Source organism: Thermococcus prieurii, from assembly GCF_054657655.1.
Window position 1 is genome coordinate 321,771 of the sequence record NZ_BAAHYH010000001.1, and the last position, 54,720, is coordinate 376,490.

The 54,720-nt window shown below is 54.5% G+C and carries 58 protein-coding genes (1 of these 58 cut by a window edge); 38 read left to right on the forward strand and 20 right to left on the reverse strand.

From position 1 onward, the window contains the following. Nucleotides 1-19: 19 nt before the first annotated feature. Nucleotides 20-1,942 carry a helicase C-terminal domain-containing protein gene (locus tag ACYQ04_RS01895; RefSeq protein WP_460127015.1) on the forward strand — a complete coding sequence of 641 codons (1,923 nt, stop codon included), beginning with the start codon at nt 20-22 and terminating at the stop codon, nt 1,940-1,942. Here the strand turns inward: ACYQ04_RS01895 and ACYQ04_RS01900 are convergent. Further along, on the reverse strand, nt 1,929-2,291 hold the full coding sequence (locus tag ACYQ04_RS01900; protein ID WP_460127016.1) for a hypothetical protein: 363 nt from the start codon (nt 2,289-2,291) through the stop codon (nt 1,929-1,931). The two genes, ACYQ04_RS01895 and ACYQ04_RS01900, sit on opposite strands and share 14 nt — an antisense overlap. A gap of 152 nt (nt 2,292-2,443) precedes the next feature. Between ACYQ04_RS01900 and ACYQ04_RS01905 the strand changes: the two genes are divergently transcribed. From ACYQ04_RS01905 to ACYQ04_RS01915, 3 genes are all read left to right on the forward strand, one after another. Continuing rightward, entirely contained in the window at nt 2,444-2,617 is a 174-nt protein-coding gene (locus ACYQ04_RS01905; RefSeq protein WP_050003902.1) for a zinc finger domain-containing protein, read from the forward strand. 18 nt (nt 2,618-2,635) lie between these two features. Further along, on the forward strand, nt 2,636-2,911 hold the full coding sequence (locus ACYQ04_RS01910) for an elongation factor 1-beta (RefSeq protein WP_460127265.1): 276 nt from the start codon (nt 2,636-2,638) through the stop codon (nt 2,909-2,911). Nucleotides 2,912-3,028: 117 nt separating this feature from the next. After that, on the forward strand, nt 3,029-3,193 hold the full coding sequence (locus ACYQ04_RS01915) for a DUF2283 domain-containing protein (RefSeq protein WP_460127017.1): 165 nt from the start codon (nt 3,029-3,031) through the stop codon (nt 3,191-3,193). Here ACYQ04_RS01915 and ACYQ04_RS01920 read toward each other — a convergent pair. After that, nucleotides 3,190-4,212, reverse strand: coding sequence for a tetratricopeptide repeat protein (locus tag ACYQ04_RS01920; protein WP_460127018.1), 1,023 nt, complete (start codon nt 4,210-4,212; stop codon nt 3,190-3,192). The genes ACYQ04_RS01915 and ACYQ04_RS01920 overlap by 4 nt on opposite strands. A gap of 302 nt (nt 4,213-4,514) precedes the next feature. Here ACYQ04_RS01920 and ACYQ04_RS01925 point away from each other — a divergent pair, with 302 nt between their 5' ends. Further along, entirely contained in the window at nt 4,515-6,359 is a 1,845-nt protein-coding gene (locus ACYQ04_RS01925; RefSeq protein ID WP_460127019.1) for an anaerobic ribonucleoside triphosphate reductase, read from the forward strand. A 21-nt stretch (nt 6,360-6,380) separates the two neighbouring features. Then, the gene (locus ACYQ04_RS01930; RefSeq protein ID WP_460127020.1) at nt 6,381-7,127 is read left to right on the forward strand and encodes an anaerobic ribonucleoside-triphosphate reductase activating protein; all 747 of its coding nucleotides are present in this window, start codon (nt 6,381-6,383) and stop codon (nt 7,125-7,127) included. On the opposite strand, the gene ACYQ04_RS01935 is transcribed toward ACYQ04_RS01930, so the two are convergent. After that, nucleotides 7,079-7,786 (reverse strand): hypothetical protein, encoded by a 708-nt coding sequence (locus tag ACYQ04_RS01935; protein ID WP_460127021.1) that lies wholly within the window; start codon nt 7,784-7,786, stop codon nt 7,079-7,081. The two genes, ACYQ04_RS01930 and ACYQ04_RS01935, sit on opposite strands and share 49 nt — an antisense overlap. 149 nt (nt 7,787-7,935) lie before the next feature. Here ACYQ04_RS01935 and thsB point away from each other — a divergent pair, with 149 nt between their 5' ends. The 4 genes from thsB to ACYQ04_RS01955 all read left to right on the forward strand — a co-directional run bounded on the left by thsB (nt 7,936) and on the right by ACYQ04_RS01955 (nt 12,382). Further along, nucleotides 7,936-9,579, forward strand: a complete 1,644-nt coding sequence (gene thsB, locus ACYQ04_RS01940; protein ID WP_460127022.1) for a thermosome subunit beta — start codon at nt 7,936-7,938, stop codon at nt 9,577-9,579. A gap of 61 nt (nt 9,580-9,640) precedes the next feature. Next, nucleotides 9,641-10,522 (forward strand): ABC transporter ATP-binding protein, encoded by an 882-nt coding sequence (locus tag ACYQ04_RS01945; RefSeq protein WP_460127023.1) that lies wholly within the window; start codon nt 9,641-9,643, stop codon nt 10,520-10,522. Continuing rightward, nucleotides 10,506-11,189 carry a multidrug transporter gene (locus ACYQ04_RS01950; RefSeq protein ID WP_460127024.1) on the forward strand — a complete coding sequence of 228 codons (684 nt, stop codon included), beginning with the start codon at nt 10,506-10,508 and terminating at the stop codon, nt 11,187-11,189. Before ACYQ04_RS01945 ends, ACYQ04_RS01950 begins: the two co-directional genes overlap by 17 nt. 47 nt (nt 11,190-11,236) lie before the next feature. Beyond that, nucleotides 11,237-12,382, forward strand: coding sequence for a hypothetical protein (locus tag ACYQ04_RS01955; RefSeq protein WP_460127025.1), 1,146 nt, complete (start codon nt 11,237-11,239; stop codon nt 12,380-12,382). Here ACYQ04_RS01955 and taw3 read toward each other — a convergent pair. The 4 genes from taw3 to ACYQ04_RS01975 all read right to left on the reverse strand — a co-directional run bounded on the left by taw3 (nt 12,366) and on the right by ACYQ04_RS01975 (nt 15,559). Then, on the reverse strand, nt 12,366-12,965 hold the full coding sequence (taw3, locus tag ACYQ04_RS01960; RefSeq protein ID WP_460127026.1) for a tRNA(Phe) 7-((3-amino-3-carboxypropyl)-4-demethylwyosine(37)-N(4))-methyltransferase Taw3: 600 nt from the start codon (nt 12,963-12,965) through the stop codon (nt 12,366-12,368). The two genes, ACYQ04_RS01955 and taw3, sit on opposite strands and share 17 nt — an antisense overlap. 30 nt (nt 12,966-12,995) lie before the next feature. Next, nucleotides 12,996-13,226, reverse strand: coding sequence for a PIN domain-containing protein (locus ACYQ04_RS01965; RefSeq protein ID WP_460127027.1), 231 nt, complete (start codon nt 13,224-13,226; stop codon nt 12,996-12,998). Between the two features lie 98 nt (nt 13,227-13,324). Then, nucleotides 13,325-13,549 carry a hypothetical protein gene (locus ACYQ04_RS01970; protein ID WP_460127028.1) on the reverse strand — a complete coding sequence of 75 codons (225 nt, stop codon included), beginning with the start codon at nt 13,547-13,549 and terminating at the stop codon, nt 13,325-13,327. A gap of 12 nt (nt 13,550-13,561) precedes the next feature. Continuing rightward, on the reverse strand, nt 13,562-15,559 hold the full coding sequence (locus ACYQ04_RS01975) for an IGHMBP2 family helicase (protein WP_460127029.1): 1,998 nt from the start codon (nt 15,557-15,559) through the stop codon (nt 13,562-13,564). Nucleotides 15,560-15,642: 83 nt separating this feature from the next. Between ACYQ04_RS01975 and ACYQ04_RS01980 the strand changes: the two genes are divergently transcribed. Beyond that, nucleotides 15,643-15,921, forward strand: a complete 279-nt coding sequence (locus tag ACYQ04_RS01980) for a ribbon-helix-helix domain-containing protein (protein WP_460127030.1) — start codon at nt 15,643-15,645, stop codon at nt 15,919-15,921. Then, complete coding sequence (locus ACYQ04_RS01985) at nt 15,905-16,273, forward strand: type II toxin-antitoxin system PemK/MazF family toxin (protein WP_460127031.1); 369 nt, start codon at nt 15,905-15,907, stop codon at nt 16,271-16,273. The genes ACYQ04_RS01980 and ACYQ04_RS01985 overlap by 17 nt, the downstream gene beginning before the upstream one ends. Nucleotides 16,274-16,356: 83 nt before the next feature. On the opposite strand, the gene ACYQ04_RS01990 is transcribed toward ACYQ04_RS01985, so the two are convergent. Next, nucleotides 16,357-16,554, reverse strand: a complete 198-nt coding sequence (locus ACYQ04_RS01990; RefSeq protein WP_460127032.1) for a hypothetical protein — start codon at nt 16,552-16,554, stop codon at nt 16,357-16,359. 366 nt (nt 16,555-16,920) lie between these two features. On the opposite strand from ACYQ04_RS01990, the gene guaB reads away from it, so the two are divergent. The 11 genes from guaB (at nt 16,921) to pdxT (ending at nt 28,686) form a co-directional block, all read left to right on the forward strand. After that, nucleotides 16,921-18,378: an IMP dehydrogenase gene (guaB, locus tag ACYQ04_RS01995; RefSeq protein WP_460127033.1), complete on the forward strand. Its 1,458-nt coding sequence runs from the start codon at nt 16,921-16,923 to the stop codon at nt 18,376-18,378. A 123-nt stretch (nt 18,379-18,501) separates the two neighbouring features. Then, nucleotides 18,502-20,037 (forward strand): DUF4932 domain-containing protein, encoded by a 1,536-nt coding sequence (locus ACYQ04_RS02000; protein ID WP_460127034.1) that lies wholly within the window; start codon nt 18,502-18,504, stop codon nt 20,035-20,037. Nucleotides 20,038-20,131: 94 nt separating this feature from the next. Beyond that, nucleotides 20,132-20,881 carry an ABC transporter ATP-binding protein gene (locus tag ACYQ04_RS02005; RefSeq protein WP_460127035.1) on the forward strand — a complete coding sequence of 250 codons (750 nt, stop codon included), beginning with the start codon at nt 20,132-20,134 and terminating at the stop codon, nt 20,879-20,881. Continuing rightward, on the forward strand, nt 20,874-22,037 hold the full coding sequence (locus tag ACYQ04_RS02010; RefSeq protein ID WP_460127036.1) for an ABC transporter permease: 1,164 nt from the start codon (nt 20,874-20,876) through the stop codon (nt 22,035-22,037). Before ACYQ04_RS02005 ends, ACYQ04_RS02010 begins: the two co-directional genes overlap by 8 nt. A 51-nt stretch (nt 22,038-22,088) precedes the next feature. Continuing rightward, complete coding sequence (locus ACYQ04_RS02015) at nt 22,089-23,486, forward strand: L-aspartate oxidase (protein WP_460127037.1); 1,398 nt, start codon at nt 22,089-22,091, stop codon at nt 23,484-23,486. Between the two features lie 46 nt (nt 23,487-23,532). Continuing rightward, complete coding sequence (locus ACYQ04_RS02020) at nt 23,533-23,742, forward strand: antitoxin AF2212-like protein (protein WP_460127038.1); 210 nt, start codon at nt 23,533-23,535, stop codon at nt 23,740-23,742. A 70-nt stretch (nt 23,743-23,812) separates the two neighbouring features. Continuing rightward, entirely contained in the window at nt 23,813-24,721 is a 909-nt protein-coding gene (nadA, locus tag ACYQ04_RS02025) for a quinolinate synthase NadA (protein WP_460127039.1), read from the forward strand. Between the two features lie 85 nt (nt 24,722-24,806). Beyond that, nucleotides 24,807-26,108: an ATP-binding protein gene (locus ACYQ04_RS02030; RefSeq protein WP_460127040.1), complete on the forward strand. Its 1,302-nt coding sequence runs from the start codon at nt 24,807-24,809 to the stop codon at nt 26,106-26,108. Further along, nucleotides 26,105-26,941, forward strand: a complete 837-nt coding sequence (nadC, locus tag ACYQ04_RS02035) for a carboxylating nicotinate-nucleotide diphosphorylase (RefSeq protein ID WP_460127041.1) — start codon at nt 26,105-26,107, stop codon at nt 26,939-26,941. The genes ACYQ04_RS02030 and nadC overlap by 4 nt, the downstream gene beginning before the upstream one ends. 110 nt (nt 26,942-27,051) lie before the next feature. Next, nucleotides 27,052-28,059 carry a pyridoxal 5'-phosphate synthase lyase subunit PdxS gene (gene pdxS / locus ACYQ04_RS02040; RefSeq protein ID WP_460127266.1) on the forward strand — a complete coding sequence of 336 codons (1,008 nt, stop codon included), beginning with the start codon at nt 27,052-27,054 and terminating at the stop codon, nt 28,057-28,059. Between the two features lie 33 nt (nt 28,060-28,092). Beyond that, on the forward strand, nt 28,093-28,686 hold the full coding sequence (gene pdxT, locus ACYQ04_RS02045; RefSeq protein ID WP_460127042.1) for a pyridoxal 5'-phosphate synthase glutaminase subunit PdxT: 594 nt from the start codon (nt 28,093-28,095) through the stop codon (nt 28,684-28,686). Here pdxT and ACYQ04_RS02050 read toward each other — a convergent pair. Together ACYQ04_RS02050 and ACYQ04_RS02055 are read right to left on the reverse strand one after the other, a co-directional pair. Then, complete coding sequence (locus ACYQ04_RS02050; RefSeq protein WP_460127043.1) at nt 28,656-29,642, reverse strand: hypothetical protein; 987 nt, start codon at nt 29,640-29,642, stop codon at nt 28,656-28,658. The two genes, pdxT and ACYQ04_RS02050, sit on opposite strands and share 31 nt — an antisense overlap. Continuing rightward, complete coding sequence (locus tag ACYQ04_RS02055; RefSeq protein WP_460127044.1) at nt 29,636-30,442, reverse strand: hypothetical protein; 807 nt, start codon at nt 30,440-30,442, stop codon at nt 29,636-29,638. The genes ACYQ04_RS02050 and ACYQ04_RS02055 overlap by 7 nt, the downstream gene beginning before the upstream one ends. A 333-nt stretch (nt 30,443-30,775) precedes the next feature. Here ACYQ04_RS02055 and fdhF point away from each other — a divergent pair, with 333 nt between their 5' ends. Further along, entirely contained in the window at nt 30,776-32,761 is a 1,986-nt protein-coding gene (fdhF, locus tag ACYQ04_RS02060; protein WP_460127045.1) for a formate dehydrogenase subunit alpha, read from the forward strand. Here the strand turns inward: fdhF and purF are convergent. Beyond that, nucleotides 32,751-34,085 carry an amidophosphoribosyltransferase gene (gene purF, locus ACYQ04_RS02065; protein WP_460127267.1) on the reverse strand — a complete coding sequence of 445 codons (1,335 nt, stop codon included), beginning with the start codon at nt 34,083-34,085 and terminating at the stop codon, nt 32,751-32,753. The genes fdhF and purF overlap by 11 nt on opposite strands. Before the next feature lie 154 nt (nt 34,086-34,239). On the opposite strand from purF, the gene purC reads away from it, so the two are divergent. Beyond that, on the forward strand, nt 34,240-34,947 hold the full coding sequence (gene purC, locus ACYQ04_RS02070) for a phosphoribosylaminoimidazolesuccinocarboxamide synthase (RefSeq protein WP_460127268.1): 708 nt from the start codon (nt 34,240-34,242) through the stop codon (nt 34,945-34,947). Here purC and ACYQ04_RS02075 read toward each other — a convergent pair. The 5 genes from ACYQ04_RS02075 to ACYQ04_RS02095 all read right to left on the reverse strand — a co-directional run bounded on the left by ACYQ04_RS02075 (nt 34,919) and on the right by ACYQ04_RS02095 (nt 40,345). Further along, nucleotides 34,919-35,083 carry a hypothetical protein gene (locus tag ACYQ04_RS02075; RefSeq protein ID WP_460127046.1) on the reverse strand — a complete coding sequence of 55 codons (165 nt, stop codon included), beginning with the start codon at nt 35,081-35,083 and terminating at the stop codon, nt 34,919-34,921. The two genes, purC and ACYQ04_RS02075, sit on opposite strands and share 29 nt — an antisense overlap. Further along, complete coding sequence (locus tag ACYQ04_RS02080) at nt 35,080-36,144, reverse strand: DUF835 domain-containing protein (RefSeq protein ID WP_460127047.1); 1,065 nt, start codon at nt 36,142-36,144, stop codon at nt 35,080-35,082. The genes ACYQ04_RS02075 and ACYQ04_RS02080 overlap by 4 nt, the downstream gene beginning before the upstream one ends. Before the next feature lie 32 nt (nt 36,145-36,176). After that, a complete protein-coding gene (purM, locus tag ACYQ04_RS02085; protein WP_460127269.1) occupies nt 36,177-37,181 on the reverse strand; it encodes a phosphoribosylformylglycinamidine cyclo-ligase in 1,005 nt (334 codons plus the stop codon). 96 nt (nt 37,182-37,277) lie between these two features. Continuing rightward, nucleotides 37,278-39,149, reverse strand: coding sequence for a CGP-CTERM sorting domain-containing protein (locus ACYQ04_RS02090; RefSeq protein ID WP_460127048.1), 1,872 nt, complete (start codon nt 39,147-39,149; stop codon nt 37,278-37,280). Next, nucleotides 39,134-40,345, reverse strand: coding sequence for a DUF4855 domain-containing protein (locus tag ACYQ04_RS02095; RefSeq protein WP_460127049.1), 1,212 nt, complete (start codon nt 40,343-40,345; stop codon nt 39,134-39,136). Before ACYQ04_RS02095 ends, ACYQ04_RS02090 begins: the two co-directional genes overlap by 16 nt. A gap of 237 nt (nt 40,346-40,582) precedes the next feature. Here ACYQ04_RS02095 and purT point away from each other — a divergent pair, with 237 nt between their 5' ends. Then, nucleotides 40,583-41,872 carry a phosphoribosylglycinamide formyltransferase 2 gene (purT, locus tag ACYQ04_RS02100; RefSeq protein WP_460127270.1) on the forward strand — a complete coding sequence of 430 codons (1,290 nt, stop codon included), beginning with the start codon at nt 40,583-40,585 and terminating at the stop codon, nt 41,870-41,872. Between the two features lie 308 nt (nt 41,873-42,180). On the opposite strand, the gene purE is transcribed toward purT, so the two are convergent. From purE to ACYQ04_RS02115, 3 genes are all read right to left on the reverse strand, one after another. Then, nucleotides 42,181-42,612 (reverse strand): 5-(carboxyamino)imidazole ribonucleotide mutase, encoded by a 432-nt coding sequence (gene purE / locus ACYQ04_RS02105; RefSeq protein WP_460127271.1) that lies wholly within the window; start codon nt 42,610-42,612, stop codon nt 42,181-42,183. Nucleotides 42,613-42,679: 67 nt separating this feature from the next. Then, nucleotides 42,680-43,441, reverse strand: a complete 762-nt coding sequence (locus ACYQ04_RS02110; protein WP_460127050.1) for a hypothetical protein — start codon at nt 43,439-43,441, stop codon at nt 42,680-42,682. Then, nucleotides 43,442-44,104 (reverse strand): hypothetical protein, encoded by a 663-nt coding sequence (locus ACYQ04_RS02115; protein WP_099211753.1) that lies wholly within the window; start codon nt 44,102-44,104, stop codon nt 43,442-43,444. Nucleotides 44,105-44,252: 148 nt separating this feature from the next. On the opposite strand from ACYQ04_RS02115, the gene purD reads away from it, so the two are divergent. The 11 genes from purD to ACYQ04_RS02170 all read left to right on the forward strand — a co-directional run bounded on the left by purD (nt 44,253) and on the right by ACYQ04_RS02170 (nt 53,571). Then, complete coding sequence (purD, locus tag ACYQ04_RS02120) at nt 44,253-45,569, forward strand: phosphoribosylamine--glycine ligase (protein ID WP_460127273.1); 1,317 nt, start codon at nt 44,253-44,255, stop codon at nt 45,567-45,569. 10 nt (nt 45,570-45,579) lie between these two features. Further along, entirely contained in the window at nt 45,580-46,722 is a 1,143-nt protein-coding gene (locus ACYQ04_RS02125; protein ID WP_460127274.1) for a formate--phosphoribosylaminoimidazolecarboxamide ligase family protein, read from the forward strand. Then, nucleotides 46,722-47,228: a TIGR00725 family protein gene (locus ACYQ04_RS02130; protein ID WP_460127051.1), complete on the forward strand. Its 507-nt coding sequence runs from the start codon at nt 46,722-46,724 to the stop codon at nt 47,226-47,228. Before ACYQ04_RS02125 ends, ACYQ04_RS02130 begins: the two co-directional genes overlap by 1 nt. A gap of 67 nt (nt 47,229-47,295) precedes the next feature. After that, on the forward strand, nt 47,296-47,538 hold the full coding sequence (gene purS / locus ACYQ04_RS02135) for a phosphoribosylformylglycinamidine synthase subunit PurS (RefSeq protein ID WP_167729462.1): 243 nt from the start codon (nt 47,296-47,298) through the stop codon (nt 47,536-47,538). Nucleotide 47,539: 1 nt separating this feature from the next. After that, entirely contained in the window at nt 47,540-48,211 is a 672-nt protein-coding gene (purQ, locus tag ACYQ04_RS02140; RefSeq protein WP_460127052.1) for a phosphoribosylformylglycinamidine synthase I, read from the forward strand. A gap of 4 nt (nt 48,212-48,215) precedes the next feature. Next, nucleotides 48,216-50,354, forward strand: coding sequence for a phosphoribosylformylglycinamidine synthase subunit PurL (purL, locus tag ACYQ04_RS02145; RefSeq protein WP_460127053.1), 2,139 nt, complete (start codon nt 48,216-48,218; stop codon nt 50,352-50,354). After that, entirely contained in the window at nt 50,351-51,346 is a 996-nt protein-coding gene (locus ACYQ04_RS02150) for a formate--phosphoribosylaminoimidazolecarboxamide ligase (protein ID WP_460127054.1), read from the forward strand. The genes purL and ACYQ04_RS02150 overlap by 4 nt, the downstream gene beginning before the upstream one ends. A 62-nt stretch (nt 51,347-51,408) precedes the next feature. Then, nucleotides 51,409-52,332, forward strand: coding sequence for a glutamine-hydrolyzing GMP synthase (guaA, locus tag ACYQ04_RS02155; protein ID WP_460127276.1), 924 nt, complete (start codon nt 51,409-51,411; stop codon nt 52,330-52,332). Between the two features lie 41 nt (nt 52,333-52,373). Next, nucleotides 52,374-52,568: an antitoxin family protein gene (locus tag ACYQ04_RS02160; RefSeq protein ID WP_460127055.1), complete on the forward strand. Its 195-nt coding sequence runs from the start codon at nt 52,374-52,376 to the stop codon at nt 52,566-52,568. Between the two features lie 2 nt (nt 52,569-52,570). Further along, nucleotides 52,571-53,008 carry a type II toxin-antitoxin system VapC family toxin gene (locus tag ACYQ04_RS02165; protein ID WP_460127056.1) on the forward strand — a complete coding sequence of 146 codons (438 nt, stop codon included), beginning with the start codon at nt 52,571-52,573 and terminating at the stop codon, nt 53,006-53,008. Beyond that, nucleotides 53,005-53,571, forward strand: coding sequence for a GMP synthase subunit A (locus ACYQ04_RS02170; protein ID WP_460127057.1), 567 nt, complete (start codon nt 53,005-53,007; stop codon nt 53,569-53,571). The genes ACYQ04_RS02165 and ACYQ04_RS02170 overlap by 4 nt, the downstream gene beginning before the upstream one ends. 40 nt (nt 53,572-53,611) lie before the next feature. Here the strand turns inward: ACYQ04_RS02170 and ACYQ04_RS02175 are convergent, their stop codons facing one another. Further along, nucleotides 53,612-54,022 (reverse strand): OsmC family protein, encoded by a 411-nt coding sequence (locus ACYQ04_RS02175; protein ID WP_460127058.1) that lies wholly within the window; start codon nt 54,020-54,022, stop codon nt 53,612-53,614. A 57-nt stretch (nt 54,023-54,079) separates the two neighbouring features. On the opposite strand from ACYQ04_RS02175, the gene ACYQ04_RS02180 reads away from it, so the two are divergent. Continuing rightward, nucleotides 54,080-54,720: the 5' portion of an SPL family radical SAM protein gene (locus ACYQ04_RS02180; protein ID WP_460127059.1), read on the forward strand. 199 nt of this gene lie beyond the right edge of the window; only the first 641 of its 840 coding nucleotides appear in the window; its start codon is at nt 54,080-54,082; its stop codon lies off the right edge, out of view.

The following is a 54,720-nucleotide window of genomic DNA, read 5'->3' on the forward strand; positions in this document are numbered from 1 at the left end:
CCCGTTAAAAACTCTTCCCATGCAACCAGACCTCCAGTACTTTCCCTACGACACCCTCAGGCCCAATCAGGCGGAGTTCATTGAGCTCGTGCGCGAGACAGCGGAGAGGGGAGAGAACGCCATAATTGAAGCCCCAACAGGCTTCGGTAAGACCGTGAGCGTTCTGGCCGGCGTTCTTCCAGTTGCCGAGGAACTCGGCCTCAAGGTTCTCTACTTAGCCCGAACGCACAGGCAGATGGACCGCGTTATAGAGGAGCTCAAGGCGATAAACCGGAAGGCGAGGGTTTCTGGGGTTGAGCTCAGGAGCAGGAAGGAGCTGTGCCTCCACAACTACCTCACCCAGTTCACGAGCGACGCCTACACCGCCATGGTGGTCTGCAAGAACCTGAAGAAGCTCGGAAAGTGCCCCTTCTACGAGAACGAGAAGAAGAAAAAGGCCGAGTTCAACGAGCTCGTGAATTTTTTCCTTGAAAGCCCGTCCCACCCGTCTGAAATCCTAAGCTACGCAGAGACGCTCGAGCTCTGCCCCTACGACCTGACGAGGAAGATAGCCGAGAAGGCGGACGTCATCGTTGCCAGCTACCTCTACGCGATAAGCCCAACGATAAGGGAGAGCCTGATAAGCTCGCTCGGCGTGGATTATTCGGACCTTATAATCGTCTTCGACGAGGCCCACAATCTGCCTGACCAGGCCATCTCTGCTTTGAGCGACAGGCTGAGCATTCATACAATCAACAGGGCCATTAAGGAGGCCGACGAGTACAGGGAGAACGAGATAGCCAATTTCCTTAGCATACTCGGCAAAGGTTTGGAGTTGCTCTTCCGCGAGAAGCTCGCCGACAGGGAAATCCAGGAAACGCCGATTCAGCCCGAGCTGGTCTTCGTTCACCTGATGAGAACCCTCGGGATAAGCGAGCGCTGGCTCGTGAAAACGCTGAACGAGATGGTCTCAATCGGCGAGGCGATAAGGGAAGACCGAATCGAGAAGGGTAAACCTCCAAGGAGCTACATTGGTCGCGTCGGCGAGTTCCTGCTCCTCTGGTTCTCGCTCATCGGAAGGGAGGACTACCTCTTCCTGCTCAGCAGGGAGAAGGGTTTGAGCCTTGAGCTCGTGGCCTTGGACCCGTCGAAGGCATTGACCTTTCTCAGGGAAGTCCACAGCGCCTTCTTCATCTCCGGAACGCTCACCCCGCTCGAGGCCTTCCGCGACGTCATGGGCATCGAGAATGCCCGGCTGAAGAAGTTTCCAAGGATGGTGAAACGCGAAAACGCGCAGGTTCTGGTCGCCAAAGACGTCTCGACGCGCGGTGAGGAGCGCTCGCTCCAGGTTTACAGGAAGATGGTCGATTATATCGTCGAGGCCGTTAAGCTGATTCCCAAGAACGTTGGCGTTTTTACGGCCTCCTATGAAGTCCTTCAGGGCCTCCTCTCGGCCAACCTTGAGGTTAGACTTGAGGGAACGGGAAAGGCGGTATTCATCGAGAGGCAGGGGGTCAGCTCGGCCGAGAATGATGCGATGGTGGCTTCTTTTAAAGCCCACGCAAAGGGCAACGGGGCGGTTCTGCTCGGCGTCATGGGCGGGAGGAACAGCGAGGGACAGGATTACAGCGGGGATGAGATGAACGGGGTCATACTGGTCGGAATTCCCTACGCGAGGCCCACTCCGCGCGTGCAGGCTCAGATAAGGTACTTCGAGCGGAAGTTCCCGGGAAAGGGCCGTTACTACGGCTATTACTTGCCCGCCCACAGGAAGCTGGTTCAAGCCGCGGGAAGGGTTCATCGCTCGGCGGAGGAGAAGGGCTCGATAATAATCCTCGACTACCGCGTCCTCTGGAGAAACGTCAGGAAGGACTTCCCGGACTGGATGGTGGAAACTATGAGGCCCGTTGACCTGGCGAGGATGAGGCTTTACCTGAAGAGGTTCTGGTTCAGCGGACCGTGAACTCCTTTTCGACCCTGACCTTGGCACCGTTCACGTAGGCCACCTTGACGACCTTGTATCTCCCCGGCGGGAGCTCCACTGGTAACTTCTGCTCCACCGTTTCACCGGGGATTAGGACGATTCTCCTGCTCAGAAACACTACCCCCGGGTCAATCCTCTGCCAGAAGCCGGTATACTCGTAGAGCTCAAGCTCGTTGCTCGTCTCGACCTTGAAGGTGTTGGGATTCGTTATCCAGACGATGAGTTCCCCCTTTCGGGGTTTGACGTCGATGTCGAGCTCGACCTCGGGCGGTGCGCCAACGTTTATGACACCAACTTTGTCATCGGAGGGTACTTTAACAATCTTCATCAAACATTTTTGTGCTACGTTGTTACTTAAATAATTTTCTAAGTTCCACGGTTCAAAGGGCATTTCAATGGGAAAAGCTTATAAATCAGTCTGGCAACGCTCACCAGAGGTTAAAACCACCTTTCTTGGAGGTGTTTGCAGTGGCTGAGGAAATGAAGTTCGAGATACCCGTATGCACCTCATGCGGAAAGGAGATAACCCCGAGGGAGCACGCCACTCACTTCGTCTGCCCGAACTGTGGGGAGGCGATAATCTGGCGTTGCGAATCCTGCAGGGTCCTTAGCGTTCCCTACAAGTGCCCCAAGTGCGGATGGGAGGGCCCGTGAATTGAGGAGGTGAAGAAGATGAGCGACTACAACATGGTTGCGGTTGTTAAGGTCATGCCGACCGACCCTGAGGTCAACCTCGACGAGCTCGAGGGAAAACTCAAGGAGGCTCTTCCCGAAAGGTTCGGCCTCGCCAAGGTCGAGCGCGAGCCCATAGCGTTCGGTCTCGTCGCTCTCAAGTTCTACGTCCTGGCTAAGGACGAGGAGGGCTACGACCTCGACCAGGTTCTCGAGGCGTTCAGGCAGGTTGAAAACGTCGAGAGCGCCGAGGTCGAGACCGTTTCGAGGATTTGAATTCCCTCTATTTCTTCATTGAGTAACATTTTTGAGCTCTTTTAGTGATTTGCTCGTCATGAAGATTAGATATGACCCAAGGCCGATATTCTCTACATTCTCCTCAAGGAGGGTCCGGTGGCGGATACCGATGAGGTGGATGAGGACATCTGGTTCGAGTACGATGAGCAGGGAAACGTAATCGGGATAAAGATTTGGAACGCCGGCGAGAACGTAATTCGGAGGAGTCTCCTTGAGATAGAGCGTTATGCAAAGGGATTGAAAGAAGAGGCAAAAACTTAAAGTCCCAAACTCAGGCTCAGCTTTGGCCTCTTCCACTCGTCGAGTATCGAGCGGAGCTCCTCGTTTTCTACCTTCGCGTAAAGCTCGTCGAAGCGCTTCTTTGCTTCGTCGTCCCCGGCGCGCCAGCGCGCCAGCTCTCCAATGGCCCTGAAGAAGTACGCCGTATCATCCTCGAAGAGCTCGGCAAAGGCCTCCATGTTCCTCGCTATCGTGTCATAGGCGTTCTCGTTGAACAGTCCCTCGATGAAGTCAACCAGCGTGTCGAAAACAACGCCGAATATATCGTCACTCACGTTGATTGCCTTGAGCAGGGCCTCGCGGAGGGCCTTGAAGGCCTTATCGTAGTCCTCCTTACCAGCGTGAATCTCGGCCTCGACAAGCTTGGCGTTTATCTCAATCTCATCGTCGCGCGGGTTTCTGAGGACCTCATTAATCAGCGCCTCGGCGGTGTCGTAGTCCCCGAGCTCGTAGTGGAAGTGCGCCAAGTCGAGGAGGCTTATGAGCCTGTTCTTCTCGTCGCCGATGCGCTCGAATATTTCTCCCGCACGCTCCATCAGCTCTATGGCCTTCTCCGTTTCGCCGAGCTCGTCGTAGTTCACCGCGAGGTTCGCCAAGGTCAGCGCTATCTCCTTGTCATTTTTCAAAACGTTCTCCTCGTGCTCGAGGAGTTTCTGATACGTTTCTATCGCCTTCTCGGGCATTCCGAAGTGCTCGTAGGCATCGGCAAGGTAGTAGAGCGCTGTCGCGTATTCCTCCGGGTCGTCCTTCTTCCTCTCAACGACCCGCTTGTAGAGCCCTATCGCGCTCTCGACGTCGTCAAGGTGAGCGTAAACGTGTCCAATCTCGTGGAGCAGGTCGTAGGGGTCGTCGCACTGAACGGCAACTTCTCCAAGCCTCTTGAGCTCTTCCCTGAGCTCCTCCTCGGTCTCTATCGAGTCGATGTAATCGTCAAAGAGCTCGAGCATTTTCTCGCAGTCCTTCTCGCTCAAAGCCCTTTCCCACTCTTCTTTGACCTTCATTTCAAATCACCGCCCTTCGGTTGGCCGAACCCGTTAAAAAGCTATGGTATCCATAAAACCAAAAAAGTTTGGTAAAATTGTCGGGCTAATTTTGGATATTCGACAAGTTACCGTCGCATTCAATCCCTCAACCCGACCAGATTGTCATTTTGTTCGTCGTCTGTTCATTGATTTTTTACTCAGTTCATCGTTTCACCGCACTTCTTCCCGAGTAATGGATATTATGTCCAAGCATCCAACGGGAAGGGTTATAGGCCGTGGCCACAATTCAGGGACCTGGACAATTTATCCAGGTGGTTGAGATGGAGACGGTAAAGCGTGACATCATTCAGGAGTACGCGGGCTGGAGCAGTCTGGACGTTCTCGAAAATGCGAATCGCTACCCCGGTCCGACCGGTTTCTTCGCCTACGTGATGGAGGAGGCATTGAAAGAGAGCATCTCGCTCGTCCCGAAGGAGGGTCGGGACGCGCACTTCTCTGGAGACATTTACATCCACAAACTCCCATACAGCCTTTACATCCCCTACTGCACAGGCCACAGCACCGCGAGGCTCCTCGAAAAGGGCCTCAAGACGCCTACGATTGTTTCCCGGCCGGCCAGGCACTTCGACACTTACGTCGACCACATAGCGAACTACCTCATAACGATGCAGCACTACTTCAGCGGTGCCCAGGCTTTGAGCTCGGTCGAGTGGTACGCGGGGCCCTTCGTAAGGAAAGAGGACTTGGACAGGCGTAAAATCAGGCAACAGATTCAGAGGCTGGTTTACAACCTCAACTACCCGAGCAGGGTGGGAATGCAGACTCCATTCACCAACTTCACCGTAACGCTCGACGCTCCCAAAAAGATGCTCGAGGGCGACCACGCGGTTTACGCTGGAGAGAAAGTCGAACCGCTCGGCGAGTACGAGAGGGAAGCCAAAGAGTTCTTCATAGCTCTGACGGAGGTTCTCCGAGAGGGGGACGCGCTCGGCCAGCCCTTCACCTTTCCGATTCCGACGCTGATGGTCACTGCCAAAATGCTCTGGGACGACCCCGAGGTATTTGAGGCGGTCTTTGGAACGGCGTCGAAGCGCGGGAGCTTCTACTGGCTGAACACAAACGTCGTTGACCCGGACGCGAGCTACGCAATGTGCTGCAGGATTGCCATCGACAAGACAGAGATGGCCTTTGCCTTCGGAGTCTCAGGAAAGAGCGCCGAGGAGGAAGCGCTGGAGAGGCTTGAGAGGGGGCGCTTCGGCGGGCTCTGGGCGATGCCCGACGTTACCGGCTCGGTGAACGTGACAACGGTAAACCTCCCGAGGCTTGCCCTTAAGGCGGGAGGAGACGACGATAAATTCTGGGAGGAGTACGAGAGGGTTCTCGAGGTCGTGAGGAGAACAACTGACTGGTTCAGGGAGCGCTACGTGAGGCTTATCACCGCCTACCGGCACATGTACAGCATGATTCACCTCTACCTCGAGGAGTTCCCGAGCAGTCACTTCAACACCGTCGGAATCCTCGGTCTTCCGGAAGCGGCCTCGATTTACCTCAACGAGCCGAAGCTCTGGGAGGAGGGAACGAGAAAGGACTGGCTGAAGGCGGCCGAGCTGATGAAGGAGATGGTGGAGTTTGCGACGGCCAAGGCAAGGAAGTGGATGAAGGAAACCGGAACGCCCTGGAACGTTGAGGAAGTTCCCGGTGAGAGCGCCGCGGCAAAGTTGGCTATAAAAGACCTCCGCGAGTTCCCTGAGCTGAAAGAGTATCTCAGCGATCCGGAGAACCCGATTTACTCGACCAGCGTGGCGCCTTACTACGGCTCTCTGGAGCTGGCCGACAGAATACGGATTGAGGAGAAGGTTCAGAGAAGCTTCACCGGCGGGGTGATGATGCACATCTTCCTCGGCGAAGAGCCGGACCCCGAAGCCCTGGCAAAGCTCACGAAGAGGCTCATGAGAACGGAGCTCGTCTACTGGAGCTACACTCCCGCAATAACAGTCTGCAACGCCTGCGGATACTCAACGACGGGCCTGCACACCCACTGCCCGCGCTGTGGAAGTGAGAACGTCGAGGTGTGGAGCAGAATAATCGGCTACTACAGGCCCCTCAAGAACTGGAACCCCTTCAGGAAGAAGGAGTTCTGGACGAGGAGGCACTACTCCTCCTGATTCCTTTTTGGAGGTGTTTTCATGCTCACGAGCGGGTGGAAGAGCGTCAGCATGGTCGATGTTCACGGAAAGGTTACCTTCACGCTTTGGCTCTGCGGATGCAACCTTAAATGTCCCTTCTGCCACAACTGGCGCATAGCGGAGGGCCTCGACTGCTTCTCCCTCGACAGAAAAGCCCTCCTCGACGAGCTTGAGGCGAGCGCGTTTCTCATTGACTACTTCCACGTCACCGGTGGTGAACCGCTGATGCAGTGGAGAGCGCTAAGCTCTCTCTTCGCGGAGGTTAAGCTTCTTGGTGTTCCGATAAGCCTCAACACGAACCTAACCCTCGTCGGACCCCTTGAGAAGCTCCTGAAGGCTGACCTGGTGGGCCATATAGCGACCGACCTCAAGGCTCCTCCTGCACTGTACGGCCTCCCCGAAAAGCCCGCGGAAAAGCTCTGGAGGCTCTTCCTGAGGGGTCTTGAAGTTGTCTCAGACCACGGAATCCCCCTCGAACTCAGAATTCCTGTGGTGAAGGGCTTTGACGCGTGGCCATACATAGAGGAGGGTCTGCGGAGGATTGAAACGGACTTCTACGTCGTCCTGAACCCGCTCGTCGGAAGGCCATTAACGAATCCACGGGACGAGAGCTGGTGCTCGGAACACTGCTGGCCGGAGGGTGAGGTTGAAGCACTCAGGGAAAGGCTTGAGAAGCTCGGAATTGAGGTTTACGTCAATCACTTCGCGGAGGGTTTGCCTGAACAGGCCATCAGCAGTTCCGTGTAGCGCTTTAGAACCCGCGATTTCAGCTTTTCGTAATCTCTTTCTCCTCGATACACGATTTTTATATCAACCCTTACGGTGCCCGCGGTGAGGTTGAAGTAGTCCTGGTACCTTGCGACTATTACCGCCTCCTTTAATCTTCCATCTGAGACCGTTAGATTTGCCCTAATCCAGTCGTTTATTGGAATTCTCAGCGTTTGGGGGCCGTATTCGGTGTCGTTTACGGTGATGTTCTCGTAAGGAGGAACTCCGGGTTTTCTGACGAGCGTGACCTCAATCGGGCTCCCACAGGTAACCTTCCTCTTGTAGAGTGGACTTCCGTTGAGAACCGGCAGTAGGTAGTCCATAAAGACAACGGGCCCCGAAATCTCCTGGGTCCCGTTGTTCTCTCCACCCTGCCAGCACGATTTCCACTCAACCATCTTTCCGGTACCGTTGAACAGACTCCACGCCCTTAGCCCATTCGACTCCTCGACCACGAGGTAGTGGTCTCCTTCATTGAGAACCAACGTCGTGGAGTTGCCAGCCGTGACGACCGCCACGTAATCGAGGCCCCCGTTGAGGTCGGTGAGGTGTCCTCCCAGGTCACAGGTTTGAACTCCCCCGTTCAGCACACCTGCCATCAGCAGAACGAGTACCAGAATCGGGGCGAGCCTCCTCATATTTACCCCCTTTAGTGGGGGATTTATAAATGTTGCCGAACATAACCGAAAACTTTATAAATAGGCCAAAGGAATGATAACGCGGAAGCACTTAAGGTTACTAAAAGACCTCATCCTGTAAAAAAGAAAAAGGGAGGGGGTGAGGGGAGATGGCCCAGCTCGCTGGACAGCCGGTCGTTATTCTCCCGGAGGGAACCCAGAGGTACGTTGGAAGGGACGCCCAGAGGCTTAACATCCTCGCCGCTAGAATCGTCGCCGAGACCATAAGGACCACCCTTGGCCCGAAGGGTATGGACAAGATGCTCGTTGACAGCCTTGGTGACATCGTCATCACCAACGACGGTGCCACCATACTCGACGAGATGGACATCCAGCACCCGGCCGCGAAGATGATGGTTGAGGTTGCGAAGACTCAGGACAAGGAGGCCGGTGACGGAACCACTACCGCTGTCGTCATCGCCGGTGAGCTTCTCAAGAAGGCTGAGGAGCTTCTCGACCAGAACATTCACCCGAGCATAATCATCAAGGGTTACGCTCTCGCCGCCGAGAAGGCCCAGGAGATTCTTGAGGGCATCGCCAAGGAGGTCAGCCCGGACGACGTTGAGACCCTCAAGAAGGCCGCTGTGACCTCAATCACCGGAAAGGCCGCCGAGGAGGAGCGCGAGTACCTCGCCGAGATTGCCGTTGAGGCCGTCAGGCAGGTCGCCGAGAAGGTCGGCGACAAGTACAAGGTCGACCTCGACAACATCAAGTTCGAGAAGAAGGAGGGTGCCTCCGTTAGGGAGACCCAGCTCATCCGCGGTGTCGTCATCGACAAGGAGGTCGTTCACCCCGGCATGCCCAAGAGGGTTGAGAACGCCAAGATTGCGCTCATCAACGACGCCCTCGAGGTTAAGGAGACCGAGACCGACGCTGAGATAAGGATTACCAGCCCGGAGCAGCTCCAGGCCTTCCTCGAGCAGGAGGAGCGCATGCTCAAGGAGATGGTCGACAAGATTAGGGAGGTCGGAGCTAACGTCGTCTTCGTCCAGAAGGGCATCGACGACCTGGCTCAGCACTACCTCGCCAAGTACGGCATAATGGCCGTCAGGAGGGTCAAGAAGAGCGACATGGAGAAGCTCGCCAAGGCCACCGGAGCTAAGATAGTCACCAACGTCCGTGACCTGACTCCGGAGGACCTTGGTGAGGCTGAGCTCGTCGAGCAGAGGAAAGTGGCTGGAGAGAACATGATATTCGTCGAGGGTTGCAAGAACCCGAAGGCCGTCACCATACTCATTCGCGGCGGTACCGAGCACGTCGTTGACGAGGTCGAGAGGGCGCTCGAAGACGCTGTCAAGGTCGTCAAGGACATCGTCGAGGACGGCAAGATACTCCCGGCCGGCGGTGCTCCTGAAATCGAGCTGAGCATCAGGCTCGACGAGTACGCCAAGGAGGTTGGCGGTAAGGAGCAGCTCGCCATCGAGGCCTTTGCAGAGGCCCTCAAGGTCATACCGAGGACCCTCGCCGAGAACGCTGGTCTTGACCCGGTCGAGACCCTCGTCAAGGTCATAGCCGCCCACAAGGACAAGGGTGCCAGCGTCGGTGTCGACGTCTTTGAGGGCGAGCCGGCCGACATGATGGAGAAGGGTGTCATCGCCCCGCTCAGGGTCACCAGGCAGGCCATCAAGAGCGCCAGCGAGGCGGCAATAATGATACTCCGCATCGACGACGTCATCGCCGCCAGCAAGCTCGAGAAGGACAAGGAAGGTGGACAGGGCGGGGGCAGCAACGACTTCGGTAGTGACCTCGACTGAAGGCTTTGATTCTTCTTTTAACTTCCAAAACCCTTTTTAGTTCCGCGAGAACTTTTCTTGTATGTCCGCCGTTGATGTTCAAGGCCTTTTGAAGTCATACGGCCCGAAGGTGGCCCTCGACCGCGTTTCCTTTTCCATCGAGGAAGGCGAGATAGTCGGCGTAATCGGGCCAAATGGAGCAGGAAAGACGACGCTGATACGAATTCTGACGTGCCTCCTGAAGCCCGACTCCGGAGAGGTCAGGGTTTTTGGAAGGAACCCCTGCGGGGCGAAAGAGCTCTTCGCCCTCCTCCCCCAGGACGTCAAAGCCCACTTCTACACGCTCACGCCGAGGGACTACGTCTATTACTATCTCAGAATGCGCGGCGTTGGGAGAAAAGAGGCCCAAAAGAGAACCGAGAAGGCGCTTGAAGAGTTCGAAATAAGCTACGCTAATGAGCCAGTCTCAACGCTCTCCGGCGGCATGATGCGGAAGGTCCTCCTCGCGATGGTTCTATCTGCTGATGCCAGGTTATATTTCCTAGACGAGCCGACCGTTGGCCTCGACGTGGAGAGCAGGCTCAAGCTCTGGGAGGTTCTCCGCGAAAGGGCCAAGGAGGCGACTATAGTTCTCACCAGCCACTACCTCAACGAGATATCCAGCGTCTGCGACCGAGTAATTCTCCTGAGGAACGGAAGGGTCGAGGCCTTCGGAAGGCCGGAGAGGATTGCGGGCGAATACCTACGAGGACTTCACTCGAAGGTAGTCACCTTCGGTGAGGTTAACCTTTATGGCTTCCTGACGAGGAAGGCCGGGAGGAACACCTACGTCTACACCCGCTCGGAGGCTGAGGAGAAGGAAGTCGTTGAGGTCCTTGAAAGGGCCGGCGTGCCCTTTAAGGTCGAGGAACTCACCATAGAGGACGTTTTCATTGCGGGTGGTCTTGATGATAGTCATCATTGAGTACTACGCGAGAGCACTCACGAGGGGCAGGTTCTCGCTCATCAGCTTCTCACTCCAGCCCCTTTCCTTCATATTCATAGTCTATGTGGTCAGCGGGGGAAGGTTCCTGAACACGGCTTTAGCCGGTGCATTGGTGAGCTTCGTCGTTGGGGTGGGGATAGCGGATTTGGCGATAGAGCTGGTTGGAATGAAGACCCGCTCGCGGTTCTACGACATCATTATGAGCCTGCCAGGGAGCAATTGGAAGAAGGCCCTCGGCATCTCCGTTGGAATGAGCGTTCCCGCTCTTCCCTACGTCGTCCTGTTAACGGCGATACTCGTCTGGAGGCTCGGAGTTGATGTCTTCCCAAGAATGCTTGCGACAATAGTGGCACTGTGGCTCTGGAGTGCCGGAATTGGCTTCCTCCTGGGTGTTAAGGGGAAAGAGCCGGTTCAGGTGATGAGGCTCTCAAACCTCCTCGTTACCGGACTGACAGTCTTTCCGCCGGTTTACTATCCCGCGAGCGTTCTCCCTGGGTGGCTTGCAAAAATCTTGGTATTCCTCCCGACCGTGAGTGCCTCCCAGGTTCTCTCTGGGACGGGAGGAAGTGCATCCCTCATAACAACGTTCCTCTGGGGAGTTCTTGGTCTGGCATTCCTACTCAGGTTCGCAGGGCTCGAGGAGTGAAAACGGCTTTAAAACCGCTTTTCCAATTGAAGTTTGGAGGTGTGTGGATGTCCATGCCGGATTTCAAGGATATATCCACGGGAGACCCCAAATGGTTTGGTCTTTCCAAAAGGTACTGGCGGATTATCCTGATTGAACTTGTTATTTCGCTCGTTCTCTCGGTGCTCTCCTCGGGCAAGCCGCACTTCCCGTTTATCAAACTGAACCTAGACACTCCCTACGGTCCTATTCTCGTCACAATCATCGGAATTATAATCTTCTCCAAGCCCGCAACTAACCTCATTGAGAATCTGGAGCACTGGAAAAATGAAGGTTCACGTTCTAGAGAGGCCAATCGAGGCGTTGAGCTCTTAGGTATCCCCAAGGAACGTTTAAAAACATGGGAGTACCATGATAAAATTGTCCTGGGTTCTGTACTCGTAATGATTGGGGTTATCCTTCTTGACATCCTTCGTTTGGGTCTCAGCGGCTGGGTGGACTTTCTTGGTTACCTTTCCCCGTACGTTAGGGCCCATGCTCCTTGGGCGTTTTATCTTCGTGTTGTCCTAAGTCTAACCTACTACGCCCTTTTGGTGTGGATATACGCATACTGGGCTTCATTTATGGCGTATTTTGTTGGTTATCTCTCCGTTATACGGTCTCTGAACTCGGCAAAGGTTTCACCCGTTGTGGAACTCGGTAAGCTTGCTGATTCAAAGAAAAGCCCCTGTTTGATGACTCCCACCAACTGTATCAAGCCTTTGACGAATATCGCCGAGAGTTTTGTTGAGCTTGGAAGGCAGATTAAAATGCTGTTTGGACCAGGACTTTCGGTGGCTTCCGCTCTGCTCGCCGTTTCAGTACTCTCGGCTGTTTACGTGGTGGTTACAAAGTATACGAGCATACCCCAAAACGATGCAGGACTAATCTCCGGTTGGGGCTTTTTATTGGGTTCTTTAGTGCTCTTTGGGGTGCTAATGCACATGGCGTCGAGTTTTGTCTCCGCGATAAAAGAAGAAACCATTACTTACCTTCACAAAATCAGGATTGGCTTAATAAACTCCGGTGGGAACAAGAAGGCCTACGAGCTACTCGATGAAATCGAGAGGGCTCTTGAAACGATAAGGGCAATTCCCCTGCGCTCCGATGAGCTACTGGAACTCGTTTCGATAGCGATAAGCGTAATCATGGCCCTTCTTACTGGCTCTGGCTGAGCTTCTCAACCTCTTCCTCCAGCCTCTTCAGCTTTCCCTTAAACCTCCTCAGCTGGTCGTTCGCTATGTTTACAATTCTCTCAATGTAGTTCTCGCTCACCCACAACTCGCCGTCCGCGCCGAGCGGGACGTCCATCCTCTCCGTCGAGCGAATCTCGACGAGGAGCTTCCTGTGGCTCACGCTCTTGATGTTGCTGTACTTGAAGCCCAGCCCTATCGCGAGGTTGAGCAGTTTTACAGCGTCCTCCATGGTTCTCGCCCCAACGTGGAGGATAGGACTCCTCACGAGGAACCAGAGCTGGCCGGACTTGTGCTTTCTAATCGCTTCAAAAACTTCTTCGATGGTAACTTCCCTGTGCCACTTACCGAGCCAGACGGAATTAACTTTATCGCCGAAGTGGGGCATTTCCATGACCGAAATCCTGCCCGAGCAAGAGCTCGTTGTGAAGTAGTTCTCAAGCGCGTTGATTTTGGCGAGTAGTGAAATTATGTCCTCGTCAACCTTGCCCTCCTCCAAGGCCTTGCTCAGACCCTCCATCGCCTTCGCCTTCTGCTCTTCGAAGTTCTTGGGGTAGAGGAACATGGTTTCGAGTTATGGAAGAAGTTTAAAGGCTTAACGTTTGAGGAGAATCAGTTTCAGAGAAGAGACTTTCGCTATCTCTTCAAAGTCAGAATCATATGTTATCAGCTCTTCGCCCCGATTAATACATATGGCCGCTATGAGCAAATCTGCAAAGCCTTGAGGACTACCTCGCTTGAGGAGTTTTTCCTGAAGCTCGTGGGCAAGGAGATAATCGTCAAGGTTTGGAAACAGAACGTCCCCTTTAAAGCGCGAATACCTCACAATCCTCGGAAACTCAACGAATGTGACCCCGGTTATGTTCTCGTGTATTTCATCTCCCCTTCTGAGACGCTCTATGGCAACGTTTGTGTCTATGATAGCTATTTAACCCGCTCCCGGTCCTTTTTTCTTAAATTCTCAACCCCTTCAGGAACTTCGATTTCGTCTTCGGTCTCTTTAATCCCGAGTAACTTTCTCAGCTCCTCCGCGTTCATTCTCTTGGGGGTACTCTCAAGTAACGCCTTCATAAAGGCCTCCCTGAACTTTTTCTCATCAACCCAGTCTGGAACGGAGAGAGTTATGATTTTCCCCATCTCAACACCCATAACAACTTTGCTCTATTTGATTTTAACTTTTCCTACTAACCTTTTGGCATCAACTACCGTCTCCCTCCTCCCCACGAACTCCACCAGCCTCTTGTAGGTCGGGTGCGAGCTCAGCGTCGAGGAGTCGCCTATCAGAATCAGCTTCCTCTTCGCCCTCGTCAGTGAGACGTTCAACCTTCTCAAATCCTTCAAAAAGCCCAGCTCACCCTTCCTGTTCGAGCGGACGAAGGAGAGAACTATGACTTCTTTCTCTCTGCCCTGGTAGCCGTCCACCGTCTTGACCTCTATTTCTTCAGGCAAAAGCGAGCTTATCAAATCGCGCTGGTCGTCGTAGGGCGTTATGACGCCAATCCATTCAGCCTTAACCCCGAGTCTCAGGAGACCCTCAACGGCTTCCTTCACGAGCCTCGCCTCGAGCGGGTTCTCACGGCTCTCGCTTCCATACCTCTGCCTCTCGAAGCGGTCTTCTCTTCCGGCCGTGTCTATGAAGACGAGCACGTTCTCCGGTTTAAGCACTTCAGCCCAGTTACCGTTCTCTTCCGGCGATTTCACTCCCAAATCGGCCAGCGTTATTCCCCTGACGCTCTTGTCCGCCTCTATTCTGCCGTCGTAGAATTCCCTGCTCGGGAACTCCATGAGCCTTTCGTTCATCCTGTACTGGACGGTCAGCATCTCGCTCTTTCCGGGATAACGCTCGATTAAGCCCTCGAAAAGCGTCTTGCTCAGCTCCTTCGCCTTCTCGCTCAGTATCGTGGGGGGCAACTGCCTGTGGTCGCCTGCCAAAACGAAGCGCCCCGCGCGGTTTATCGGAATGAGCACGCTCGGTATCGTCGCCTGCGTCGCCTCGTCTATTATCGCCACGTCGTAGGAGCCGTAGTCAACCACCTCCAGCCCGGCCGAAGAGTTCGTCGTCAGAACGACGTCGGCTTCCCTTATTATTTCCCTCGCTATCCTCTCCTCCAGCTTCCTCGCATCGTCGAAGGTCTTCTGCACCTGCTCGTTGATTTTGAGCCACTGGGCCATCTCGCGGATTAACCGGGCTGGAACGCCCCTCGTTCCTATCCCCTTTTCAGCCAGGCGAAGAATCTGCCTGTCGGTCAGCCCGCGCCTGTACTTCGGAGCCGGTTTGGTAAAGGTGTCGCGCTTCTCCTTCAGGTTCTCCCCGATTACGCGAAGCTCCCTCAGCTCGCCGTAAAGCTCGTGCTTGGTCATGAGGTAAGCCAAAGTCGTCTCGTGGAGCTTTTTGGAGACCCTACTCGGGTGTCCGATGCGGACGACCTTCAGACCGGAATCGACCAGCCGTTCGACGAGGTTGTCAACGGCCACGTTGCTCTCGGCGGTTGCTAGAACCCTGTTCCCCCTCGCCACCTCCTGCCGTATCAGCTCGACGAGGGTCCTCGTCTTTCCAGTCCCGAACGGCCCGTGAATCAGGAAGAAGTCCGGGCTCCCGAGGGCCCTTGCTATCGCCCTCCTCTGGCTCGCGTTCAAACTCTTGTCAAAGGGCGTGAACTCTACTTCCTCGCCCTCCTCAGGCTCCCTCAGGCCGAGGTAGAGCTCTAAAGCCCTTCTCCCGCTTTCCCGAAGGTTGTCAAGGTTCTCAAGCCAGCGCTTGAAGGTTATGTCGTTGGCATAGAGGTCTATCCTAACGCTTTTCAGCGCCCACTCAGGGACTGTTTCCAGAGCCACCGTTATGAACCGCTTCCCCTTCTCGACGACGGTTCCAACCAAATCGCTTTTCAGCGGGTCTCGTTTGCTTATCACAACCAAATCGCCGACGCTTATCTCGGTCTTGATTTCCCTCTCGCGCCCGTATTTGACGAGGAAGTAGCCGAGCTCCTCGCCGATTACCTTTCCGTTGAGGCCGAGAACGGCCCTCCCAACCTTCTCCCTCTCGCGACCGCTGAGCCGTCTCATCTCTGCTCTCATGGCCTCTATCTCTGCCTTCCGCTCCATCTCGATGAGAACCTTTAGCCTGGCGATGAACTTCGAAAGCTTCTCGTTTTCGCTCATTTTTCCTCCCGGCTACGACTAACAACTCTCCTTTTAAAAGGTTGGGAAAACCCTTATATCTTGTCCGACAAATGAAGACATAGGTGAACGAAGTGGCGACGACTGTTAAAGTCTCGGCCCGAATCCCAAAGGGCCTTGCGGAGAGGATGGACAGGCTCATTGAAGAAGGCCTGTACTCAAGCAGGAGTGAGGTAATTAAAGATGCCCTCCGCCGCTTTCTCTTCGACGAGCGTTTGGATGAAGAACTTGAGAGGAGGGCCTATTTGAAGGCCGTTGAGAAGATTCTCAGGGAGGATTGGGAGAGCGAGGCCGACGAGTACTGGGATGAGGTTGGAGGAATTCCATATGAGCCTGGGCAATGAGCTCCGCCAGTGGGAGGTAGTTCTCGTTGAGTTCCCTTTCGTCGATTTAGTTGGAAGAAAGCTTCGGCCAGCGCTAATCGTTTCGAACGACGAACTTAACATGGTTTCAAACGCCGCCATAGCCCTCCAGATAACGTCGAACCTCGGGAGCGGTTTTGCCGAGTACAACGTTTTAATAACCGACCGGGACGTTGCCCGCTATCCCGGAACGAGGCCAATAAAACCGAGCATCGTGAAGCCCTACGTGGTCTTTACCCTCAATAAAAAGCTCGTGAGAAAGCGCCTCGGCGTCCTGAAGGAAGAAAAGATTGCTGAAGTTAAAGAAGGCCTCAGGAGAGCCTTTGGCCTTTGAGGTCAGCCCATGCGAGTTTCCTCACCGCTCGGACGAAACTTCCCTCATCATCCCTGAGAGGGTAGAAGGAAGGGGTTAAAAAGCTAAGCCCCGTCCGTTTCTATCACCGAGACGATGTCCCTGTGGAAAGACCTGATTGCCCTGACGTGCTTTTCTTCAACCCTGCCGCAGCAGGCGACGCGCTCATAGAACCTCTCGAGCTCGTCGAGAAGCCATTCGAGCTGTCTCTTGGAGCTTTCGCCCAATCCGTTGCCCAGCAACTTCCCCCTCAGAAACGGCATGACCTCCGACGGTTTTCCGAGGGCAGCCCAGAAAAGACCTTCCTTTAGAATCTCGAAAAGCAACTCCTCGGACCTTGCGCTAACGAATGGTTTGGCCCTCCCCCCTGAGCTTTTCTGAAGCCCTCCTTTGAATTTCGTAACCCCTCCTCATGGCAATCACCGTAGAGCGGACTACAATGTTCTATATTGGTTTTTCGGGAGCTTTTTTGTACACTAGACGGAATCTTCACCGAAAATCCCTACCCCCTTGTCATAATGTCACATTACTGCGGTCAGACGTGACGAATTTACAGGCCATCACTCGCTCGAAACCCTTAAAAATGCCCTCCAAGTTCATGTTAAAAAGGACGCGGAGGTCCGGCGAAAATGGGAAAGTTTGAACACAAACTTGTTAATGCTATTAAGGGCTACACCTTCGACGACGTTCTTCTTATACCCCAGCCGACCGAGGTCGAGCCGAAGGACGTTGACGTCTCGACGAGGATTACGCCGAAGATAAGGCTCAACATTCCGATTCTCAGCGCCGCGATGGACACCGTTACCGAGTGGGAGATGGCCGTCGCGATGGCCCGGGAAGGTGGCTTAGGAGTAATCCACAGGAACATGAGCATAAGCGAACAGGTCGAGCAGGTCAGAAAGGTCAAGAGGGCTGAGCGCTTCATCGTTGAGGACGTCATCTCGATTTCGCCAGACGAGACGATTGACTACGCTCTCTTTCTGATGGAGAAAAACGACATCGACGGCCTGCCGGTTGTCGAGGACGGAAAGGTCGTGGGAGTAATCAGCAAGAAGGACATAGCCGTCAAGCCTGGAAAGCTCGTGAGGGAAGTGATGACCGGCGAGCCGATAACAGTTCCAGAGAGCGTAACGGCAGAGGAAGCCCTCAATCTAATGTTCGAGCACAGGATTGATAGGCTTCCTGTTGTGAACTCTGAAGGGAAGCTCGTTGGTATAATCACGATGAGCGATTTGGCGAGGAGAAGAAAGTACAAGAACGCCGTCAGAGACGAGAACGGCGATTTGGTGGTTGCGGCGGCGGTTGGTCCATTTGACCTTGAGCGTGCAAAGGCCCTCGACAGGGCTGGGGCTGACGTCATCGTCATCGATACAGCTCACGCTCACAACCTCAAGGCCATCAAGGCCATGAAGGGGATTAGGAAAGCGGTTGATGCAGACCTCATCGTTGGAAACATTGCCAATCCAAAAGCCGTCGATGATTTGACCTTCGCCGACGCTGTCAAGGTTGGAATCGGGCCCGGAAGTATATGCACCACCCGCGTCGTCGCTGGCGTCGGCGTCCCGCAGGTTACAGCGATAGCGCTCGTCGCCGACAAAGCGAGCGAGTACGGGCTTCACGTTATAGCAGATGGTGGAATCCGCTACTCCGGCGACATCGTCAAGGCCATAGCGGCCGGGGCAGACGCGGTCATGCTCGGCTCTCTCCTTGCCGGAACGAAGGAGGCGCCGGGCAAGGAGGTCGTAATCAACGGACGGCGCTACAAGCAGTACCGCGGAATGGGCTCGCTCGGGGCGATGATGAAGGGCGGGGCCGAGAGATACTATCAGAAGGGCCACATGAAGACGAGGAAGTTCGTCCCGGAGGGCGTTGAGGGCGTCGTTCCCTACAAGGGAAGCGTGAGCGACGTTCTGTACCAGCTCGTCGGTGGCCTTCGCTCTGGAATGGGCTACGTTGGCGCTAAAAACATCGAAGAGCTGAAGGAGAAGGGCGAGTTCGTTATCATAACGCAGGCTGGAGTTAAGGAGAGTCATCCGCACGACATACTCATAACAAACGAGGCCCCGAACTATCCGCTCGGGAAGTGATTCTCAACCCCTCTTTGTTCCACTTCTTTTCTCCGGAAGTCCTAAAAAGAAAAGTTAAAAGAAAAACAATTCAAGAATCATGGCATGCTAAGAAATTCAAAACGCTTGAGAGGCGAGATAAAGATGCCCGAGGCTAAACACGTGCTCGTCCCCTTGTTCCTGCTTGCGCTCCTCTTCGCCTTTTACCTTGCCCAATCGCACGTTCCACCGAAGCCGGACTTTCAGCTCAACCTCTCCCCGGTTTCCGAGTGCTCCGGCAACGTCTGCGTCGAGGTGAACCCCTACACCGAGCTGACAAACGTTGTTTTCCACCTCGCTGGCTGGGACTCCAACAACGCTACTCCCTACTCCCAGGAGGCTGGGTCTTACTTTTTTCCTTACAGAAACCACAGGGCGGTGCTCCTCGCTAAAAAAGCCCTGAGGGAGGGTTTGGGGTACGACGCCATTCCCAAGTTTGCAATGGAGCTGAACTCCACGGAGTGGAGTGCATACCTCGTGGAGAGGGTTCACGGGGATAAAAAGCTCCTCAACGAACTCGCCACAGCCATAAAAGATTTCGCCCAGGACTCGAACTTTTCAGCCTTCTACGAGAGCCACAAAGAGTTTTACAGGGAGCAGATAGGGCTGTTCCTTAAGGAGAATCCGGACGTTTTCAGCCTCCCCCGCTTCGAGGAGAATTTCTTCAGGGAGAAAAAGAGCCGCTGGATTTTTGTCCTTCAGCCTCTGGAAGTGTACTGCAGCTACGGCGGGTGGACGAACGATACCGTTTACGCGTTCCTCGGCGTCTGCTCGTTCTCCAACGGAACTTATTCCTACTGCAGTGCCTCCGCCCACGAGCTTGCCCACAGCTTCGTCAATCCCGCGGTGGGGAGACACTACCGGGAGTTTAAGGAGTATGAGGAAATGTTCTCGCTGGTGAAAGACGTCATGACTTCTATGGGATACGCCAGCTGGAAGACCTACCTTGATGAGACCTTTGTCCGGGCGTTTGAAGCTTACTACATCCTCAAAACGGAGGGAAACCAGAGCGCTGAGAGGTTCATAAAGGGCCAGGAAGCCCTCGGGTTCTACCTCGTTGGGAGGGTTTATCGGGCGTACCTAGCGGACTACATACCCAATAAAGAAAAATACCCAACCTTCGGGAGCTTCATGCCCGAGCTCGCGAAGCTTATGGGGAGCTGGTATAAGGAGGGCTTCTGGAAGAACGTTTCCCCGGAACCGACCATTAGAATGGCCTTCATAGCGTTTAAAACGGAGGGCGTTAAGCTGTACGTTGCTGGAAATCTTTCGAACAGCGAATACGTTAAAAGCTACGTTGAGATGCTCAAAAAGGCTGGTTTTAAGGTAACCTTCACGAAGGGGCTCGAAAGCGGCAACGTTATTGTCATCGCACCGCTGAACTCCCCCGCTGTCCGCGGGCTCAACAGATACGTGGAGATGAGGAACAGCTCCGTCGTTCTCGATGGGGTTGAATATTCTAAAGGAGTTTTCCTCGTTGAGGCCCTGAGGAACTCGAAGGGAGAGGGGTATATCCTGCTGATAACCGGGACGCCTGATGTTTTCAACAGAAAGCCCTCGGGAAACAGCGGCGAGGACCTGATGAACTACCACTACTTCGTCTATCTAACAAGCCTAAAGAGGGCCGTCGCGTTCGGGTGAAAAAGGGAAGCGGACACACAAGAAATGCAATTCTTATAAGTAATCCTATCCAACTCTCAGTCTGACATCTTTGGAACCCCCAGAGGTGGGCGGAGTGTCCAGCGAGCCTGCGGTCCTCGTGAAAAACCTCGAAAAGGCCTACGGGCGCGTTTGGGCCCTGAAGGGTGTGAGCTTCTCCATCGGCGAGGGCGAGATATTCGGCCTCATCGGGCCGAACGGAGCAGGGAAGAGCACCACACTGAAAATCCTCGCCACGCTTCTCCCACCGGACCGGGGAAAAGCTGAAGTGATGGGGCACGACGTCGTTAAGGAGCCCGAGAAGGTCAGGAAGCTGATAAGCTATCTGCCGGAGGAAGCGGGAGCCTACAGGAGCATGACGGGCTACGAGTACCTCCGCTTCATGGCCGTGCTGTACTCCCAGGCGACAGGAAAAGACGCCGATGAGATGCTCGAGCTCGGAATCGAGATAGCGGGCCTCGGAGCGAGGCTCTACGACAGGGTCGCGACCTACTCGAAGGGAATGGTGAGGAAGCTCCTCCTCGCGCGGGCTTTAATGGTCAAACCGGAGCTGGCCATCCTCGACGAGCCGACGAGCGGCCTCGACGTGGCAAACGCCTATGAAATCAGGAAGCGTATAAAGGAGTTCTCCAGTGAAGAAGGCGTTTCAGTCCTCGTTTCGAGCCACAACATGCTCGAGGTCGAGTTCTTATGCGACAGGGTGGCAATAATACACAGGGGGTTGATTGTGGAGGCCGGGACGCCGGAGGAGCTGAAGGAGAGGCACAACGCCGAAAACCTCGAAGAGGTCTTCATGAGGGTCTCCGGGGGTGTTGTCAGTGGGTGAGCTGTGGCTCATGTTCCGGAAGGAGCTTATGGACATCCTCCGGGACAGGCGTCTCGTCACAGCCGTAATTCTCCCCCTAATCCTCCTACCAGCTATGTTTGGGGTTCTCCAGTCTTCCTCGCATTCATCTCGGCTTGTAGTTAGCATTATCAACGAGGACTCTGGGAAGTACTCAAAGGCCCTCGTCGCGTTCCTTGAGAGGAACGGAATCGTTATCGACGAGAACTCATCCGTTACGCTCATAATCCCGGCCGGCTTCTCCGAGGCGATTGAAAGCGGGCGCTCCCCGCACCTGCTCATAAGGACGAGGCTCCCGTCCGTTTTTGATTTCAAGACTGTCAAGCTCGCCGGCACGCTGAAAGCGTTGGTTCTGCGCTTTGGGGAGGGCGTTCTGCCCTCGATACGGCCCGAGTTCAGGCTCTACGTCGGAAACGACGTCCTCAGCATAGAGCCATCACGCTACGTCTCGGCCCTCCTTAGGGGCGCCCTCGCGGTTCCCTTCGTGCTCTTTGCCATTGGAATCTACGCCGCCCAGGCGATAGCGGCCTCGGTCGCGATGGAGAAGGAGGGCAAGACCCTCGAAACCCTTCTCACGCTCCCTGTCTCGCGCAGGTCAATAATCCTCGGAAAAATCCTCGCCTCTGTGGTTTTTAGCCTGCTCGTGCTTGCTTCCCTATCAGCTTCGTTCTGTCTGACCTCGCTGTTTTCAAAGCATTCTTCAGGGTACTCCACCGGCGTTTCGGTCGGGACAGTTCCCCTAATCTTCCTCTCCGCCGGGACCTTCCTGCTCTTCGTCCTGATGCTCCTGACGAGCCTCTTAGTTTCCCTCTTCACTCTCGACGTCAGGAGCGCCCTCAGCGTGGCCGGGCTCGTCGAGGTACTCTATCTCATCCCCCTCTTTGTCATCTTCATGGGGCTCGACGTTTCTGGTGTGGCCGCTCTGCTCGTGAAGGCCGACCCCGGCTACGCCCCGATACTTGCGTTCTTGAGCGCAACGAGTGGCAACTACATAACGGCCCTCGGGGCGCTCTTCTACCTCATCCTGTGGAACGCGGTGGTGCTCAGGCTCGCGGTGTGGGTCTTCGAGAGCGGCACGCTGATGACGAAGAGCATAGACGCGGGCAAGCTCAGGTGGCTGGTGAGGGTGAAGATTTGAGGGTGCAAAAACCGTTTAAGCACCTCTCCTCTTCTTTCCCCGGGTGGTGGGATGAAGATTGGAATCGTCGGCGATGGAATAGCTGGCTTAACCTCCGCCATAGCGCTCGCCAAGAGGGGTTTTGAGGTTGTCCTCCTAGGTCCCGGAATCAGGAGGAGCAACTCCTACCTTGCTCAAGCTGGGATAGCCTTTCCCCTTCTCGAAGGGGATTCGCTTGAAGCTCATGTTCTCGACACTATCAAGGCCGGAAAGTACATCAACGACCGCGAGGTTGTTTGGAATGTAATCTCAAAGGGGAGCGAGGCCTACGACTTCTTGCTCTCCCTCGGCCTGAAGTTCGAGGCGAGCGAGACTGAAGGGGGCCACTCGTTCCACAGGGTCTTCACGATTAAGAACGAAACCGGCAAGCACGTTACGAAGCTCCTTCACCTCCGCGCCAAGGAGCTCGGCGTTAACTTCGTCAGAGGGAAAGTTGATGAGCTCGCGATAAAGAGGGGAAAGGCCTACGGAGTGTTCGTCGAGGGTGAGTTTCTCCGCTTCGACGCGACAATTATCGCGTCCGGCGGATTCTCGGGACTCTTCAAGTTCACTGCCGGCTCCCCAGAGAATACTGGCCTTCTCATCGGCGACGCGCTCATGAAAGGCGTTCCTGCTCGCGATTTGGAGTTCGTCCAGTTCCACCCGACGGGTTACCTCGGAAGGAGCGGCGTCTTCCTGATAAGTGAGGCCGTTAGGGGAGCCGGTGCTAAGCTCATAACGGACGAAGGAGAGCGCTTCGTGAACGAATTAGCGACGAGGGACATCGTAGCGAGGGCAATCTACCGCCAGATGCAGGAGGGGAAGAAAGTCTTCCTCGACGCGACCGGAATAGAGAACTTCAAGAGGCGCTTCCCTCAGATATACGCCTTTCTGCGGAAAGACGGGATAGACCCCTCGAAGGACCCAATCCCCGTCTCGCCGATAGCTCACTACACAATGGGAGGAATAGCGGTTGACCTCTGGTACAGAACGCCCGTGAGGAACCTCTACGCGATAGGCGAAGCTTCCTGCAACGGCTTCCACGGGGCGAACAGACTGGCCAGCAACTCCCTCCTTGAGTGCATCGTTTCCGGCCTTGAAGTTGCGAGGACGATAGCGAGGGAACAGCCGAGGTGCAGAGAGGTTAAGGAGCCGGCCTACCACGGCTACGAGCCCGGGGATGTTGACGCGCTGAGAGAACTGCTCTGGAATCACGCCGGAATCATCAGGAGCGCGAAAACCCTCAGGGAGGGCCTCAGGAAGCTTGAGGGAATCGAGGCCGACCCGAGGCTGAAACTGCTCGTGAGGGGCGTTCTTGAGTGCGCTTTGGCGAGAGAAGAAAGCAGGGGAAGCCACTACCGCGAGGACTTTCCGGCTATGAGAAAGGCCCTCGAGAGGCCGAGCTTTTTCGATGGGAAGTGCAGGCTCTGACCATTCACCTTTTAAATTCTCAAGTCGAAGTTTCGACGGTGAGAAAATGCCTAAGGTGATTAAGGCCGTTTATGAGAATGATGTTATAAAGCCCCTCAAACCCCTCTCGCTTCCATCAAAGCGAATAGTGATTTACATTGAAGAGAAAAAGTTCTCTGAGCTTATTGATGAGCTGGAGCTTGAGGCAAGGAAGAACGTTGATGAAACCCTTGATTCTGTGAGGAGACCACAGAAGAACATCTCAGGGATGTCCTGAGTCCCCCATAACCAAAGGTGTCCAAAAACCCTTTTAATTCCCCTCTTCTACCCCCGCTGAGGGGTGGGAAATGGACAAGGAGAAGCTGATTGCCGAGATTGAGAGGCTTAAGGAGGAGCGCAACGCGATAATCATGGCCCACAACTACCAGCTTCCCGGGGTTCAGGACGTGGCGGATTTCCTTGGGGACAGCCTTGAGCTTGCGAGGAAGGCCATAAACGTTGATGCCGACGTCATAGTCTTCGCGGGCGTTGACTTCATGGCCGAGACCGCTAAAATCCTCAACCCCGAAAAGACCGTCCTCCTGCCCGAGAGAAGGGCCACTTGTGCAATGGCTAACATGCTCAAAGTTGAGCACATACTTGAAGCTAAGAGGCAGTATCCTAACGCTCCCGTCGTCCTCTATGTGAACACAACCGCCGAGGCGAAGGCCTACGCCGACGTAACCGTTACCTCCGCCAACGCCGTCAAAATCGTCGAAAAGCTCGATTCCGACGTCGTTATATTCGGCCCGGACAAGAACTTAGGAAGTTACGTCGCGAGAATGACCGGCAAGAAGGTAATCCCAGTTCCGCCCAACGGGCACTGCTACGTCCACAGGAAGTTCACCGTTGAAGACGTTGAGCGCGCGAGGAAGCTCCACCCAAACGCCAAGCTTATGGTTCACCCCGAGTGCGAGCCGGAAGTTCAGGAGAGGGCCGATATAATCGTATCCACTGGTGGAATGATAAGAAGGGCTAAAGAGTGGGGCGAGTGGGTCGTCTTCACCGAGAGGGAGATGGTCTACCGGCTGAGCAAGCTCTATCCGGACATAAAGTTCTATCCGGCCCGGGAGGACGCCGTCTGCGTTGGAATGAAGGCGATAACGCTCCAGAGCGTTTACGAGTCGCTCAGGGACATGAAATACCGCGTGGAAGTGCCAGATGAGATAGCCGAGAAGGCCAGGAAGGCCATCGAGAAAATGCTTGAGATGAGCTGAGGTGTTAAGTTGAGAGTGCAAGATTCCTGGATTTTTGTTAAGTTGGGAGGGAAACTTTTTAAGGATTTTTACCTTTTCACTTAACATGAGCCGTGAGGAAGTCATAGCACAGGTAGTGATGGACTATCTCAACCTCAGCGTTGATGGTATTGAACGTGAACTCAATGTCCCCGATGAGCTGGCGGTGAACAAGGCAGTAACTATAATCGGGCCGAGGAGGGCCGGAAAGACATTCTACATCCTACAAAAGTTCTCCAAGCTGAGAAATGAAGGTAAGGCCGCCGTTTTCTTCCCCCTCGACGACGATAGGATATACCCGCCGAGCCTTGACGACCTCCAGACTCTCGTAAAGGTCTTCTATGAGCTCTTCCCCGATGCCGAGGAGAAATACCTTTTCCTCGATGAAGTCCAGGAGGTTGAAAACTGGGAGCTCTTCGTCAAGAGAGCCCTTGAGAGAGACGGCTTCAGGGTCTATCTGACGGGTTCTTCTTCAAAGCTCTTGAGCAGGGAAATCGCAACGGCACTGCGTGGAAGAACGCTCACCTTCGAGATGTTTCCATTCTCCTTCCGTGAGTTCCTGAGGGCGAAGGGCTTTAACCCGAGCAGATACATCTCCACGAGAGACGAGGCAAGGATAAAGGCCTTCCTGAGGGAGTACCTTGAGTTCGGTGGCTTCCCCGAGGTCGTTCTGCTCGATGACCCATTCCTCAAGAGGAAGACCCTCTCGGAGTACATTGATGTGATGCTCTACCGCGACGTGGTCGAGAGACACAACGTGAAGAACCTGAAGGCAATTCGGCTGTTTTTGAAGCTCCTCATGGCGTCCTTCGCCAAGGAGTTTTCGGTAAACAAAACGGCCAGATACATGAAGGGGACGGGGGTCGAGGTGAGCAGAAACACCCTCTACAGCTACTTCGAGTACTTTGAAGAGGCCTATCTCGTTTTCCCGCTCAGGAAGTTCTCCCACAACCTTAGGGAGATTGAGAAGAGCCTCCCAAAGGTTTACATCATTGACTCCGGTTTGATAAACGCCTACTCCCCCCGTTCGGGAGGGAGCATCGGCAGACTGATGGAGAACGCCGTTTTCCTTGAACTCAGGAGGCGGGAGAGGGAGCTTTACTACTTCAAGGACGAGCGGGGTAGGGAAGTTGATTTCGTGGTGGTTGAGGACGGCATTGTTTCAGAGCTGATACAGGTGAGCTATTCCATTGATGAACCCGAAACGTTTGAGCGGGAGGTTTCGGCGCTTATGAGCGCCTCGGAGAAACTCAACTGTGACAGCCTAACGATAATAAACTGGGAGCGCGACGATACAATCGAGGTGGAGGGGAAAAAGGTTCGGCTCTTGCCCCTTTGGAAGTTCCTGCTGGGAGGTGAATGGGGATGATACCGGTTTCATACCTGCTCAGATTTCTTGAGGAGGATGCACCCTTCGGCGACGTCACGAGCGAGGCTGTGATTCCTGAGGGAACCAGAGCCAAAGCGGTAATCATCGCAAAGCAGAACGGCGTTATAGCGGGCGTTGAAGAGGCCAAAGCCCTCTTCGAGCACTTTGGCGTCAAGGTTTCGGTCAGAAAACGCGACGGCGAGGCTGTGAAAAGGGGAGACGCAATCCTCGAGCTTGAGGGAGACGCGAGGGCCATTCTGCTCGTCGAGAGGACGGCTCTCAACGTCATGGGCAGAATGAGCGGTATCGCGACCGAGGTCAGGCGGCTCGTCGAGAAAGTTAAAGCGGTAAACCCGAAGGTCCGTGTAGCGGGCACGAGGAAGAGCCTTCTCAGGCCGATAGACAAGAAGGCGATACTCATCGGCGGTGGAGAGCCCCACCGCTTTTCCCTCAGCGACGCGATACTCATCAAGGACAACCATCTCTCCCTTGTTCCGCTGGAGGAAGCCATAAGGCGCGCTAAAGCCTTCAGCGTTTACAAGGTCGTCGAGGTTGAAGTGGAGAGCCTCGAGGACGCCCTCAGGGCGGTAAGGGCGGGGGCCGACGTTGTGATGCTCGACAACATGAGTCCGAAAGAGATAGCGGAGACGATTGAGGCTTTAAAGCGCGAGGGCCTGCGCGAGAGGGTGAAAATTGAGGTCTCTGGGGGCATAACGCCGGATAATATCGGGGAGTATGCAAAGCTCGACATCGACGTCATAAGCCTTGGCTACCTCACCCACTCGGTCAGAAACTTCGACGTGAGCCTTGAGGTTCTGTCAAAACTTGAGTGAACCTTTTCGGCTTTTCGTGCCATTTTTTGAACATTTTTTACGAAAATCCGTCATTGCTGGTGGCAAGGCTTATAATTCACTAAAACGTTCATCTGAATGAGGTGGTGAGGATGGACAAGCTGAAGGTTATCGAAGCCAAGGGAACGGAGAGGCTCAAGAGGGGCTTCGCCAAGATGGTCAAGGGCGGAGTCATTATGGACGTTACCAACGCCGAGCAGGCGAGGATTGCAGAGGAGGCCGGAGCCGTTTCCGTTATGGCCCTTCACCGCGTCCCGGCCGACATTAGAAAGGCCGGCGGAGTCGCGAGGATGGCGCCTATTGAGAAGATTCAGGAGATAATGGACGCGGTTACGATTCCGGTTATGGCAAAGGTCAGAATCGGCCACGTCGCTGAGGCGAAGATACTCGAAGCCCTTGGCGTTGACATGATTGACGAGAGCGAGGTTCTAACGCCATCGGACCCGTTCTTCCACATAGACAAGCGTGAGTTCAAGGTCCCCTTCGTCTGCGGTGCCAGGAACCTTGGCGAGGCCGTGAGGAGGATATGGGAAGGCTCGGCCATGATTAGAACCAAAGGCGAGGCCGGAACCGGCAACATCGTCGAGGCCGTCAGGCACGTCCGCCTCGTCGCCGAGGGAATACGGCAGATTCAGGCCATGACCGACGAGCAGGTCTACGGCGTTGCCGAAAAGTTCGCCGAGCCCTACCTCAGGCTCGCCCTCAACGTCAAGGAGATAGCAGGGCTTCCGGCGAGGGTTCTTGAGAACGAGCCGATTTACGGACACTACACCTACCGCGAAATCGTTGACGGCCTCTACAAGGTTCTCCTCGAGATAAAGAAGCTCGGAAGGTTGCCAGTCGTCAACTTCGCGGCCGGTGGAGTTGCGACTCCCGCTGACGCTGCTCTGATGATGCAGATGGGCATGGACGGTGTCTTCGTGGGCTCGGGAATCTTTAAGAGCTCTAACCCGGAGAAGATGGCCAGGGCCATAGTCGAGGCCGTCAACCACTGGGACGAGCCGGACGTTCTCGTTGAGATAAGCAAGGAAATCGGCGAGCCCATGAAGGGTCAGGACATCGAGGAGCTTGAGGTTCGCCTCGAGGAGAGGGGCGTCTGACTCTTCTCCTTTTTCCACACGGGAGGGATTGAAATGGTCAAGGTAGGCGTTATAGGCCTTCAGGGCGACGTCAGCGAGCACATCGAGGCGAGCAAAAGGGCCCTTGAGAACCTTGGCGTCACCGGTGAGGTAATCTGGCTCAGAAAGCTGGAACAGCTTGAAGGAATATCGGCAATCATAATTCCCGGTGGGGAGAGCACGACGATATCGAGACTCATGGTCAAGACCGGGCTTCTTGAGCCTGTTAAAAAGCTCGGCGAAGAAGGTCTGCCTATAATGGGAACGTGCGCCGGTTTGATAATGCTCTCCAAAGACGTCATCGGGGCAACGCCGGAGCAGAGGTTCCTTGAGCTCCTCGACGTTAAAGTGAACAGAAACGCCTACGGTAGGCAGGTGGACAGCTTTGAGGCGCCGATAAAGCTTGCCTTCAGCGACGAGCCGTTTCCGGGAGTTTTCATACGCGCCCCGAGGATAGTGGAGCTCCTCAGCGATAAGGTGAAGCCCATCGCGTGGCTCGGCGACAGGGTCGTCGGCGTCGAGCAGGACAACGTCATCGGCCTCGAGTTCCACCCCGAGCTTACGGACGACACCCGGGTTCACGAGTACTTCCTGCGGAAGGCCCTGTAAGCCGGTATCAGGGTCAGCACCAATAAGCTCGCAGGACCACATATCCCGGAGTTTCCCTTTTCCGGCCTTTTCTCTTCCGGCTTCTCTGAGCAAACGATTTCAGGGGCAAAGCCCGAGCCGTTCTGGAATTTCCCGAGCTTGAAAACTTTGAGCTTTCCGCCGTTGGTTGGATAGTAGAAGAGGCTGAGTTCGTCATCCCTCATGGGGGAACCGTTGACATGATAGTTGTAAGGATAGTACAGGATAACCCCGTCCTTCAGAACGGCCGATGCAAAATCTCTGATGTCTCCCTTGACTTTCAGGAGCGATACGATTTCCCTGACGACGTTCAACGGAACGAGAACAACCCTGCTCCCGTTGTAGGCATAGCCGTCCCCGCTGACGTAGAATCCACCCAAGGGGACGCCCTTCTCCATCGCGTAATAGACAGGCGTCTCCTCCGGAAAACCGGAGAAGTTAACCGGTGTAAGAGAATTTCGAATCAGGAATTTCCTTGAGATAATTTCGCTCCCGTTTTCAAAATACACTGCAAAGGCCTTCCTCTGATAGTAAACCACAATCCTTGGCTCCGTTTCTGGGGGCAGAACCAAGGAAACCCTCCCGATGAGGGTGCAGTCCTTTCCCTGAACGCGGTAGGCCTCAACAACCCGCGTATCGTTTTTTGGAACGTAGAAGCTCCGCAGGAATATCCACGAACTCCCGTTCGGAATGAGCCGGGCCCAGTCGTTTATAATTCCGTTGCCGTTGCAGAGGAGGCAGGTGCGGTAAAAGGGCTGAAGGGTCCCGTTGATGAAGTGGTAGAAGTCCATCCCGAGTTCCCCGTTTTCGCCGGCCCACCAGTGTACGATGAAGGCATCGTCCTTTCCAGGAATCACGACGAGGTTAGCTGAGGCGTGAGGAATAACGGAGAGGACGATGAGTAATATCAGAAAAAATAGGTGTGTCTCTCTTACCATTCAAAGCACACCTCTCTAACTTTGTCTATAACTCTAATATCCGTACTGAAATAATAAGCTCTAGGGGAGATAATGTTAGGGTATTGTTTACCAACTATTATGTAATCGCAGGCCTTAGATATGCAACAATATCCCGTTCCACATCCACAATTTTCTGGAATCCTAAGAACGGATTTATCTGCTTCGAACTCAACATGTGCTTGTTTATATGTCTCTGAAAAGTGATGTATCCATTCATATTTTTCTTGTAAGTCTCTAATTGAGCATGTTGAGCACTGGTAATAATTAGGCTGGAAAAACACATAATCAAAGAACTCTGCAACTGATGCTATATCTTTCTCATATTCCTTGAGTTGAGTAAAACTTCTGTTTCCTAATGCAGGAACCCATACAAAAATGAAATTCTTGTTGTATTCTCTCTTGTTTTCTAGAATTCTACCCCATATTGCTCTTATTTCATCAATGGTTATATATGTCCCATTGTGGGCTTGTACTGGAGTTTCGAGATCCCAGTAAAATCCCTTCATATTAGAGTTCCCCTCTGAGGAGGCACCGTCAATCCACCCCTCCAAATAAGCTATACCTCTCCAGTACTCTCTTGGAGTCGTTATCCCTTTAGGCGTTTTAAATACATAATATGGTATGGGGACGAGATAATCTATTCCACGCATTAGTTCATTTAAGAAATTAACTAAATTCACTGCGTCCTCATATCCCGGACTATAAGTATATCCGCTCATAGGCAATCCGCTACCTTCTCCAGAAAGATAATTGCCACTAAATGGAGTGCTATCTGCCACTATTGCGTATTCAAAGCCTCTCTTTTTAAAATCATCCGTTGTTAGGTTTTCGTTTCCGTTTTCATCCTGGAGAAATATCCTTCTTTTCCTTCATCCCAACCAATCCACCATAGTCCAAATGCAGTCACATGCATCACCATGTTTTACTTATTAAATTCATATTTAAAGTTTTTGTTTTTAATTTTTGCATTTGTTTATTGTTAAGTGATTTAGCATATAGTTATATAATTAGGTTATAAACTTTAATTAGTATCTTCGTAATTAACAAATTCTACTCAATTTTGGCCAGAAAACTTTTTAATTTTGACTTTTTCTTGCCAATATGGTGGTAGCGTGAAGACGGTTGTGTGTCCCTTCTGCGGTTTTGGGTGCAGGCTCATCATAGACAGGGACGGGTGGAAGGTAAAGCCGTATCCTGGCGAACCCAACAGGGGAAAGCTTTGCCCAAAGGGGCTGTACGCGCTTGAATTCGTTCGTTCAAAGGACAGGTTAAAAAGGCCTCTGAAGCGCGAGGGAAGTTCTCTTCGCCCGCTCAGCTGGGGACAGGCGATAGGAGAGATAGCGAATGAACTTCTCGAGATAAGGGAGCTCTACGGCCCGGACGCGGTGGCGTTCATAGCGTCTTCGAAAATCAGCAACGAGGAGAACTACCTCCTCCAGAAGATTGCACGCCTGTTCGGCACGAACAACATAGACAACTGCGCGAGGCTGTGCCACGAGGCGAGCGTTCACGCGCTCAAGCTCGCCGTCGGAACCGGCGCGCAGACGAACCCCTACGAGGACATAGAGAACTTCAACGCCGTCCTGATATGGGGCTACAATCCGGCCGAGACGCATCCAGTCGTCATGGACTACATCCTGAAGGCCAAACGAAGGGGGGCTAAAATAATCGTCGTGGATGTCAGGGAAACGCGGACGATGGCCTTTGCGGATTACAGGCTCGTCATAAGGCCCGGGACGGACATAGTCCTGGCCAACGCAATTGCCCACGTTATAATCGGGGAGGAGCTCTACGACGAGGAGTTCGTGAAGGGCCGGACGAAGGGCTTCTCCGAGGTCAGGATGGCTGTTATGAAGTACACCCCCGAGTACGCGGAGAGCGTAACCGGAATTCCAGCGGAGACGATACGGGAGGTCGCGAGAGCTTTTGCCCTGGCTGGAAGCGGGGCCATAATGTGGGGAATGGGCCTAACCCAGCACGTCTCTGGCGTTGAAAACGTTCTGGCGGTGATAAACCTCGCACTGCTCCTCGGCTACATCGGGGAAAAGGGCGGTCTCTACCCTATGCGCGGGCAGAACAACGTTCAGGGGGCGGCATATATGGGTGCGCTGAGCGAATTCCTGCCGGGCTACGTCCCTCTCACCGACGAACGCTTTAGAAAGCGCGTCGCCTCGCTCTGGGGCGTTGACGACCTGCCGACCGAGAGGGGGCTCTACCTGACGGAGCTGTGGGAGGCCATCGAAAGGGGTGACCTAAAGGCCCTCTACATCGTCGGCGAGAACCCCGCGGTAAGCGAGGCCGACTTTACGCGTGTGAGACGGGCGTTGAGAAAGCTCGACCTCCTCGTCGTCCAGGACATCTTCATGACGAGAACCGCCCGCTACGCCCACTACATCCTCCCTGCCTCGGCTTTCTGCGAAAAGGAGGGCTCATACATGAACAGCGAGCGGAGAATCCAGTGGAGCCACAAGGTCTGCGAGCCCTACGCCGACTCAAAGCCCGACTGGGAGATTTTAACTATGCTCGGCCGGGCGCTCGGGCTTCCGGGCTTCACCTACGCGGGCGTTGAGGAGATAACGGCAGAATACTTCCGCCTTTTCCCGGAGCTTGAGGAGAGGAGCGTTGATGAACTCAAGAACGGCGATGGAATCTTTCTGCCGAGAAAGAGGCTGCACACGTGGGAGTTCGCAACGCCCGACGGAAAGGCCCGTTTCATGGCCGTCGAGAGAATCTCACCCTGGGAGGAGCCGAACGAGGAGTTTCCGCTGGTTCTAACGACCGTCAGATTGATGAGCCACTACAACACGGGGGAGATGACGCGGAGGAGTCCCTCGCTCGTGAAGCTCATGGGCGAGCCGAGGGCGTTGATGAGTAAGCGCGACGCGGAAAGGCTCGGAATCCGCGATAACGATTGGGTGGAGATTGAAACCCGGCGCGGGAGGATAAGGATGCGTGCAAAGGTCGGGAAGGTTCAGGAGGGCCTCGTCGTGGTTCCCTTCCACTTCAAGGCGAACAGGCTCACGAGTCCAGCACTCAACAAGGCCGGAACCCCGGCGTTCAAGTTCTCGGCGTGCCGGGTTAAGGGGGTCAAAACCTGAACGCCCACTCGGAATACTCGCCGGTTAGGCAGGCCGTGCAGAGGTCTTCCCTGCCGACGGCCCTCTTCAAGCCCTCAACGCTGAGGTAAGCCAGGCTATCGGCCCCTATCGCTTCCCTAACCTTTTCAACTCCCCCGAAGGCCGCTATGAGCTCGTGCCTCGTGGGGATGTCGATGCCCATGTAGCAGGGGTACCTTATCGGCGGCGAGGCGATTCTTACGTGGACTTCCCTCGCGCCGGCCTTCCTCAGCATCGCGACGATTCTCTTCATCGTCGTGCCCCTGACTATGGAATCGTCAACTAACACGACCCTCTTCCCGGCCACAACTTCCTTAACAGGCGAGAGCTTGAGCTTGACCTTCAGCTCGCGGTTGAACTGGCCCGGCGTTATGAAGGTCCTCCCGATGTAGCGGTTCTTTATCAGGCCTTCGGCGTAGGGGATACCGCTCTCCTGCGAGAAGCCCAGAGCGGCGGCCCTCCCAGAGTCGGGAACCGCTATGACGACGTCGCCCTCGGCCGGACTCTCGCGAGCCAGCTCCCGGCCCATTCTGACCCTCGCTCTGTAGACGCTCGTTCCGTCCAGGACGCTGTCCGGCCTCGCGAAGTAGATGTACTCAAAAACGCAGTGGTGGTGGCTTTCCCTGGCGAGAACCTTGCTCTCAACGCTGTTTTCCAAGAGAAGGAAGACCTCCCCTGGCTTCACGTCCCTCGTTTCCTCCACGAAGAGCCTCAATGCCGAATCCTCGCTCGCGAAGTAGTGGCCATCTCCTGTTCCATAGCTCAGGGGCCTGAAGCCAACGGGGTCCCTTGCCACGAGGATTTTGCCGTCGAAGAGAAAGGCAACGGAGTAGGCACCTTTGACTTCGCCAAAAACCTCTCTCATAGCCTCAAACTCGTCTCCCGTCTCGCGGAGGTGCCAGAGAAAGGAAATCCCGAGCAGTTCGGAGTCAACGGAGTGATGGAATCCCACGCCGAGCTTTTCATACCTCTCGCGGAGGGGCCTGAAGTTGGTGAGCGTCCCGTTGTGAGCCACCGCGATTCTCATCCCGCAGCACTCCGTCTCAAGGGGCTGGGTCTCGTTGAGCGAGCCTGACGTCGAGTAGCGGACGTGGCCTATTGCGAGGTTCGAGCGGAGCTTTGCGAGCTTCTTTCCCCTGAAGACGTCGGTGACGAGACCGAGGCCTGAAACCGTTCTTATCCTGCCCCGCCAGACGCTTATTCCCGCGCTCTCCTGTCCGCGGTGCTGAAGGGCGAGCAGGGCGTAGTAGGCCTTCTTTGCGGAGTTCTCTGAGAGCGTTGCAAAGATTCCGCACTTCTCTCGCATCGCCACCACCGGTTGACGTGTGAAAGTTAATGGCGTTCCGTTAAGCCGGTCGAATTTAGTCATCCGTGTTTAAAAGCTTTGCCCATGTTTTGACATTAAAATGGCAAAAAAATCCTTAAAAGTGGGCTAGTTTTACATAAAACTGGTGATTAAGGTGGAGGTCTACGAGGGTAAGGCCAAAAAGGTAATCCCGCTCGACGATGGGAAGGCGATAATGGAGTTCAAAGACGATGCCACCGCCTTCGACGGCAAGAAGAAGGCCCAGTTCAAGGGTAAGGGCTGGCTCAACGCCCAGATTAGCGCGGTTCTCTTCAAGGTTCTTGAGGAGAACGGAATCAAGACCCACTTCATAGGCGTCGCCGGCGACAACAGGCTCATCGTTGAGAGGCTCAAGATGTATCCCCTCGAGGTTGTCGTCAGGAACGTCGTTGCGGGAAGTTTGAAGAGGCGCCTCCCGCTCGAAGAGGGAACCGAGCTCCCGGAGCCGATAGTTGAGCTCTACTACAAGGACGACTCCCTGCACGACCCGATGATTAACCGCTACCACGCCAAGGTCCTCGGCATCAGCGAAGAAGAGCTCAGAGAGATGGAGAGAATCGCCCTCAAGGTTAACGAGGTTCTCAGGAAGTACTTCGCCGAGCGCGGGATAATCTTGGTTGACTTCAAGCTCGAGTTCGGGAAGAACGAGAGGGGAGAGATAGTCCTCGGGGATGAGATTAGTCCGGACACCTGCCGCTTCTGGGACGCGGAGACGAAGGAGAGCCTTGACAAGGACGTCTTCCGCTTTGACAAGGGTGACCTGATTTCAGCCTACGAGAGGCTCTACGAGAGGCTCACGGGCGAAACTCCGAATCGTAGGTGATTAGCACCGTGTAGCAGCCTTTCTCGTCCTCCTCTATCTCTATTTTCCTCAGTCGGACTCCGTAAGTTTTAATGGCCTCCTCGACAACCCCCGGAAGCTCTTCCAGGAAGGCCTTTTTCTTTGCGGTCAGAATCATTTGCCTTCACCCACGTTGAGAACCTGCCTGAGGGTTTTAAGTTGCCTCTCGTCGAAGCTCTTCTCGTCGAGAACTAAGACCAGCATTCCACCGTAGAGGGCTATGTAGTCAGAGAGTGTCGCGAGGAACTTAAGGACGGAGCGAAAGTCGTTGTACATCATCAGATACTCCAGCCCCTCTATGACGACGACCCCGGTGACGTTCTCGCGGTGGGCCTCTGCCAAGTAGGAGCGGGTCCTCTCGATTATTCTGTGAAGCTGGGTCGGTCCGATGTTGCCCGGCCCTTCGACGGTCGTCAGCAGATGAACCTCCCACCTCTCCGGGAAGTCACTCCTCCTCGCGAAGGCCAGAACCGGGAAGTCGGAGAGCGCCTCGACGTACGCCTTGAACCTATCCGGGGACACGATGAAGACGCCTTTTTTCACGACCTCCGGTTTCTCGGCCTCAACGATGTTCCTGAACCTTTCGGAGAGGACAATCCGGATGAAGAGAACGACTTCGAGGAGGCTCAGTATTGCCCCAATAGTGAATCCGATGGGTGCGAACCAGCTTACCGGTCTTAGGAACGGGTAGTCCATCTTGTGCAGACCGTGAATGATAACAACCGCTCCGAGAAGGGTTCCCGTTCGCGGGTACGGATGTCGGAGGCAGAGCAGCATGATTCCTGCGAAGGTGTAAAATATTCCCTCCAAACCATACGCGAGGTAGATTGGATTTGGCGTTGCAGAGGCTTGGGAGTAAAAAACCGTGTAACCGGCCACGACGAAAGGTAGCGTTAGAGCCGCGAGCCTCAGCGAGCGCATTGGGAAGCCAATCGCCTCCTCATCCAGGAGGGCTACGATGCCGCCCGCCAGAAGGGAGACAGCAAGCCCCTGAAACAGCGGTGTTGCCGTTTCAAAACCTCCGAGTTCAGAGAGTATCGCAAGGGATGAGCTCAAAAAGAAGGCACCGAGGTAGAGGAGTGAACCCCTCCGATAGCGCTTCCAGCTCAGCAGTAAGGCTAAACCAGCCATCGCCTTCAATGAAAAGCTGAAGAACTGACCCGCGAGTAGGAGGTTCATTCCACCACCGCGTTCCTTTCTGTTCCTTCAAATTAAAGCCTTACGCCGAAGTTCTCAACCCTTATTCCGGGCTCCTTCGTAACCTTTCCAAGCTCAAAGCTCTCGTAGTGCCTGTTGAGGACTTCAAGGGCCTCTTCCTTCTCTCCCTGAGGAACAATCGCGATAAAGCCGACTCCCATGTTGAAGACCCTGAACATCTCATCCAGCGGGACGCCGTTCTCGTGTATGAGCTTGAATATCCCCTCAATCGGAGGCATCTCGATGGAGAAGCCGTAGTCGGTGAGGCGCTTGAGGTTCGTCAGCCCGCCACCGGTTATGTGAGCAAGGCCATGGACGTCTACCCTTTTGAGGAGTTCAAGAACCGCCCTCACGTAAATCCTCGTCGGCTCCAAAAGCCACTCCCAGAGCTTTCTTCCCTCGTATTCGTAGTCGAGGCCGTACTTCGGAATGAGGAGCTTCCTCGCGAGGGTCAGGCCGTTTGAGTGGATTCCCGAGCTTGAAATCCCTATTACAGCGTCGCCGGGCTTTATCATCTCCCCCGTGATTACCTTCCCCTTCTCGACTGTTCCGATTGCCGTTCCGGCCAAATCGAAGCCGTTTATGAGGTCAGGCATCACAGCCGTTTCCCCGCCGACTATCGCTATCCCCGCCTGCTCCGCTCCAGCGTAGAGGCCCTTAGCTATCTCGGCAAAGATTTTCTCGTCCGGCTCCTTCACCGCGAGGTAGTCAACGAGCGCGACCGGTTCAGCGCCAACGCAGAGCAGGTCGTTCACGTTCATCGCTATCATGTCTATCCCTATCGTGTCGAGCTTTCCAACCGCTTCCGCGACGAGGACCTTCGTTCCGACGCCGTCGGTGGTCATGGCGAGGTAGAAGCTTCCGAAGTCGAGCAAAGCGGAGTAGTGACCGAGGTTCTCCGCAGGCTCCCCGGGCTTTCCCCTCCTGAACCTGAACGTCTCCCTCGCGAGACCTATGATGCTTCTCAAAGCTCTGGCAGTTTTCTCGTCATCAACTCCGGCCTGGGCATAGGTCAGCATGAGCATCACCGGTGGGAGTTCCCCCGGGGGCTTAAAAGGTTTGCCGTGTTTGTGGTAAAAGAGAAGATAAAAGCTCAAAAATTAGACAGATTGATGTTAATTCCGATGGCGTCTCAGAATGAGGGGCAAGATGGCAGTTATGACTACGAGTCCGGGTCCGCAGATGCTTTTTTCTTTTGTTGTTGTTGATGTTGGAGTCGTGGTTGTGTTTGTTCGTGTTTTGTTTGAGTGTACTGGCGTTTCATTTGCTCTCCCGGTGGTGTTCGTGCTGGGAAGTGCCGTATTCTCCCGAACGGTCGTGGTCGTGTTTCTGCTCACCCTTATCGTTGAACTATTGGCATTCCCCCGCCTTTCAGCGCTGCACAACCCAAAAGTCACGCTGGAGTTAAACGGGTTCGGCAGGTTCCTGACCCAATCCCCTTGAAGACTCATAAGCCTGAGCAAGTCGAAAGCTGGCTTCAGAGTTCCGTTTACGTAATACAGTGCGTAAACGCCTGAGGAATTGTCAACTAAAAGTACGTAGTCACCCCAGCTAAGAATTACTCCGTCAGTGTAATCAAATCCTGCGGTTGGGATTATTAAGTAACCCTTCCCGTCTTTCGCCGCGGCTAACTGCCACTCCCAAACCTTCGGCGGATAATACTCCGCCAACTCTTTCAGCGGAATCCTAAGGGTAGTTCTATTAAACCGGAAGACCATGTAGTCCCCTTCAACGGTTCCGTTGGCGACGAAGCCGGGGGAGTTGTGAAAGTTGTTAATTAACCTCCAGCAAGTTCCGTTGAGAACGTAAGCAATGGAAGAGTTCAGCACTGGAGGAGACTCCTCCCAGAGGAGTTCGTAACGCTTCTTCCAAACTCCAAACTTAAATTGGTAGAATAGCCAGTCTGAGAGATTGAATTGCCTAACAGTGGGTGAAAGGTTGAGAAACCGCGGAGTCCCGTTCACGACGAGGTAAGGGTAGTAGGAGGGAATCACCGAGGGAGGTTCCACATCCATAGGAACGAAGGCATCTCCACTCATGACGGTTAGAATTGCAGAAGTCCCGTTTGAGGCTATGGAGTATTGGAGCTCGTAGAACTGGGAGAAGGGGTAGTAGAAAAGTGCATCGTATGGAGATGTTGGGGTTACGTTTACTGGGGTGGCCGGGTTCTTCAGGTTTCTAAGCGGGTCGCCTTGTGGAGTGATTAACCTTAGAACGTCCGCGAGGGGTTTTAACGTTCCCTTCGAGTAGAGGAGGATTGGGATTGACTGGTTGGCCTTCAGTTCAACGCCAGTCGAAAAGTTAACGCCCACGTAAACTTTCCCACCGGTCTTCCAGTAGCTTAAGTGGAGTGGGTAAATGAAAAGGCTGATGTTGGAGTATGTCATGCCACCGAGGTCGTTTAAGAACTGCTCCGGGTAGTATTTCAAGAGTTCCCCCGCTGGAATCTTGAGGGTTGTGTTTGAGCCGTTGAAAACCACGTAGTTTCCTTCTAATCTTCCAATCAGCTGAGAGTTCGTGGTATTGGTTATATTGTGTGTAACGACCACAGGTATGGTATTGTTGCATATCCAGAAGTAGTTGCGAGTCCAGAGGTAGTTGTAGGTTGTTCCGTTTTCTGCCTGCCAGTGAATGATTGGAGCGCCGTCGTAGGAGAAGATGTCAAACCTGTTTGTGGGCCATGGGAGTGTTACGTTTCCGAGCCTGTGAGTTACTCCGGGGAGATTCGTGAGGCTCACGTACTGGAAGGTCCAGTTGGTAATGTTATTGAACGATGGGTATGCGGTGTAGAGGAGGCGGTATTCGCCGGGGGACGAGTCGTTTACTTTCCAGTAGGGTTTTACGGTTAGTAGGAACGTGTCCGAGAGTGCTCCGTTGATGGTGATTTGATAAGCCTGGAATTCCTTGACACTTGTCGCGTTGGTTTCATGAAGAAAAATCGGAGTCAAAAGGAGGAAAGTTAAAAGAACCGCTACCACTCTGGACATGTTTCCCTCACCTTGTCAATTACCGTGAAGTCCGTGCCGAAGTAGTAGGCCCTATTCGGAAAGAGGGTGTCAATGGCACGGTCAGGGGGAATGGGGGGCCGCCTATTAAAAACCTCCGAGTACACTTCCAGTATCGCCCAAACGTACTGACAGGCACGTTCGCGGCATTTTTCATTATCTCCGTTCTTGCATTTGTACTGGTTTTCGTGTTTACATGAGGCGCAATGTCCATTTTGACCCGGAAGGACGGCTTTGTCGGCTTCCATTTCTATTGAGACTTTTGTGTTGGGGTTTTGTTCTCTAATTTTTTTGGAAAGCTCCTCGTAAACCCAGCGAATTTTCTCCACGAGCTTCTCGTAAGTATAGTCCAAGTTATATTGATAATAATTTGGCTGAATAAAAACATAATCAAAATATCCACTAATTACTGGAATTCCACTGTCATTTTTTAAATACTTAACATCTCTTGTTCCTGTTGCAGGAATCCAGATGAATTCTAGGTTGTGGTCGTGGATGTAATCTGACATGTTTTTAATGAATTTTATGTATTTATTTACATACTTTTCTGCGTTGACTTTGCACATTGGTTCAAAGTAATCATAAAAGTTTGGGTCGTAATTAGTGCCCTGAAGGCAGCTCTCGTAACTCCAATAGAAGCCGATTCTGTTGTTGTCAGAGACGTCAAGAACACCGTCAATCCAGCCCTGCCAGTAGGAATCGTCAAAACCATTCATCGGGCAGTCCCTTGGGGGGGCAGGGTACTCCTTGTCCTTCTTGCCCTTATAGATTATCTTGTTTTGCAGGTCATAGGAGAAAGGTATCGGAACGTAGTATTTCATGGAACCCGTTTTTGTGGAAGCCCATCGCGCGAAGTACCGTCCATCGGAGCGGCCAACTTTGTATCTTGACTCCCCCCAGTTAGGATTGTCCTTATCTATACCCCAGTCGTAGCGCCCTTCGCAGAGAGCACGAACGTACTCATTGAGCTTGTCGTACCTATCTTGGTTAGTACCGCTTTCTGGGACGTGGGGGCCGCCGAAACCCAATGACCCAAGGAACACAATCCTATCAAAACCTCTCTTCGCGAACTCATCCACAACTTCACTGCTGTCGTACAGTCTCTTTCCTCCCCGGGTCATCCTCGACTCGTACCTGGAACCGTTCCACTTAATCCACCACAAACCAAACTTCGACATAAGGAACCACCAATTGCATGTAGTTAGGCACTCATATAAAACCTTTTTGGTTAAATAAAACCATTAAAAACGTTCTAAAAGTTCCAAAATTGGTTGAAATTATAATGGTGGTAACCGATTACTCCCTGGTATCCATGAAGAAGTGTGATTGTCACCATTTTTCTGCTAAAAAACCCTTAAATATCATAAATTTTTAACATTAAAACGTCAAACACTGTGACGTTTGAGGTGGTGCGGATGATTAAGCCCCGCGATGAGCTCGGAACGGCCATGACTGATTCTGCCCAGAAGATACTCCTCCTTGGGAGTGGAGAGCTCGGAAAGGAGATAGCGATTGAGGCCCAGAGGCTCGGCGTGGAGGTTATAGCCGTTGACCGCTATGCCAACGCCCCGGCCATGCAGGTCGCCCACCGCTCCTACGTGGGAGACATGAGGAACGCGGACTTTCTATTCTCGGTCGTCGAGAGGGAGAAGCCCGACGCGATAATCCCTGAGATTGAGGCTATCAACCTCGATGCCCTCTTCGAGCTTGAGAAGGACGGCTACTTCGTGGTCCCGAACGCGAAGGCGACCTGGATTGCCATGCACCGCGAGAGGACGAGGGAAACCCTGGCGAAGGAAGCGAAGGTTCCAACTTCACGCTACGCCTACGCGACCACGCTCGATGAGCTCTACGAGGCCTGCGAAAAGATAGGCTACCCCTGCCACACAAAGGCGATAATGAGCTCCTCGGGCAAGGGTTCATACTTCGTTAAAGGCCCGGAGGATGTACCGAAGGCATGGGAGGAGGCGAAGAAGAAGGCCCGCGGCAGCGCCGACAAGATAATCGTTGAGGAGCACATAGACTTCGACGTAGAGATTACCGAGCTGGCCGTGAGGCACTATGACGAGAACGGCGAGATAGTTACCACCTTCCCGAAGCCCGTCGGCCACTACCAGATTGACGGCGACTACCACTCCAGCTGGCAGCCGGCTGAAATCTCGGAGAGGGCGGAGCGCGAGGTTTACAGGATAGCGAAGCGCATCACCGATGTCCTCGGCGGTCTCGGACTGTTTGGCGTCGAGATGTTCGTGAAGGGCGATAAGGTCTGGGCCAACGAGGTCTCGCCGAGGCCCCACGACACCGGAATGGTGACTCTGGCTTCTCACCCGACCGGCTTCTCCGAGTTTGGCCTTCACCTAAGGGCCGTCCTTGGCCTCCCGATTCCGGGCGAGTGGGTCGACGGTTATCGCCTGTTCCCGCTCCTGACTCCAGCGGCAACTCATGTCATCAAGGCCAATGTCTCCGGCTACTCGCCGAGGTTCCGCGGGCTGACCAAGGCTTTAAGCGTCCCGAACGCGATGGTGAGACTCTTCGGCAAGCCCGAGGCCTATCCGGGGAGGCGTTTGGGCGTTGCGATAGCCTGGGATAGTGACGTTGAGGAAGCGAAGAAGAAGGCTGAGATGGTTGCCCACATGATAGAGCTCAGAACGCGCTCCTCTGACTGGCACGGACAGGACTACGAGAAGAGGAAGCACCTCCTCTGACCTTTTGTTTTCATTTGTTCATTGTGTTAAATTCTGTACATTGAGCACATGTGCGGATTCGTTCTAATTCGTTGGAGGATATCCGAAAAATTTAAAAAATCCTATGGCCATCAATATGGCGTGAACCCTTGGGATGAAATCAGGCCTGAGGGTTGAAAATAAGGAAGTTGTAATCGAGGAGAAGGCTCGAATAAAGAGGTGGTGGAATTAAGAATCGGGGGGTTTCCCTTCATCCCCCGTTTTGAATCAGGCTTCTCTGATTTTAAAATTAAGAAAAACACTGAGAATCAAGCTGATGTTATTGAGAATCAGCCTCTCATTTTCTTCCGGTATTCCTCAAGTTTCTTTTTGAGTCCCTCGTCCTTCAGTGCGAGAATTTCTATTGCTAGCAGGGCGGCGTTCTTGCCGTTGTCTATTCCCACCGCCGCGACCGGAACTCCCGGTGGGAGCTGTGCTATGCTGAGGAGCGCGTCGAGTCCACCCAGCTTTGCCGAGACAGGGACGCCAATAACGGGCTTAATAGTGTGTGCCGCTATAACCCCGGGCAGGGCGGCACTGAGGCCAGCTATGGCTATGAAGACGTCGTAGTCCTTCTTTGCCAGTTCCTCAACTTTTTTCGGGTTCCTGTGGGCGGAGGCAACTTCAACGTCGTACTCAACACCAAATTCGTCGAGAACCGCCGTAACCTTTTCGGCTATGTGGCCGTCGCTCTTGCTTCCCATAACGACCAGAACCTTCACGGTCACCACCGTTGACATAAAAAAGTTAAAACTTTAAAAAATTTCCTAAAAAATTATCAGATTTGGGTTAAACCCTTCTTAGGACAGGAACACCGTTCTCAAAGTGATATGCAAACTTGATGACTTCTCCTCCAATGTCCGGTGCCTTAAGGACCTCCATGTACCTTACCACTCTGTCCCCGCTGAGTTCGCTCCTCACGCGCAGGACGTAGGTTGCGCGCCTGTAAACCGAGGCGAGCACCCTTAAACCTCCCTTCCTTCCCCAAAGCCAGAAGTTCGTTCCCTTTGGGTATTCTCTGTAGGCCCTCGCGTTGGCCCTCAGCTCGGCCGAGATTTCGAGGTAGCGCAAGGTCTCGGACTCTCCACCGAGCATGTCTATGTAGTCCGATACGTCCATTGCGAACCCGTAGAGCTCCCGCCCCTGGAACATTTTGAGCTTAGCCCACCGCTTCTTATGGGCCTCAACAACCTCTACGTACTTGGCTGGAAGAACGTCCGCCGAGAGGGACCCCCTTAGGTACCAGACACCGCCAAGGCTGCTGACGACGTCGTAAAAACTTCCGAAGGTGTCTATTATCGCTAGGTTTCCCTCATTCAGGTACTTTCTCGCGTCTATTCCAGAGACTTCAAAGGCCTTCATAAGGATGTGTATGGGATAGGAAATGTTAAAGTATCCCACGAGGTCCCCCCGCTTGAGCTTTTCCCTGAGGATGTGCAGGAGGATTTCCTTTCCCCTTGCCCTCGGGTCCACTTCATGTATTAACACGAAGGAGTACTTCTTGAGTTCTCCAAGCGTTTCGTCGAGTGCTGGGATTTCCCATGATGGCATTCACTCACCCCCGAACAGTTCAAACACCCTTCCCTCGTTCGGCCCCTTGGTCACTATGCCGACCCTTCTGCCGCCGACCACGTGTGTTTCAATAACTACGTCCGAGGTTATGTAGGCGAGGCTACTTATCTCTGGACACTCCGGTTCGGACAGCGTTAAAACGGTCCCCCTGTTGTCGGCACTGTTGAGTAAGAGCTCCCTCATTGCCCAAATCATCCTGTACACGAGGTACGGCCTTCTGAACAGTTTGCATACTCCAGTTGATGTGTACGTGAAAATCCAGAGGTTCCGCCACTCCCTTGATTCGAGGGTTCTCAATGCCCACTCCCGCAGCTTTATTATAAAAACAGAGTCGTCAAGATAGCCTGAGAGTTGATGAATTCCTTCCTCCTCACGGGGAATGTGGTACACGCTCCCGAACGCATCAAACACGTGAAGGTTTCTCCCCAAGTACTCCTTAACGTCAAGCCCAACGTTCCTCGCGTTGTTCTCGAAGACCCTGAAGGGCTCGTAGAGGAATAAAAAAACGGAGTCACCCCGCTCAAGTAGCCAGCGGAGTGCCATGAGTGAGAAGAGCTCTCCATTGGACTCTAGGTCAGCTTGAATCAGTGAGAGCACACCTCCCCTTGGGAGCATCCTAAGTACTTGCTCGGCCCCGCCCATGGTTCATCCCCTGTAGAGTATACACCTTTGGATTATAAATGCCTTTCCAGACCGTTAATGTCCACTGCTGGCCATTAATTTGATTAACATAAAAGACTAAAAACAAATCTTAAAAAGCCAAGTTTTTGACATATAAATGGTGAAGCTCATGAAGGTTTTGCTCGTTGGCGGAGGAGGAAGGGAGCACGCGATTGGGGAGGCCCTCGTCAGGGGAGGGGCCGAGCTCTACGTCGTCTCGAAGCACAAAAACCCCGGCCTCGCGAGGCTCGCGAAGGACTACGGTCTGGCAAAGGAGACCGACGTCGAGAAGGTTCTCGAGTACGCCGAAAAATTCGGCGTCGAGCTGGCGTTCATTGGTCCTGAGGCCCCGCTTGAGAAGGGCATCGTTGATGCCCTTGAGGAAAACGGCATTCCAACGGTCGGCCCGGGCAGGGAAGCCGCTAAGCTCGAAACCGACAAGGCCTTCGCGAGGGCCTTCATGGAGCGCAATGAAATCCCAGGAAGAAAGGTCTTCCGCGTTTTTACCGACGTTGAGGAAATGAAGCGCTGGATTGACGACTTCGGAAGGCCCGTCGTTGTTAAGCCCATCGGCCTGACCGGCGGGAAGGGCGTTAAGGTCGTCGGCTACCAGCTGAGGGACAACGAGGAAGCCAAGGCCTACGCCGAGGAGCTAATCAGGCGCGACGGAAGGGTTCTCATCGAAGAACGCACAGATGGCGTCGAGTTCACGTTGCAGGTCTTCAGCGACGGGAAGAGAATCCTTCCCATGCCCCTCGTCCAGGACTACCCCCACGCCTACGAGAACGATGAAGGCCCGATAACCGGCGGAATGGGAAGCTATTCCTGTGCGAATGGTCTGCTTCCGTTCGTGATGCGTGAGGACTACGAGAGGGCCCTTGAAACGCTTAAAGCCACCGTCGAGGCCATGAGAAAGGAGGGGACGCCCTACAGGGGAATCCTCTACGGTCAGTTCATGCTCAGCAAGGACGGGCCCGTTCTCATAGAGTACAACGCCCGCTTCGGCGACCCCGAGGCGATAAACGTCCTCCCGCTCCTCAGGACGAGCCTCCTTGAAATAGCCGAGGGGATAGTTGACGGCAACCTCCGGAGGGCGGAGTTTGAGGGTAAAGCGACGGTCGTCAAGTACCTTGCGCCGAAGGGTTATCCAGCGAACCCAGTCAGGGGCGTGAGGGTAGAAGTCAACGAGAAGGCTGTTGAAGAGGTCGGTGCGAAGCTTTACTACGCTTCAATTGATGAGAACCTCACTCTACTTGGCTCGAGGGCCATAGCAGTCGTTGGAATCGCCGATAACCTTGAGGAGGCCGAGGGGATAGCTCAAAGAGCGATTCCCCACATAAAGGGTGAGCTGTTCTACAGGCGCGACGTTGGAACCAGGGAGAGCGTTGAGAAGAGGATTAAGCTGATGAAGGAGTTTGGAAAGGAGTTCGAGCCGAACCCGTGCTGAGGTGATGGGAATGATAAGCCGCGATGAAATTTTGGGAATACTCGAGAGGTACGACCCCGAGAAGATAACAGTCGGCGTCCTTGGAAGTCATTCAGCTCTTGACATAGCCGACGGTGCTAAGGAGGAGGGTTTGCCCGTCCTCGTCGTCGCCCAGAGGGGCAGGCACAGGACTTACGCCGAGTACTTCAAGCTTCGGAAGACGAGGGACGGCCTGACGAAGGGCTTCATCGACGAGGTCATCGTCCTTGAGAAGTTCGCCCAGATAATAGACGTTCAGGAGGAGCTGGTAAAGAGGAACGTCATCTTCGTCCCCAACCGCTCCTTCGTGGTCTACACCGGCATAGAGGGGGTGGAGAACGAGTTCAGGGTCCCGCTCTTCGGGAGCAGGAACCTGCTCAGAAGCGAGGAGAGGAGCGAGGAGAAGAGCTACTACTGGCTCCTTGAGAAGGCCGGACTCCCATATCCGGAGCCGGTGAAGCCGGAGGAGATTGATGAGGCCGGCCTCGTCATAGTCAAGCTTCCACACGCCAAGAAGAGGCTCGAGCGTGGATTCTTCACGGCCGCAAGCTATAAAGAGTTCCGCGAGAAGGCCGAGAGGCTCATCAAGCTCGGCGTGATTACTGAGGAGGACCTCGCGAGGGCCAGAATCGAGCGCTACATCATCGGCCCGGTGTTCAACTTCGACTTCTTCTACTCGCCCATTGACGGGGAGATTGAGCTTCTGGGAATAGACTGGCGCTTTGAAACGAGCTTGGACGGCCATGTAAGGCTTCCCGCTTCCCAGCAGTTGACCCTTCCCGAGTGGCAGTTCGAGCCTGAGTACACCGTAACGGGCCACGCGTCCTCAACCCTCCGCGAGTCGCTTTTGGAGAAGGTCTTCGACATGGCCGAGAAGTACGTTAAGGCGACGCAGAAGTATTACGAGCCTGGAATAATCGGGCCGTTCACGCTCCAGACGGCGGTGGACAAAGACCTGAACTTCTACATCTATGACGTCGCCCCGAGAACCGGCGGTGGAACTAACATCCACATGGCGATGGGACACCCCTACGGCAACGCCCTCTGGAGGAAGCCCATGAGCACCGGACGGAGGATTACCTTGGAGATAAAGCGCGCAATCGAGCTCGACGAGCTTGAGAAGGTGGTAACCTAATGGTTCAGATAGCCGTTGCAGGTTCCGGCGATTCGGAACTCATCCCTGAGGCCGAGAGGAAGGCGAGGACCTTTGCCAGGGCGCTTCCCCTCGATGTCATACTCTTAACCGGCGGGAAGGGCGGAATAATGGAGGTCGTCTCCGAGGAGTTCAGGAAGCGCGGTGGGACGGTCGTCGGAGTCCTTCCGGGGGACGAAGAGGGGAATCCGTACAGCTCGGTGAGGATAAAGACGGGCTTCAATCCGGTGGGCAGGAGCGTCGTCCTCGTAACATCGGCCGACGTCCTCGTCGTCCTCGGCGGCGGCTCTGGAACGATGGTCGAGGCTCTTATGGCCTACAACCTCGGGATTCCGGTTGTTGTTCTTACCGGAACCGGCTACAGGAGCGACGAGCTTAGGGTCCTCGCGAAGGACGGCTTCTTTGACCACAGGAAGCGCGCAAAGGTGGCCTTCACCGAGCGCCCCGAGGAGGCCGTTGAGCTGGCGCTGGGGCTCGCACGTTCTTGACATTTCTCTGTCAAAACAATCCTTAAAAACTCTCAATTTTTACACTTTTCTGGCAAGGGTGGTCGCTATGAAGTGGAAGGTTACCGTCACCGTTCGCCTCAAGGAGGGACTCAACGACCCCGAAGGGAGGGTCATAGGGAAGGCCCTTAGAAACCTCGGCTACGCGGTTGAAGGCCTGCGTGTCCCGAAGTGCTTCGAGTTCGAGCTTGAGAGCGAGAGGCCGGAGGAAGAGGTAGAGGAGATGTGCAGAAAGCTCCTCGCCAACCCCCTCATCCACAGCTGGGAGTACAGGATAGAGCCGGTGAGCTGAGATGGTGCGCTTTGCCGTGGTGGTGTTCCCGGGAACAAACTGCGACTTTGAGACGGAGAGGGCCATAAGGAAGGCCGGAGCCGAGGCGGAGCGCGTGTGGTATAAAACGAGCCTCAAGGACTTCGACGGCGTGGTTTTGCCGGGTGGCTTCAGCTACGCCGATTACCTTCGTGCCGGTGCGATAGCCGCCCGTCAGGAGATAATGGAGGAAGTGAAGGAGTTCGCCGAGGAGGGACGACCGGTTCTCGGAATCTGCAACGGCTTTCAAATCCTCACCGAGGCGGGTCTTCTGCCCGGGGCTTTGAGGCCCAACAGGGTTCCTCGCTTCCTCTGCAGGTGGGTTCACCTCCGCGTGAACGACACGGAAACGCCCTTCACTTCCCTCTACGAGCCGGGGGAGGTCATAAGAATGCCGATTGCCCACGCGGAGGGCAACTACTACACAGACGACCCTTCGAAGGTCAGAATCGTCTTTCAGTACAGCGACGAAAAGGGGAACGTGAGCGAAGAGGCAAACCCCAACGGCTCGGTTCTGAACATAGCGGCGATAGCCAACGAGCGTGGCAACGTCCTCGGAACGATGCCGCACCCAGAGCGCGCGAGCGACCGCTTTTTGGGGAGTGAAGACGGCCTGAGGCTGTTCAGGAGCATGGTGGAGTGGGCGAGGAGGTGAGGAAATGTTCCCGCACGAGGAGAAGCTCATCCGTGAAAGGCTTGGCAGAGAGCCGAACGAGCTTGAGTGGGCGATGCTCGAAGTTATGTGGAGCGAGCACGCCTCATACAAATCGAGCAGGCCCTGGCTCAAGCTCCTCCCGACGGATAACGAGCACGTGATTTTAGGCCCCGGCGAGGACGCGGGAATAGTGAGGTTCGACGACGAGACGTGGATAGCCGTTGGAATCGAGAGCCACAATCATCCGAGCGCGGTCGAGCCCTACGGAGGAGCAGCCACGGGAGTCGGCGGGATAGTGAGGGACATACTCTGCATGGGCGCGAGGCCAATTGCCCTGCTCGACCCCATACGCTTCGGCCCGCTGGAGAAAGAGCGCAACCGCTACCTCCTTGAGGGTGTTGTGAAGGGAATAGCCGACTACGGCAACAGGATAGGCGTTCCGACCGTTGGGGGCGAGACCGAGTTCGATGAGAGCCTCGATAACTACACGCTCGTCAACGTCGCCTGCGTTGGCGTCATGAGGCCCGAGCACCTCGTCCACAGCTACGTAACCGAACCTGGCCTCAGGCTCATCCTCGTCGGCAACAGGACCGGCAGGGATGGGATTCACGGGGTTACATTCGCGAGCGAGGAGCTGAGCGAGAACGCGGAGGAGGAAGACCGCTCGGCCGTTCAGATTCCCGACCCCTTCACAGAGAAGCTCCTCATCGAGGCCACGCTCGAGGCCGTTTACACCGGCAAAGTTAAGGCGCTGAAAGATCTGGGGGGAGGTGGACTGACCTGCGCCGCCTCCGAAATAGCGGGCAAAAAGGGCTTCGGGGCAGTAATATACGCCGACAGGGTCCCTCTCCGCGAGCCTGGCATGACGCCAACAGAAGTCATGATTTCCGAGAGCCAAGAGAGGATGCTCTTCGCGGTTAAGCCGGAGGACGTCGAGGAAATAGGCAGAATTTTCGAGGAGTACGAGCTCGAGTGGACCGTCGTCGGCGAGACGATTGAGGAGCCACGCTTCGTCGTCTACTGGAGGGGCGAGAAGGTTGCGGATTTGCCGATAGAGCTCTTAGCCGACGTCCCCACAATAGAGTGGGAGCTGAAGCCTTACAGCGCCGAGAGGCCGGTCGAGACGCCGGACGTTTCCTTTGGAGAAGCCTTCGGCCTCGTCTGGGGCAGTCCAAACATCCTGAGCAAGCACTGGGTCTGGGAGCAGTACGACCACGAGGTCCAGGGAAGGACGGTTCTTAAACCGGGCAGGGACGCGGCGGTTCTCAAGATAAACGACGAGTACGGCTTAGCTTTCGTCGCCGACGGGAATCCGAACCACAGCCACCTGAACCCCTACCACGGCGCGATGGGGGCCGTTGCGGAGGTGGTGAGGAACCTCGTCAGCGTTGGGGCCGAGCCTCTGGCCCTGGTCGACAACCTCAACTTCGCCTCGCCCGAGAGGCCCGAGGTCTACTGGAGCTTTGCCGAAACTGTTAAAGGCCTGGCGGACGCGGCGAGGGCCTTCGGCCTGGCGTACGTCAGCGGGAACGTGAGCTTCTACAACGAGGTCGTTGACAGGCCGATAAAGCCGACTCCCGTCGTTGCCGGTCTCGGAAAGGTGAAGCTTGAGGATATTCCTCACGGAGCTTTTGAGGGGGGCCTCCTCATCGGGATAGCTGGCCTCACGAAGCCCGAACTCGGCGGTTCCGAGCTCTTCGCGAGGCTCGGCGTTGAAGGTGGCCTCGCGCCTCGCGTGGACCTTGAGGAGGAAAAAGCCAACGCGAATGGAATCCTTGAGGCGATAAGGAGGGGCCTCGTCAAAGCGGTTCACGACGTGAGCAGGGGTGGCCTGGCGGTTGCCCTGGCCGAGATGGCCCTGAACGGCGTCGGCTTCACGGCTGACCTCTCGAAGGTTCCCTCCGAAACCCCCAGCCCAATCGAGGTCGCCTTCAGCGAGAGCCACTCAAGATACATCGTGGCGTTTCCCGAGGAGAACTTTGAGAAGCTTAAGGGCCTCTTCAAGCACTTTGCCATCATTGGGAAGGCAGAGGGGAGCGACGCGGTCTTCCTCTGGAACGGGCGGGAACTCCTAAGAAAACCCGTTTCGGAGCTTAAAGCAGTTTACGGGTCCCTACCAAGGCTTTTGGGTGAGGAGGGATGAGGGTAGCAACCTACGCCTCCCACTCGGCCCTTCAGATTTTGAAGGGGGCGAAGCAGGAGGGCTTTGAGACTATAGCTTTCGGAAAGGTCCGGGTTAGACCGCTCTACACGAAGTACTTCCCGGTTGCGGATTATTTTATAGAGGGGAACTACCCAGAGAAGGAGCTCCTGGGCCTCGACGCCGTTGTCATCCCCACCGGCTCCTTCGTGGCACACCTCGGCGTTGAGCTCGTCGAGAAGATGCGCGTTCCCTACTACGGCAACAAAGAGGTGCTGAGGTGGGAGAGCGACCGCTCGCTCGAAAGGAAGTGGCTCGAGGAGGCGAAGCTACGCCTTCCGAGGGTCTACGACGACCCCGACGGTATAGACGGCCCTGTGATAGTCAAGCCCTTCGGGGCGAAGGGGGGAAGGGGCTACTTTTTGGCCAAGAATCCCGAGGACTTCTGGAGGAAGGCCGAGAGGCTCGGCATCAGGGACAAGGAAGACCTGAGCGGAATCCAGATTCAGGAGTACGTGATTGGAGTTCCAGTCTACCCGCACTACTTCTACTCAAAGCTGAACCGCGAGCTCGAATTGATGAGCATCGACAGGCGCTACGAGTCGAACGCCGACGCGATAGGCAGGATTCCTGCTAAAGAACAGCTAGACATCGATCTGGCCACGAACTACACTGTTATCGGCAACATTCCAATTGTCCTGCGCGAGAGCCTGCTCATGGACGTCATTGAGGCCGGTGAAAGGGTAGTGAAGACGGCTGAAAAGCTCATGGGCGGTCTCTGGGGTCCCTTCTGCCTCGAGGGAGTCTACACCGAGGAGCTGGAGTTTGTGGTCTTCGAGATTTCGGCGAGGATAGTTGCCGGAACGAACCCCTTCGTCCACGGCTCCCCCTACAGCTGGCTCCGCTATGATTTCCCGGTGAGCACCGGCAGGAGGATAGCGATGGAGCTGAAGCAAGCCGTTGAAGAGGACAGGCTTGACGAGATTTTGACGTGAAAGTGTTTAAGCGGGTTAGGTTTATAAAGCGGATTCCAAAGCGGGTGTAAAAGGTGGTGCTCATGTGGGAGGACTTCATCAGGGAGAAGGTTGAGGAGATACGGGAAACCGTCGGCGACGGAAAGGCGATAATAGCGCTCAGCGGTGGCGTTGACAGCTCAACCGCCGCGATACTCGCTCACAAGGCTATAGGGGACAGGCTTCACGCCGTCTTTGTCAACACCGGCTTCATGAGGAAAGGCGAGCCGGAGTTCGTGGTGAAGATCTTCCGCGACGAGTTCGGCCTCAACCTGCACTACGTTGACGCGAGCGAGCGCTTTTTCAAGGCTTTGAAGGGCGTTACCGACCCCGAGGAGAAGAGGAAGATAATAGGCCGCGTTTTCATCGAGGTCTTTGAGGAGGTCGCGAAGGAAATCAACGCCGACTTCCTGATTCAGGGAACCATCGCCCCGGACTGGATTGAGAGCAAGGGGAAAATCAAGAGCCACCACAACGTTGGAGGCCTGCCGGAGAGGCTCAACCTCAAGCTCATAGAACCGCTCCGCGACCTCTACAAGGACGAGGTTCGGGAGCTGGCGAAGGAGCTCGGCCTTCCTGAGAATATTTACAACAGAATGCCCTTCCCGGGGCCGGGGCTGGCCGTTCGCGTCCTTGGGGAGGTCACGCCGGAGAAGATAGCGATAGTCAGGGAAGCCAACGCGATAGTCGAGGAGGAAATCGAGAAAGCCGGGCTTAGGCCCTGGCAGGCCTTCGCGGTTCTGCTCGGCGTCAAGACAGTTGGCGTTCAGGGCGACATAAGGGCCTACAAGGAAACGATAGCGGTTAGGGTCGTTGAGAGCCTCGACGGAATGACGGCAAACGCCATGAACGTCCCCTTCGACGTCCTTCAGAGGATAGCTTTCAGAATAACGAGCGAGATTCCCGAGGTCGGAAGGGTTCTCTACGACATCACCAACAAGCCTCCGGCGACGATTGAGTTCGAGTGAAGGCTTATTTACCTTCGTTTCCAACTTTAAGCGGTGGGAGCATGGGCGAGATTATTGAGGTAGTTTATGAGAACGGCGTGCTGAAGCCCCTCAGACCCCTCAAGCTGAAGGAGGGGCAGAGGCTCAGGGTGAGGATTTTGAGCACTGGGCTATCTGAATTCATCAAGAGCGTCGAGGAAAAACTTGAACGACCAGAGAAAGACCCTCTGGAAATCCTGACAACGGTGAGGGAGTAGGCATGAGGTTCGTCGTTGACGCGTCCCTGCTCATCGATGCTTTTTCAAAATTTAACGAGGAACGGCGGAGGCTCGCGCTGGAGGTCTTTGAAGCAATTGATGGCCACGAAATCTACGTTCCAAAAATATGCATGGTTGAGTTCGTTAACGTCCTGTCAAGGTTTACCCCCGAGGAGAAAGTCAGGGAGTTCTTAGGAGTTTTTGATTTCTTTAACCTCGTCGGAGAAAGTGAGTTCTTTGATGAAGCCGTTGAGCTGGCCTTTAGACTTCATTCAAGGGCGGCTGATACCTACTACATTTCAACCACCATGGTTGTTGGAGGTATTCTGCTGACCAACGATAGGAGAATGGCCGAGAACGCAAGACGTTCGGGTGTTGACGTTTATTATATCCTCGAAGAATCGGATGCCTTCTTCAAACTCCTGGAGGTGGGTTCATGATAGTTATAATGGACAACGGGGGCCAATACGTCCACAGGATTTGGAGGACTCTGAGATACCTCGGTGTTGAGGCCAAGATAATCCCAAACACGACACCGCTTGAGGAAATCAAGGCAATGAAACCGAAGGGGATAATCTTCTCAGGTGGCCCGGACATAAACAGGACCGGCAACTGTGAAGCCATTCTGGAGCACTACGACGAGTTCAACGTCCCAATTCTCGGAATCTGCCTCGGCCACCAGCTCATAGCGAGGCACTTCGGCGGGAAGGTCGGCAGGGGCGAGAAGGCCGAGTACAGCCTTGTCGAGATTGAAATAATAGAGGAAAACGACATCTTTGCAGGCTTTCCAAGGAAACTGAAGGTGTGGGAGAGCCACATGGACGAGGTGAAGGAGCTCCCGCCGGGCTTTAAACTGCTCGCGAGGAGCGAGACCTGCCCGGTTGAAGCTATGAAGCACGAGAGCCTTCCAATCTACGGCGTCCAGTTCCACCCGGAAGTGGCGCACACCGAGCGCGGGGCCGAGGTCTACAGGAACTTCGCGAGGCTCTGCGGGGAGCTCTAGCTCAGATAGTCGGTCCTCTCTTCACCTTTCCGCAACGGATTTAGTCATCATCGCCCCGCACTATCTCAATGGAGTAAGTCAGCTCGGCACCGCTCAGCTTGACCTGGGCCGAGGCGGAGTAGTACTTGTCCTGACTCAGCTCTATGGCCCTTCTCGCCTTTTCCTCCTTAACGTTTCCGTAAATCCTGTAGTGAATGTGAACCTTGGTGTAGACCTTGGGGTATTCCTCCCTTCTCTCGCCGGAAATCTCGACTTCGAGGCCCTCAATCGGCTCGCGCATCTTCTTGAGAATCATGACGACGTCGTAGGCGGTGCAACCGGCAACGCTGAGGAGAAGGAGCCTCATTGGGCTTATCCCGCCGTCCCCGAGGATTATCGAGCACCCACCGTCCTCCATCGAGCCGACGAACTGCATTCCATCAACCCACTTGACTCGACCCTTCACGCTCATGCCATCACCGTAGTTCCTACCGAGTGAGTTTTAAAGCCCTTTCCTCAACCTCTGGTTATGTACATTCGACCCTTCGACCCCTGGAAGGCGAAGCTCTGCACGTGCCCCTTCAAGTACACGCTGAACGTCTACACCGGTTGCGACCACGCGTGCGTTTACTGCTACATAACGAGCTATATTCCCAACGCCTTCCGCGTGAGGACAAAGGAGGGTCTCTTACCAAAGCTGGAGAAGGAGCTCAGAAAGTTCGACAGGCGCTACATTATAGCCCTCTCATACTCCTCCGACCCCTATCCGACGGTAGAACGCGAACTCGGGATAACGCGGAAGGTTCTTGAGCTATTCAAACGCTACAACGTCCGCTGTCTGCTCCTCACGAAGTCAGACATCTTCGAGCGGGACATAGACCTTCTGAGCGAGCTCCGCTGTGCCGCTGGAATCACTGTGACGACGGTTGACGAGCGGAAAGCCAAACTTCTCGAGCCGAACGCCCCATCGCCGAAAGCTCGGATAAGGGCTCTTAAAAATGCCAAGAAAGCAGGGATTCCTGTTTACGCGAGGATAGACCCGATAATTCCGTTCTACACCTGGGAGGACTTCGACGAGACTCTTGACGCTCTAAGCTTCGTGAGCCACATCACAGTTTCAACCCTCAAGCTGAGGCCGGACTCCAAGAGGAGAATGTTCGCGAAGTTTCC

Excerpts from the sequence above, each read along its gene's own strand:
- ACYQ04_RS02095 (WP_460127049.1), bottom strand. The coding sequence starts at position 40,345 with ATGTCGAAGTTTGGTTTGTGGTGGATTAAGTGGAACGGTTCCAGGTAC.
- ACYQ04_RS01945 (WP_460127023.1), top strand. The coding sequence starts at position 9,641 with ATGTCCGCCGTTGATGTTCAAGGCCTTTTGAAGTCATACGGCCCGAAG.
- purD (WP_460127273.1), top strand. The coding sequence starts at position 44,253 with ATGAAGGTTTTGCTCGTTGGCGGAGGAGGAAGGGAGCACGCGATTGGG.
- ACYQ04_RS02015 (WP_460127037.1), top strand. The coding sequence starts at position 22,089 with ATGAAGATTGGAATCGTCGGCGATGGAATAGCTGGCTTAACCTCCGCC.
- ACYQ04_RS01900 (WP_460127016.1), bottom strand. The coding sequence starts at position 2,291 with ATGAAGATTGTTAAAGTACCCTCCGATGACAAAGTTGGTGTCATAAAC.
- ACYQ04_RS02080 (WP_460127047.1), bottom strand. The coding sequence starts at position 36,144 with ATGAACCTCCTACTCGCGGGTCAGTTCTTCAGCTTTTCATTGAAGGCG.
- purQ (WP_460127052.1), top strand. The coding sequence starts at position 47,540 with ATGGTGCGCTTTGCCGTGGTGGTGTTCCCGGGAACAAACTGCGACTTT.
- ACYQ04_RS02175 (WP_460127058.1), bottom strand. The coding sequence starts at position 54,022 with ATGAGCGTGAAGGGTCGAGTCAAGTGGGTTGATGGAATGCAGTTCGTC.
- ACYQ04_RS02075 (WP_460127046.1), bottom strand. The coding sequence starts at position 35,083 with ATGATTCTGACCGCAAAGAAAAAGGCCTTCCTGGAAGAGCTTCCGGGG.
- nadC (WP_460127041.1), top strand. The coding sequence starts at position 26,105 with ATGATACCGGTTTCATACCTGCTCAGATTTCTTGAGGAGGATGCACCC.
- ACYQ04_RS02170 (WP_460127057.1), top strand. The coding sequence starts at position 53,005 with ATGATAGTTATAATGGACAACGGGGGCCAATACGTCCACAGGATTTGG.
- ACYQ04_RS02030 (WP_460127040.1), top strand. The coding sequence starts at position 24,807 with ATGAGCCGTGAGGAAGTCATAGCACAGGTAGTGATGGACTATCTCAAC.
- ACYQ04_RS01955 (WP_460127025.1), top strand. The coding sequence starts at position 11,237 with ATGTCCATGCCGGATTTCAAGGATATATCCACGGGAGACCCCAAATGG.
- ACYQ04_RS01930 (WP_460127020.1), top strand. The coding sequence starts at position 6,381 with ATGCTCACGAGCGGGTGGAAGAGCGTCAGCATGGTCGATGTTCACGGA.
- purS (WP_167729462.1), top strand. The coding sequence starts at position 47,296 with ATGAAGTGGAAGGTTACCGTCACCGTTCGCCTCAAGGAGGGACTCAAC.
- taw3 (WP_460127026.1), bottom strand. The coding sequence starts at position 12,965 with ATGTTCCTCTACCCCAAGAACTTCGAAGAGCAGAAGGCGAAGGCGATG.
- ACYQ04_RS02020 (WP_460127038.1), top strand. The coding sequence starts at position 23,533 with ATGCCTAAGGTGATTAAGGCCGTTTATGAGAATGATGTTATAAAGCCC.
- pdxT (WP_460127042.1), top strand. The coding sequence starts at position 28,093 with ATGGTCAAGGTAGGCGTTATAGGCCTTCAGGGCGACGTCAGCGAGCAC.
- ACYQ04_RS01970 (WP_460127028.1), bottom strand. The coding sequence starts at position 13,549 with ATGGGTGTTGAGATGGGGAAAATCATAACTCTCTCCGTTCCAGACTGG.
- ACYQ04_RS02125 (WP_460127274.1), top strand. The coding sequence starts at position 45,580 with ATGATAAGCCGCGATGAAATTTTGGGAATACTCGAGAGGTACGACCCC.
- purF (WP_460127267.1), bottom strand. The coding sequence starts at position 34,085 with ATGCGAGAGAAGTGCGGAATCTTTGCAACGCTCTCAGAGAACTCCGCA.
- ACYQ04_RS01925 (WP_460127019.1), top strand. The coding sequence starts at position 4,515 with ATGGAGACGGTAAAGCGTGACATCATTCAGGAGTACGCGGGCTGGAGC.
- ACYQ04_RS02110 (WP_460127050.1), bottom strand. The coding sequence starts at position 43,441 with ATGCCATCATGGGAAATCCCAGCACTCGACGAAACGCTTGGAGAACTC.
- ACYQ04_RS01985 (WP_460127031.1), top strand. The coding sequence starts at position 15,905 with ATGAGCCTGGGCAATGAGCTCCGCCAGTGGGAGGTAGTTCTCGTTGAG.
- guaA (WP_460127276.1), top strand. The coding sequence starts at position 51,409 with ATGTGGGAGGACTTCATCAGGGAGAAGGTTGAGGAGATACGGGAAACC.
- nadA (WP_460127039.1), top strand. The coding sequence starts at position 23,813 with ATGGACAAGGAGAAGCTGATTGCCGAGATTGAGAGGCTTAAGGAGGAG.
- ACYQ04_RS02050 (WP_460127043.1), bottom strand. The coding sequence starts at position 29,642 with ATGGTAAGAGAGACACACCTATTTTTTCTGATATTACTCATCGTCCTC.
- ACYQ04_RS01950 (WP_460127024.1), top strand. The coding sequence starts at position 10,506 with ATGATAGTCATCATTGAGTACTACGCGAGAGCACTCACGAGGGGCAGG.
- ACYQ04_RS01920 (WP_460127018.1), bottom strand. The coding sequence starts at position 4,212 with ATGAAGGTCAAAGAAGAGTGGGAAAGGGCTTTGAGCGAGAAGGACTGC.
- ACYQ04_RS01895 (WP_460127015.1), top strand. The coding sequence starts at position 20 with ATGCAACCAGACCTCCAGTACTTTCCCTACGACACCCTCAGGCCCAAT.
- ACYQ04_RS02150 (WP_460127054.1), top strand. The coding sequence starts at position 50,351 with ATGAGGGTAGCAACCTACGCCTCCCACTCGGCCCTTCAGATTTTGAAG.
- ACYQ04_RS02090 (WP_460127048.1), bottom strand. The coding sequence starts at position 39,149 with ATGTCCAGAGTGGTAGCGGTTCTTTTAACTTTCCTCCTTTTGACTCCG.
- purT (WP_460127270.1), top strand. The coding sequence starts at position 40,583 with ATGATTAAGCCCCGCGATGAGCTCGGAACGGCCATGACTGATTCTGCC.
- ACYQ04_RS01905 (WP_050003902.1), top strand. The coding sequence starts at position 2,444 with ATGAAGTTCGAGATACCCGTATGCACCTCATGCGGAAAGGAGATAACC.
- pdxS (WP_460127266.1), top strand. The coding sequence starts at position 27,052 with ATGGACAAGCTGAAGGTTATCGAAGCCAAGGGAACGGAGAGGCTCAAG.
- ACYQ04_RS01975 (WP_460127029.1), bottom strand. The coding sequence starts at position 15,559 with ATGAGCGAAAACGAGAAGCTTTCGAAGTTCATCGCCAGGCTAAAGGTT.
- ACYQ04_RS02000 (WP_460127034.1), top strand. The coding sequence starts at position 18,502 with ATGCCCGAGGCTAAACACGTGCTCGTCCCCTTGTTCCTGCTTGCGCTC.
- thsB (WP_460127022.1), top strand. The coding sequence starts at position 7,936 with ATGGCCCAGCTCGCTGGACAGCCGGTCGTTATTCTCCCGGAGGGAACC.
- ACYQ04_RS02160 (WP_460127055.1), top strand. The coding sequence starts at position 52,374 with ATGGGCGAGATTATTGAGGTAGTTTATGAGAACGGCGTGCTGAAGCCC.
- ACYQ04_RS02165 (WP_460127056.1), top strand. The coding sequence starts at position 52,571 with ATGAGGTTCGTCGTTGACGCGTCCCTGCTCATCGATGCTTTTTCAAAA.
- ACYQ04_RS01910 (WP_460127265.1), top strand. The coding sequence starts at position 2,636 with ATGAGCGACTACAACATGGTTGCGGTTGTTAAGGTCATGCCGACCGAC.
- ACYQ04_RS01935 (WP_460127021.1), bottom strand. The coding sequence starts at position 7,786 with ATGAGGAGGCTCGCCCCGATTCTGGTACTCGTTCTGCTGATGGCAGGT.
- ACYQ04_RS01990 (WP_460127032.1), bottom strand. The coding sequence starts at position 16,554 with ATGCCGTTTCTGAGGGGGAAGTTGCTGGGCAACGGATTGGGCGAAAGC.
- purM (WP_460127269.1), bottom strand. The coding sequence starts at position 37,181 with ATGCTGACCTATGCCCAGGCCGGAGTTGATGACGAGAAAACTGCCAGA.
- purL (WP_460127053.1), top strand. The coding sequence starts at position 48,216 with ATGTTCCCGCACGAGGAGAAGCTCATCCGTGAAAGGCTTGGCAGAGAG.
- ACYQ04_RS02130 (WP_460127051.1), top strand. The coding sequence starts at position 46,722 with ATGGTTCAGATAGCCGTTGCAGGTTCCGGCGATTCGGAACTCATCCCT.
- ACYQ04_RS02115 (WP_099211753.1), bottom strand. The coding sequence starts at position 44,104 with ATGGGCGGGGCCGAGCAAGTACTTAGGATGCTCCCAAGGGGAGGTGTG.
- guaB (WP_460127033.1), top strand. The coding sequence starts at position 16,921 with ATGGGAAAGTTTGAACACAAACTTGTTAATGCTATTAAGGGCTACACC.